This window comes from Streptomyces luteogriseus, from assembly GCF_014205055.1.
Classification (GTDB): Bacteria; Actinomycetota; Actinomycetes; order Streptomycetales; family Streptomycetaceae; genus Streptomyces; species Streptomyces luteogriseus.
In genome coordinates this window covers 8,075,907-8,131,767 of record NZ_JACHMS010000001.1, presented here as the reverse complement: position 1 = coordinate 8,131,767, position 55,861 = coordinate 8,075,907, and the positions used below count along the sequence as shown (strand labels likewise).

53 protein-coding genes (2 of these 53 only partly in view) are annotated in these 55,861 nt (G+C 72.0%); 23 read left to right on the top strand and 30 right to left on the bottom strand.

Features of this window, described 5'->3' with window-relative positions:
* On the top strand, positions 1-139 hold the 3' end of the coding sequence (locus BJ965_RS36135) for a LysE family transporter (RefSeq protein WP_184915355.1). Its footprint begins 494 nt before the window's first position; the window shows 139 of its 633 coding nt (coding positions 495-633); its start codon lies beyond the left edge, outside the window; the stop codon is at positions 137-139.
* Positions 140-243: 104 nt separating this feature from the next.
* Positions 244-693, top strand: coding sequence for a nitroreductase family deazaflavin-dependent oxidoreductase (locus BJ965_RS36130; protein WP_184915352.1), 450 nt, complete (start codon positions 244-246; stop codon positions 691-693).
* Between the two features lie 87 nt (positions 694-780).
* Here BJ965_RS36130 and BJ965_RS36125 read toward each other — a convergent pair whose 3' ends face one another.
* A complete protein-coding gene (locus tag BJ965_RS36125; RefSeq protein ID WP_030845171.1) occupies positions 781-1,701 on the bottom strand; it encodes a cation diffusion facilitator family transporter in 921 nt (306 codons plus the stop codon).
* A 139-nt stretch (positions 1,702-1,840) separates the two neighbouring features.
* Between BJ965_RS36125 and BJ965_RS36120 the strand changes: the two genes are divergently transcribed.
* Complete coding sequence (locus BJ965_RS36120) at positions 1,841-2,866, top strand: glutathione S-transferase family protein (RefSeq protein WP_184915349.1); 1,026 nt, start codon at positions 1,841-1,843, stop codon at positions 2,864-2,866.
* 33 nt (positions 2,867-2,899) lie between these two features.
* Positions 2,900-3,196: a DUF4235 domain-containing protein gene (locus BJ965_RS36115; RefSeq protein WP_184915346.1), complete on the top strand. Its 297-nt coding sequence runs from the start codon at positions 2,900-2,902 to the stop codon at positions 3,194-3,196.
* A 150-nt stretch (positions 3,197-3,346) separates the two neighbouring features.
* Here BJ965_RS36115 and BJ965_RS36110 read toward each other — a convergent pair whose 3' ends face one another.
* Together BJ965_RS36110 and BJ965_RS36105 are read right to left on the bottom strand one after the other, a co-directional pair.
* Positions 3,347-3,739 (bottom strand): VOC family protein, encoded by a 393-nt coding sequence (locus BJ965_RS36110; RefSeq protein ID WP_030845174.1) that lies wholly within the window; start codon positions 3,737-3,739, stop codon positions 3,347-3,349.
* A gap of 78 nt (positions 3,740-3,817) precedes the next feature.
* Positions 3,818-4,282 (bottom strand): pyridoxamine 5'-phosphate oxidase family protein, encoded by a 465-nt coding sequence (locus tag BJ965_RS36105; RefSeq protein WP_184915343.1) that lies wholly within the window; start codon positions 4,280-4,282, stop codon positions 3,818-3,820.
* Positions 4,283-4,948: 666 nt separating this feature from the next.
* Between BJ965_RS36105 and BJ965_RS36100 the strand changes: the two genes are divergently transcribed.
* A complete protein-coding gene (locus tag BJ965_RS36100; RefSeq protein WP_313667564.1) occupies positions 4,949-6,679 on the top strand; it encodes a hypothetical protein in 1,731 nt (576 codons plus the stop codon).
* A 198-nt stretch (positions 6,680-6,877) separates the two neighbouring features.
* Here BJ965_RS36100 and BJ965_RS36095 read toward each other — a convergent pair whose 3' ends face one another.
* The 6 genes from BJ965_RS36095 to BJ965_RS36070 form a co-directional block, all read right to left on the bottom strand.
* Complete coding sequence (locus BJ965_RS36095) at positions 6,878-8,128, bottom strand: cytochrome P450 (protein ID WP_184915340.1); 1,251 nt, start codon at positions 8,126-8,128, stop codon at positions 6,878-6,880.
* Positions 8,125-8,727 carry a GTP-binding protein gene (locus BJ965_RS36090; protein ID WP_184915338.1) on the bottom strand — a complete coding sequence of 201 codons (603 nt, stop codon included), beginning with the start codon at positions 8,725-8,727 and terminating at the stop codon, positions 8,125-8,127. Before BJ965_RS36090 ends, BJ965_RS36095 begins: the two co-directional genes overlap by 4 nt.
* Positions 8,708-9,079 carry a DUF742 domain-containing protein gene (locus BJ965_RS36085; protein ID WP_030845180.1) on the bottom strand — a complete coding sequence of 124 codons (372 nt, stop codon included), beginning with the start codon at positions 9,077-9,079 and terminating at the stop codon, positions 8,708-8,710. Before BJ965_RS36085 ends, BJ965_RS36090 begins: the two co-directional genes overlap by 20 nt.
* A complete protein-coding gene (locus BJ965_RS36080; protein WP_003994857.1) occupies positions 9,076-9,486 on the bottom strand; it encodes a roadblock/LC7 domain-containing protein in 411 nt (136 codons plus the stop codon). Before BJ965_RS36080 ends, BJ965_RS36085 begins: the two co-directional genes overlap by 4 nt.
* A gap of 4 nt (positions 9,487-9,490) precedes the next feature.
* Positions 9,491-11,251, bottom strand: a complete 1,761-nt coding sequence (locus BJ965_RS36075) for an ATP-binding protein (RefSeq protein WP_184915335.1) — start codon at positions 11,249-11,251, stop codon at positions 9,491-9,493.
* Between the two features lie 286 nt (positions 11,252-11,537).
* Positions 11,538-12,482: a GlxA family transcriptional regulator gene (locus BJ965_RS36070; protein WP_184915332.1), complete on the bottom strand. Its 945-nt coding sequence runs from the start codon at positions 12,480-12,482 to the stop codon at positions 11,538-11,540.
* Positions 12,483-12,553: 71 nt separating this feature from the next.
* On the opposite strand from BJ965_RS36070, the gene BJ965_RS36065 reads away from it, so the two are divergent.
* Positions 12,554-13,504 (top strand): NADP-dependent oxidoreductase, encoded by a 951-nt coding sequence (locus tag BJ965_RS36065; protein ID WP_184915329.1) that lies wholly within the window; start codon positions 12,554-12,556, stop codon positions 13,502-13,504.
* A gap of 21 nt (positions 13,505-13,525) precedes the next feature.
* Here BJ965_RS36065 and BJ965_RS36060 read toward each other — a convergent pair whose 3' ends face one another.
* Positions 13,526-14,632: an NAD(P)-dependent alcohol dehydrogenase gene (locus BJ965_RS36060; protein ID WP_184915326.1), complete on the bottom strand. Its 1,107-nt coding sequence runs from the start codon at positions 14,630-14,632 to the stop codon at positions 13,526-13,528.
* Positions 14,633-14,655: 23 nt separating this feature from the next.
* A complete protein-coding gene (locus tag BJ965_RS36055) occupies positions 14,656-16,110 on the bottom strand; it encodes an aldehyde dehydrogenase family protein (protein WP_184915323.1) in 1,455 nt (484 codons plus the stop codon).
* A 103-nt stretch (positions 16,111-16,213) separates the two neighbouring features.
* Between BJ965_RS36055 and BJ965_RS36050 the strand changes: the two genes are divergently transcribed.
* The 4 genes from BJ965_RS36050 to BJ965_RS36035 all read left to right on the top strand — a co-directional run bounded on the left by BJ965_RS36050 (position 16,214) and on the right by BJ965_RS36035 (position 19,721).
* A complete protein-coding gene (locus tag BJ965_RS36050; protein WP_184915319.1) occupies positions 16,214-16,651 on the top strand; it encodes a MarR family winged helix-turn-helix transcriptional regulator in 438 nt (145 codons plus the stop codon).
* Positions 16,652-16,856: 205 nt separating this feature from the next.
* Positions 16,857-17,234 (top strand): anti-sigma factor antagonist, encoded by a 378-nt coding sequence (locus BJ965_RS36045; RefSeq protein ID WP_030845194.1) that lies wholly within the window; start codon positions 16,857-16,859, stop codon positions 17,232-17,234.
* A gap of 105 nt (positions 17,235-17,339) precedes the next feature.
* The gene (locus BJ965_RS36040) at positions 17,340-18,002 is read left to right on the top strand and encodes a DUF4230 domain-containing protein (protein ID WP_030845196.1); all 663 of its coding nucleotides are present in this window, start codon (positions 17,340-17,342) and stop codon (positions 18,000-18,002) included.
* Positions 18,003-19,175: 1,173 nt separating this feature from the next.
* On the top strand, positions 19,176-19,721 hold the full coding sequence (locus BJ965_RS36035; protein ID WP_184915316.1) for a VanZ family protein: 546 nt from the start codon (positions 19,176-19,178) through the stop codon (positions 19,719-19,721).
* A 24-nt stretch (positions 19,722-19,745) separates the two neighbouring features.
* Here the strand turns inward: BJ965_RS36035 and BJ965_RS36030 are convergent, their stop codons facing one another.
* Positions 19,746-19,982: a hypothetical protein gene (locus BJ965_RS36030; RefSeq protein WP_184915312.1), complete on the bottom strand. Its 237-nt coding sequence runs from the start codon at positions 19,980-19,982 to the stop codon at positions 19,746-19,748.
* Positions 19,983-20,048: 66 nt separating this feature from the next.
* Positions 20,049-20,858 carry an SDR family oxidoreductase gene (locus BJ965_RS36025; protein WP_184915309.1) on the bottom strand — a complete coding sequence of 270 codons (810 nt, stop codon included), beginning with the start codon at positions 20,856-20,858 and terminating at the stop codon, positions 20,049-20,051.
* Between the two features lie 125 nt (positions 20,859-20,983).
* Between BJ965_RS36025 and BJ965_RS36020 the strand changes: the two genes are divergently transcribed.
* The 4 genes from BJ965_RS36020 (at position 20,984) to BJ965_RS36005 (ending at position 25,318) form a co-directional block, all read left to right on the top strand.
* Positions 20,984-22,024, top strand: a complete 1,041-nt coding sequence (locus BJ965_RS36020; protein ID WP_184915306.1) for a PHP domain-containing protein — start codon at positions 20,984-20,986, stop codon at positions 22,022-22,024.
* 39 nt (positions 22,025-22,063) lie between these two features.
* Positions 22,064-22,729, top strand: a complete 666-nt coding sequence (locus tag BJ965_RS36015) for an HAD family hydrolase (RefSeq protein WP_184915303.1) — start codon at positions 22,064-22,066, stop codon at positions 22,727-22,729.
* A gap of 226 nt (positions 22,730-22,955) precedes the next feature.
* On the top strand, positions 22,956-24,077 hold the full coding sequence (locus BJ965_RS36010) for an FUSC family protein (protein WP_184917905.1): 1,122 nt from the start codon (positions 22,956-22,958) through the stop codon (positions 24,075-24,077).
* 212 nt (positions 24,078-24,289) lie between these two features.
* A complete protein-coding gene (locus BJ965_RS36005; RefSeq protein ID WP_184915300.1) occupies positions 24,290-25,318 on the top strand; it encodes an SDR family oxidoreductase in 1,029 nt (342 codons plus the stop codon).
* A gap of 142 nt (positions 25,319-25,460) precedes the next feature.
* Here the strand turns inward: BJ965_RS36005 and BJ965_RS36000 are convergent, their stop codons facing one another.
* From BJ965_RS36000 to BJ965_RS35985, 4 genes are all read right to left on the bottom strand, one after another.
* Positions 25,461-25,736, bottom strand: coding sequence for a hypothetical protein (locus tag BJ965_RS36000; protein WP_184915297.1), 276 nt, complete (start codon positions 25,734-25,736; stop codon positions 25,461-25,463).
* Positions 25,737-25,797: 61 nt separating this feature from the next.
* Complete coding sequence (locus tag BJ965_RS35995) at positions 25,798-27,087, bottom strand: ROK family transcriptional regulator (protein ID WP_184915292.1); 1,290 nt, start codon at positions 27,085-27,087, stop codon at positions 25,798-25,800.
* A 116-nt stretch (positions 27,088-27,203) separates the two neighbouring features.
* Positions 27,204-28,166 carry a phosphotransferase family protein gene (locus BJ965_RS35990; RefSeq protein WP_184915289.1) on the bottom strand — a complete coding sequence of 321 codons (963 nt, stop codon included), beginning with the start codon at positions 28,164-28,166 and terminating at the stop codon, positions 27,204-27,206.
* Between the two features lie 30 nt (positions 28,167-28,196).
* Positions 28,197-31,388 (bottom strand): cytochrome P450, encoded by a 3,192-nt coding sequence (locus BJ965_RS35985; protein WP_184915286.1) that lies wholly within the window; start codon positions 31,386-31,388, stop codon positions 28,197-28,199.
* A 152-nt stretch (positions 31,389-31,540) separates the two neighbouring features.
* On the opposite strand from BJ965_RS35985, the gene BJ965_RS35980 reads away from it, so the two are divergent.
* The 5 genes from BJ965_RS35980 to BJ965_RS35960 all read left to right on the top strand — a co-directional run bounded on the left by BJ965_RS35980 (position 31,541) and on the right by BJ965_RS35960 (position 36,709).
* The gene (locus tag BJ965_RS35980) at positions 31,541-32,215 is read left to right on the top strand and encodes a PAS domain S-box protein (protein WP_184915271.1); all 675 of its coding nucleotides are present in this window, start codon (positions 31,541-31,543) and stop codon (positions 32,213-32,215) included.
* Between the two features lie 131 nt (positions 32,216-32,346).
* Positions 32,347-32,841: an FBP domain-containing protein gene (locus tag BJ965_RS35975; RefSeq protein ID WP_184915268.1), complete on the top strand. Its 495-nt coding sequence runs from the start codon at positions 32,347-32,349 to the stop codon at positions 32,839-32,841.
* Between the two features lie 110 nt (positions 32,842-32,951).
* The gene (locus tag BJ965_RS35970; protein WP_184915265.1) at positions 32,952-34,205 is read left to right on the top strand and encodes an FUSC family protein; all 1,254 of its coding nucleotides are present in this window, start codon (positions 32,952-32,954) and stop codon (positions 34,203-34,205) included.
* Between the two features lie 46 nt (positions 34,206-34,251).
* Positions 34,252-35,367 carry a hypothetical protein gene (locus tag BJ965_RS35965; protein ID WP_184915262.1) on the top strand — a complete coding sequence of 372 codons (1,116 nt, stop codon included), beginning with the start codon at positions 34,252-34,254 and terminating at the stop codon, positions 35,365-35,367.
* Positions 35,368-35,515: 148 nt separating this feature from the next.
* On the top strand, positions 35,516-36,709 hold the full coding sequence (locus BJ965_RS35960) for a lactonase family protein (RefSeq protein WP_184917903.1): 1,194 nt from the start codon (positions 35,516-35,518) through the stop codon (positions 36,707-36,709).
* On the opposite strand, the gene BJ965_RS35955 is transcribed toward BJ965_RS35960, so the two are convergent.
* Together BJ965_RS35955 and BJ965_RS35950 are read right to left on the bottom strand one after the other, a co-directional pair.
* Positions 36,677-37,405 (bottom strand): DUF2470 domain-containing protein, encoded by a 729-nt coding sequence (locus BJ965_RS35955; RefSeq protein WP_184915259.1) that lies wholly within the window; start codon positions 37,403-37,405, stop codon positions 36,677-36,679. The genes BJ965_RS35960 and BJ965_RS35955 overlap by 33 nt on opposite strands.
* An 85-nt stretch (positions 37,406-37,490) precedes the next feature.
* Positions 37,491-38,099, bottom strand: a complete 609-nt coding sequence (locus BJ965_RS35950) for a TetR/AcrR family transcriptional regulator (protein ID WP_184915256.1) — start codon at positions 38,097-38,099, stop codon at positions 37,491-37,493.
* 109 nt (positions 38,100-38,208) lie between these two features.
* Here BJ965_RS35950 and BJ965_RS35945 point away from each other — a divergent pair, with 109 nt between their 5' ends.
* Entirely contained in the window at positions 38,209-39,705 is a 1,497-nt protein-coding gene (locus BJ965_RS35945) for a cytochrome P450 (RefSeq protein WP_184915253.1), read from the top strand.
* Here the strand turns inward: BJ965_RS35945 and BJ965_RS35940 are convergent.
* The 4 genes from BJ965_RS35940 to BJ965_RS35925 are packed head-to-tail and all read right to left on the bottom strand — an operon-like array spanning position 39,667 to position 43,569.
* On the bottom strand, positions 39,667-40,509 hold the full coding sequence (locus BJ965_RS35940; RefSeq protein WP_184915250.1) for a pentapeptide repeat-containing protein: 843 nt from the start codon (positions 40,507-40,509) through the stop codon (positions 39,667-39,669). The genes BJ965_RS35945 and BJ965_RS35940 overlap by 39 nt on opposite strands.
* Positions 40,510-40,544: 35 nt before the next feature.
* Complete coding sequence (gene sigJ, locus BJ965_RS35935; protein WP_184915247.1) at positions 40,545-41,450, bottom strand: RNA polymerase sigma factor SigJ; 906 nt, start codon at positions 41,448-41,450, stop codon at positions 40,545-40,547.
* 32 nt (positions 41,451-41,482) lie between these two features.
* A complete protein-coding gene (locus BJ965_RS35930; RefSeq protein WP_184915244.1) occupies positions 41,483-42,217 on the bottom strand; it encodes a PIG-L deacetylase family protein in 735 nt (244 codons plus the stop codon).
* 50 nt (positions 42,218-42,267) lie between these two features.
* Positions 42,268-43,569, bottom strand: coding sequence for an alpha/beta fold hydrolase (locus BJ965_RS35925; RefSeq protein ID WP_184915242.1), 1,302 nt, complete (start codon positions 43,567-43,569; stop codon positions 42,268-42,270).
* A 488-nt stretch (positions 43,570-44,057) separates the two neighbouring features.
* On the opposite strand from BJ965_RS35925, the gene uvrA reads away from it, so the two are divergent.
* Entirely contained in the window at positions 44,058-46,526 is a 2,469-nt protein-coding gene (uvrA, locus tag BJ965_RS35920; protein ID WP_184915239.1) for an excinuclease ABC subunit UvrA, read from the top strand.
* A gap of 23 nt (positions 46,527-46,549) precedes the next feature.
* On the opposite strand, the gene BJ965_RS35915 is transcribed toward uvrA, so the two are convergent.
* The 7 genes from BJ965_RS35915 to BJ965_RS35885 all read right to left on the bottom strand — a co-directional run bounded on the left by BJ965_RS35915 (position 46,550) and on the right by BJ965_RS35885 (position 54,095).
* On the bottom strand, positions 46,550-47,575 hold the full coding sequence (locus tag BJ965_RS35915) for a LacI family DNA-binding transcriptional regulator (RefSeq protein WP_030845243.1): 1,026 nt from the start codon (positions 47,573-47,575) through the stop codon (positions 46,550-46,552).
* 88 nt (positions 47,576-47,663) lie between these two features.
* Positions 47,664-49,088 carry a BNR repeat-containing protein gene (locus tag BJ965_RS35910; protein ID WP_184915236.1) on the bottom strand — a complete coding sequence of 475 codons (1,425 nt, stop codon included), beginning with the start codon at positions 49,086-49,088 and terminating at the stop codon, positions 47,664-47,666.
* A gap of 16 nt (positions 49,089-49,104) precedes the next feature.
* Positions 49,105-49,425, bottom strand: a complete 321-nt coding sequence (locus BJ965_RS35905) for an L-rhamnose mutarotase (RefSeq protein ID WP_184915233.1) — start codon at positions 49,423-49,425, stop codon at positions 49,105-49,107.
* A 17-nt stretch (positions 49,426-49,442) separates the two neighbouring features.
* Positions 49,443-50,525 carry a rhamnose ABC transporter substrate-binding protein gene (gene rhaS, locus BJ965_RS35900; RefSeq protein ID WP_102908958.1) on the bottom strand — a complete coding sequence of 361 codons (1,083 nt, stop codon included), beginning with the start codon at positions 50,523-50,525 and terminating at the stop codon, positions 49,443-49,445.
* Positions 50,526-50,555: 30 nt separating this feature from the next.
* The gene (locus BJ965_RS35895; RefSeq protein WP_184915230.1) at positions 50,556-51,548 is read right to left on the bottom strand and encodes an ABC transporter permease; all 993 of its coding nucleotides are present in this window, start codon (positions 51,546-51,548) and stop codon (positions 50,556-50,558) included.
* Entirely contained in the window at positions 51,541-52,581 is a 1,041-nt protein-coding gene (locus BJ965_RS35890; RefSeq protein WP_184915227.1) for an ABC transporter permease, read from the bottom strand. The genes BJ965_RS35895 and BJ965_RS35890 overlap by 8 nt, the downstream gene beginning before the upstream one ends.
* Positions 52,578-54,095, bottom strand: coding sequence for a sugar ABC transporter ATP-binding protein (locus tag BJ965_RS35885; RefSeq protein WP_184915224.1), 1,518 nt, complete (start codon positions 54,093-54,095; stop codon positions 52,578-52,580). Before BJ965_RS35885 ends, BJ965_RS35890 begins: the two co-directional genes overlap by 4 nt.
* Before the next feature lie 261 nt (positions 54,096-54,356).
* Between BJ965_RS35885 and rhaI the strand changes: the two genes are divergently transcribed.
* Both rhaI and BJ965_RS35875 read left to right on the top strand, forming a co-directional pair.
* Complete coding sequence (gene rhaI / locus BJ965_RS35880; RefSeq protein WP_184915221.1) at positions 54,357-55,517, top strand: L-rhamnose isomerase; 1,161 nt, start codon at positions 54,357-54,359, stop codon at positions 55,515-55,517.
* A 105-nt stretch (positions 55,518-55,622) separates the two neighbouring features.
* A protein-coding gene (locus BJ965_RS35875) for a bifunctional aldolase/short-chain dehydrogenase (protein WP_184915216.1) crosses the window boundary here: on the top strand, positions 55,623-55,861 show its start. The gene runs 1,801 nt beyond the window's last position; 239 of the gene's 2,040 nt are visible here — the first part of the coding sequence; the start codon lies at positions 55,623-55,625; the stop codon falls past the right edge of the window.

Genomic DNA, 55,861 nt, shown 5'->3' with positions numbered 1-55,861 from the left:
CTGGCAGGTGCTGCTGGCCGGGAGCGGCGCCCTGCTGGGCCGCGCGCTGACCGGCCATCGGGGCCGGCTGGCGACGGCGCTGGCCGCGAGCGGGGTGATGACGGCTCTGGCCGTGCGGATGGCGCTCGCGCCGGGGTGAGGTCCGCTTCCGGCCCGATCCGGCCGGGTACGGATGATTCCCGGGGGCACGGGTGTTGAAGGCAGATGGCGATGAGCCGCGGACGCGACGATGGGACGGATGCCATGCCTCTCGAAGGCGAGTACGAACCCAGCCCGACGCAGTGGGTGCGCAAGCAGGTCGAGCTGTACGAGAGCTCCGGCGGCAAGGAGGGGACGACACTCCAGGGCTCGACGATGCCGGTCGTCATCCTGACCTCACGGGGCGCGCGAAGCGGGAAGCTGCGCAAGACACCCGTGATGCGGGTGGAGCACGAGGGGCGTTACGCCGCGGTGGCTTCCCTGGGCGGGTCGCCGAAACATCCCGTCTGGTACTTCAACCTGCTGGCCGATCCGCAAGTGGAGCTCCAGGACGGGCCGGTGAAGCAGGACATGATCGCCCGTGAGGTCACCGGTGACGAGAAGGCGGCCTGGTGGGAGCGGGCCGTCGCGGCGTACCCGGCGTACGCCGGCTACCAGGAGAAGACCGACCGGGAGATTCCGGTGTTCGTCCTGGAGCCGGCCGAGGGCGGCTGAGTACGGGGCCGGCTGCCCCGTGCGGGCAGCCGGCGAAAAATCTTGCTCCCAGGGGGTGTGAACCCGTAGCGAGGGGGCACGCGAGGTTCAGGCCCCGCCGCGTTCCCCCGTCGCGGCGGGGCTTTCCGCTGCCTCGCGGGCGAGCCGGTCCGTCACGTCGAGGAATATCTGGTCCGCCTCGGGCACCGTCCGGGCGATGGACTGCTTGATACGGACGGCGACCTCCTCCACGCGCTCGCTGTCCAGGCCGGGCACCAGGTCGACGCGGGCGGCCACCAGAGCCGTGTCGAGGCCCGTCTTCATCGTGAACAGCGCTTCCACACTGTCGATCTCCGGCTGGGCCCGCAGCAGCGACTCGATCCGCCCGCTCGACTCCGGGTCCGCCGCCTCGCCGATCAGCTGGTCGCGGGCGTCACGGCCCAGCCGGAAGGCCACGTAGACCAGCAGCGCGCCGATCGCGAGCGAGGCGGACGCCTCCCACACCACCTGGCCGGTGACCATGTGCAGGGCCATGCCCACGATGGCCAGGGTGACGCCGAGCACCGCGGTGCCGTCCTCGGCGACGACCGTCCGCAGTGCCGGATCGCGCATCCCGGCACCGGCGCCGCCCTGCCGGCGCACCTGGTAGAGCGCCCGCAGCAGCGAACCGCCCTCCGCGAGAAGGGCGATCCCGAGCACGATCAGGCCGGCCACATAGCCGCCGAGTTCCTCCTCCGCACCGCTCGTCAGGGCCTCGAAACCCTGGAAGAAGGAGAAACAGCCACCCATGACAAAAATGCCGACGGCCGCGAGGAGCGACCAGAAGAACCGCTCCTTGCCGTAGCCGAAAGGGTGACGCCGGTCGGCGGGACGGCGGCTGCGGCGCAGCGCCGCGAGCAGGAACACCTCGTTCAGGCTGTCGGCCACCGAGTGGGCCGCCTCGGACAGCAGGGCGGGCGACCCCGCCGCCAGGCCGCCGATGGCCTTGGCCACCGCGATCACCAGATTGGCTGCGAGCGCCACCAGCACGGTGACGCGGGTCCTGCGATCACTTCCTTCATCAGTCACCCACGCCGATTGCCCCGGTCGGCGGTGCTCACACCGTGCCGTCGGCGGAAAACGGGGAACGCGTTCACCAGGGTCCACGTAGGGCAAGGAGGTCACCCCCATGAGCCGCGACGACGGCGACGACGGCAACACCGGCTACGGAAGGAGGACGTTCAAACGGTCCAGGGCACACTTCGCGGACCGCATCGCCGCGGACGGCCGGGACGGCTGGCCGGTCGAGGCCGGCCGCTACCGTCTGGTCGTCAGCCGCGCCTGCCCGTGGGCGAGCCGGTCACTGGTCTCGCGGCGGCTGCTCGGCCTGGAGGACGCTCTGTCCCTGGCCGTCACCGACCCGATCCAGGACGACCGCAGCTGGCGCTTCACCCTCGACGAGGACGACCGCGACCCGGTCCTCGGCATCCGCTATCTCAGCGAGGCCTACGACCGGCGCGAGAGCGACTACCCCGGCGGTGTCAGTGTGCCGGCGATCGTGGACGTGCCCAGCGGCCGGCTGGTGACCAACGACTACCAGCAGCTCACCCTCGACCTCGCGACCGAGTGGACGGCCCTGCACCGGGACGGCGCGCCCGACCTGTACCCGGACAAGCTGCGCGACGAGATCGACGAGGTGATGGCGGGCGTCTACGAGGACGTCAACAACGGTGTCTACAAGGCGGGTTTCGCCACCGGGCAGGAGGAGTACGAGGCCGCCTGCTCGGGTGTGTTCCGGCGGCTGGAGCTGCTCGCGGAGCGGTTGGAGCGGCAGCGCTACCTCGTCGGCGACACGATCACCGAGGCGGACATCCGGCTGTTCACCACGCTGGTGCGTTTCGACGCGGTCTACCACGGTCACTTCAAGTGCAACCGCTGGAAGCTGACGGAGAACCAGGTGCTGTGGGCGTACGTCCGCGACCTGTACCAGACCCCCGGGTTCGGCGACACCGTCGACTTCGACCACATCAAGCGCCACTACTACCAGGTGCACACCGGCATCAATCCGACCCGCATCGTCCCCCTGGGCCCGGACCTGTCCGGCTGGCTGACCCCCCACCACCGCGAGGAACTGGGCGGCCGGCCGTTCGGCGACGGCACACCGCCCGGGCCGGTCCGCGCCGAGGAGCGGATCCCGGCGGCGCACACCCCCTGACCGCTTCGACCCCTCAGCTACCAAGGAGTTCCCGTGGCAAAGAAGAAGAAGATGTCCCTCGCGTACCAGCCCCTCGGGTTCGTGCTCGGCTGGTCGGGCGGCTGGCTGGCCGGGCTCGCCTTCCGCAAGACGTGGATGGCGATCCGGAACGAGGAGGACGCGCCCGACGCTCTGGACAAGGACCGCGGCTGGGGCGAAGTGCTGCTGGCCGCCGCGATCCAGGGCGCCATCTTCGCGGTGGTGCGCAGCGCCGTGGACCGCGCGGGTGCCAAGGCCATCGAGCGTTCGACCGGCACCTGGCCGGTCGGCGAGAAGGGCGGCCGGGACTGACAGCGACGCGGCCCCGCCCGGCACCGTACCGGGCGGGGCCGTCCTGTGCGCTCGGCCGTCCTGCTGGATCGTCTTCACGGGTGGGCGCGACTCGGGGCGCAGGACGGCGGGCAGGCCCTTGGGCCTGTCGGCACCGGGCGTACGCCGCGCTCAGCCCTGCTTGGGTGCCGTCGGAGCGGTGCGGCGCAGGGTGAAGGAGTGGCCCGCCGGGTCGGCGTAGCCGCGCTCCTCCAGGGGGCCCGAGGGCTCCTTGGCCTCCAGGGGGCGGCCGCCGAGGCTGATGACGCGGCGTTCGACCGCGTCGAGATCGTCGACCACGAACTCCAGGTGGGCCTGGAGGGAGTTCTCGGGACGCGGCCAGCTGGGCGGGGTCGCGTTGACGTCCCGGCGCAGTGCGATCCGGAAGCCGTCGGCGCTCTTGATCTCCACCCGGTTGGCGGTGGCGTCCGACTCCTCCCCCTCCAGCAGTTCCTTGTAGAACACGGCGAGCTTCTCGGGCTCGGCGCAGTCGAGCACGAGGACCCCCGCTTTCACCAGTGCCATGTCTCCTCCGCAGGATTCGGCCGCGGGGCGGTCGTGCCCCGCGGGTCCGTACCATGCGGATATCCCGGCCCGGCCGATTCAGTCGGACTTCAACCACCGTCCGTCACGCATGAGTTCACGGCCGTCGAGTTCATCGGCCTCCCGCCAGGCCTGCACCCGCCGCGGCACGACACGGAAGTAGAGGTACGGCGTGGCGAGCCGGCGGGGGTCGAACCCGGTCTTGGCGGCGAAGAGTTCGGCGTCCTGCTCGGTCAGCTCACCGGGCTGGACGGTCTCCACCGTGCCTTCCACCATGACCACGTCACGGGTCGGCCCGATGCCCACGCGGGCCCGGCCGGACGCGGCGAGGTTGCGTCCGGTGGGGCTGGACGCGGGCGTGGCGAACAGCAGGTACGAGCCGTTCCAGAGGAAGGACAGCGGGACGAGGTAGGGCGTCCCCGACGCGCCGTCGGCCGTGGCGACCCAGGCGTCCACGTCGTGGTCCAGGCGGTGCAGGGTGTCCTTCTTGCGCTGCTCGGTGCTGCGTACGGGTACGGACGTCATCGTCGGTGCGCCTCCTGGTCGGTCGTCGAACGGACTTCGACCAGTGTGGCGTTCCGCGGCTCCGGAGGCTCGGTGGACGAGCCGGTACCGGGTGAGGGGCGAGGGAGTATACGCAGCTCACGCGCTTCGGGCAGTAACGGAGATCACGGCAGGGTCACGGAATGGCTCATTCACGTCATGGGCAGCCTCGTACCGCTTCTCGGTTCAACTTTCGGACTGCGAAGCCCAGTTCGAGTGTGCGGACGGTCACGGCACCGTCCGCTCGTAGGGGTGGGGGGACTCTGCGTTCCGTCTCCCGAAAGGAAACGCATGCCTCAGGACGTCCGGTTCGACCTGCCCTTCGAGACCCCGGTCAGCCACCCACACGCCTCGGGCGATGCAGCGCATCTCGGATCCAGGGGTCGCGCTACGTCTGACGGGCCACGAGTGCTTCCTGATCAGCACGGCTGAGGCGGCGATGCAGGTGCTCGCCTCGCAGCAGGAGTGCCGTCGTCGCAGCAGTCGCGCCCCCCGCGGTCGTTCGTAGCAGAAGCCGTAGCCGGTCGCGTGAGTCCGGCTGTCCGGCGAGGCCGTCGCGGAAAGTACACAAGATTCCCGGGCACGGCCGGTCGACGACCGCGGTCGGTCGGTGCCGTTGCCAGGACCACAGCTCATTGGGAGACCGGTGTGAAATCTCGAGTCGCAGGTGCTGTTCCGAAGGCGTCCGCCGACAGCTCGCTCCCGGCGCAGACAAGCGCCCAGCTCCACCCCACGGAGGCGGGGAACAGCCTGGCCCGCCTCCTGCTGAAACACATCAAGGTGAGCACGGAGCAGTACCGAAGGTCCCAGAACGCCGCTCAGCAGCGGCTGAACGCATTCGGCTCCCCCCACTCCAGCACCACGCTGCAGGTGGAGGGAGCCCTCCATCTGGCGCGGCCCGCGTTCCTCCCGCCCGACGAGGAGGGCTACGCCAGGCTGAGGCACCTCGACACGAGCCTGCGCATGATCGAAGCAGCCTTCCCCCAGGTCGGCACCGACATCGAGGTCTGCAGACTGACCTGCGCGATGCTGGAAGGGGCCTGGCGGAGCCGGGCAATCACCCCGTCGCGCGAGGAGGAACAGACAAGCGTCTGCGCCTGCCCGTTGTGCCGTCGGCTGCCCACGCCCCCCGCACGTACGCTGGACGACTACCGCTGGCGGCAGAGCGCCGGCCGCCCCCTCACCGTCAAGACCTGGCCACACCGCCGGGAGCTCGACAGCGTCCTGACCGGTGGATGGTCCTGGACCCGGCAGATGAACGACCTCGAACGAGACCTCGGCCACCGCCACCGCTTCGAGGACGACATCCTCGTCTTCCACGAATACAAACGCGTGGTCGACACTATCGACACCACGCGCCTCACCCAACACGTCGAAGGCCGCCTGGCCGAGAATTTCAGCACCAACAGCGCACGGGCCCTGGTCTCCGGACTCTTCGCGGCCCACAAGCGATCCGTCGACGAGTACTGGCTCCAACAGCACGACGCGGGCGGCGTCACGCTCCCCCAGACCAACCCGCTCGACCAGGGCGCCTACTCAGCCCTGCAGATGCTGGACTGCCTGTTCTGGCACGTGGCCCCCGACACCGAACTCTGGCAGGAGGAGAACCTCGCCTCCCTGCTGCTGTGCCGCGTCATCGACGACATGGCCGATGTACGGGCCGACGCCCTCACCGGCGAGATCAGCAACTTCTGGCTCGCCGACATGCCCACCCACACCAAGGCGCTCTACGCCGCCTGCGCGATAGCCCTCGTCAAGTACGGCTGCACGCCCGAGGCCCACAGCCCGATGTGGAACACCTGGCTGCTGACCACCACCATCGTCTGGATGGGGCTCACGGGCCGCCACGCCCTGTGGTTCGACGGCATCACCCAGGGCCTCCCCCCGGCCGAGGAGTGCCCGCTGTGCGACCTGCAGCCCAACCCGTGCACCGGCATCCTCACCCACGGCACCACCCTCACCTTCGCCCCGCGGCCCACCGCACCTGCACTGAGCGCCCGGACCGCCGAGCTGTCCGCACGCTGTCGAGCCCAGTTCCCCCGGACATGGCCCCTCTTCGACGCCGAGCTCCATGCCTTCGAGGCACTGCACGGCCCCTGGTCCGGCGACACGGACAGCACCTGGGAGATCCTGCGCCGCACCTACATCGCCGCCGTTGAGGCATCCCGCGACGCACCCTCGCCGGACCGCGCCCGTCATGTCCAGCAAGACGCCGGCGTAGTCGGATCCGAGAGGTTCCACGCCCTGCACGACCCTCAGACCGGAAGGGAGGACACCGCACTGCTCGCCTACATGTTCGGCTGTGCCCACCCGCATTTCCTCTGGAACGCCACGGGATACCGTCCCACGGGCGTCGCGGGCGACTGGCTCGACGGCTGACGCCTCACCCCTGAAGGCCCGGGCCGTGCCCAGAACGGCCCGGGCCGAAGGGCGATGAAGAGGACGACGTCGCGGCACCGCGAGGCCTCCCCGGACGCAGCTCGGTCGACGGCCCGCTGAGCGTGTGAGCCACCGCCTGCACCCACGCACGGCGTTGCCCGGCCGGAAACCGGCCGGGCAACAGGCTGCCGACGTGGCCTAGACGGTGAACTCGACCGGCAGGCTGTCCAGCCGGGACTCCCACGTGGAGGCGGTCGAGCCGAGTTCTTCCGGCGGTACGGCCAGGCGCAGGTCCGGCAGCCGGTGCAGCAGGACGTCCACGCCGACCTCGATGATGGACTGACCGATGGTCTGCCCCGGGCACTCGTGCGGTCCGGCGCTGAACGCCAGATGCGACTGGTTGCCCTGCACGGCGACGGCCGAGTCGGGCCGTACCTCCGGGTCGAGGTTGCCGGCGGCCAGGCCCAGGATGAGCAGCTCTCCCTCCTGGACGTGATGGCCTCCGAGCTCCAGGTCGGCGGTCGCGAACCGGCCCGGCAGCACGGACAGCGGTGGGATGTCCCACATGACCTCTTCCACCACCGAGGAGATGTTCAGCTCCCCGCTGACCAGACCGGACAGCCGGGCGGCGTCGGTGAGGACCCGTTGCAGGACCCGGGCCAGCAGGTTGCTGGTGGTGGTGTGGGCGGCGATCAGCACCAGGCGCAGATGGCTGACGACCTCGTCGTGGTCGAGGCCGGCCGGGTGCTCCAGCAGGGCCGTGGCGAAGTCGGAGCCCGGCTCGGCCCGCTTGCGCTCGGCGAGTTCCCCGAGGATCTGCATGATCCGGTCGTTGTGCTCGAGGGCGCCCTCACCACCCTTGAAGACCTGGGCGCACGACTCGATCAGGCGCAGCCCGTCCGCCGCGGGTAGGCCCAGCATCCTGGTCAGCACGAGCATCGGCAGTTGCTCGGCGTAGTCGGCCACGAGGTCGGCGCTTCCGGCGTCGACGAACGCGTCGATCCGCTTGTTCGCGAAGTGCGTGACGTGCCGCCGGACGCCCCGGGTGGTCGCCGCCTGCAACCCGTCGGTGACGGCGCCGCGCAGCCTGCGGTGCGGTTCGCCGTCCTGGGACACACAGTCGGGGCGCCAGCCGACCATCGGCATGATCGGCGAGGTCTCCTCGATCCGGCCCTCCCGCCAGTCCCGCCAGATCCTCGCGTCCCGGCTGAACTGGCGGGGGTTGTCGAGCACCCGCCGGTTGTCGCGGTAGCCGAGCACCAGCCAGGCGGGTACGTCGCCTTCGAGCAGGACCGGCGCGACCGAGCCGTGCTCCTTGCGCAGCCGCTCGTAGATGCCCATCGGGTCGGTCGCGGCGTCCGGGCCGTACAGCCGGGTCAGGTCGGCCCCGTGATGGGCGACGGGGCAGCCCCGCACGGCCTGGAGTCCGGATTCGGTCGAGTCGTTCATCGGGGCTCCAGGGCCACGGCCGAGCGTTGCTTCAGATGGTGGATCAGTGCGACCAGGACGTCCCGGCTGGAGGCCCGGTCACGGGCGTCGAAGGCCACGACCGGGGTGTGCTCGGGTATGTCCAGGGCGTCCCGGATCTCCTCGACCGGGTAGTTCCCCGAGTCGGGGAAGACGTTCAGCGCGACCACGAAGGGGACTTCCAGCCGTTCCATCTCCTCGATCGCCCGGAAACTGGACTCCAGGCGGCGCGTGTCCACCAGGACGACGGCGCCGAGGGCCCCCTTGAACAGCCCGTTCCACAGGAACCAGAAGCGTTCCTGCCCGGGCGTGCCGAACAGGTACAGCACCAGGCTCTCGTTGATGCCGATCTTGCCGAAGTCCAGGCTGACGGTGGTCTGCGTCTTGTCGGCGACGCCGATGAGATGGTCGACGTCGGCACTGGCCTGGGTGAGGGTCTCCTCGGTGGTGAGCGGCTTGATGTCGCTGACCGACCGGACCATCGTGGTCTTCCCGGTGCCGAACCCGCCGGCGATCATCACCTTCACCGAACGGGTGTCCCCGGCCGAGCCTCCGGGTTGGTCAAAGCCTTTCAAGTCCACTCAGTACCTCCTCAAGGAGCGCGAGGTCGGGCCCGCGGCCGGCTTCGTGTGCCGGGATGGGGTTACGGGCTTCGACGCGACCTGCGTCCAGCAGGTCCGACAGCAGCACCGCGAGAATGTTGAAGGGGAGCCCGAGGTGAGCGCCGAGCTCGGCGACCGACAGCGGGTCGCGGCAGCGGCGGAGGATCTCCTCGTGCTCGTGCTGCATGCCCGGTAACGGGGCGGCGCGGGAGACGACGAGGGTCGCCACGTCGAGGCTCGACGCCGAACCGCCCGGTCCGCTGCGCCCGCCGGTGAGGACGTAGTAGCGCTCGAGACCGGACGGGTCCGACGGTCTGCGGGGAGCACTCATCCAGAGTGCTCCTCCAGGCGCGGAGTGGTGCCGAGGAGTTCACCCATCCTGCGGGCCAGGTCCCTCATCTGGTGACCGAGCAGGCCCTGGTCGAGGCCTTCCCTGGCGAGGACGCCGAGGTACGTCTCCACGCCCGCGCGCACGACGAAGAGGTGCCCGCCGTCCACCTCGATCATCGCGAGGCGCAGCTGCCCGGCGTACTTGGGGAACTGTTCGGCGACCGGCTGGGCGAGGGCCTGCAGGCCGGCCACCACGGCGGCGAAGCGGTCGACGTCGTCGGGGTCTTCGGCGCCGTAGGAGGTGATGGCCTTGCCGTCGCTGGAGGCCACGAGGGCGAAGCGGATCTCCTGGATGCTCTCGACGAGATCGCGGAGCGCCCAGCTCACATCTGTTCCTTGTTGCGTCATGGGACTAGTCGCTCTCTTCGGTGCGGTGCTCGGTGTACTCGCGGCCGGCGAGGGTGTCGCGGTCGCCGGCCGCCTCGGTGGCCTCCGCCGCGTCGCGTCCGGCGGTGGCGAAGGCGGCGAGACCCGAGAAGGACGCGTCCGGCGGGACGGCGGCCACCGGGCCCCGGTCGGTCCGCTCGGCCGGCCTGGGCGCCTCCGTCTCGCTCCGCTTGCTGCGGCGCCGGGGCAGTCCACCGGGCGTGGTCTCCCCGGCCTCCGCCTGCGCGGCCCGTGGTTCGGGCACGGTGGCCGTCTCGCGAGCCGGGGCCGCGGTGGCGGTGCGGGCCTGCGGGGCGGGCGCGGACGGCGCGGTCGCGGCCGTGGGCAGCGGGCTGAAGTACTTGTGCGGGACCACGATCACCACGGAGGTACCGAGCCACGGCGAGTCCGCGAAGGTGACGCGGATGCCGTAGCGGCGGGCAAGGGCGCCGACGACGCGCAGGCCGATGCTGGCGTCCTCGGTGATGCCGCCGAGTCCGGCGCCGGGCGCGGTGCCCGCGAGGGCGTGTTCGGCCTCGCGCTTCTTCTCCTCGCTCAGCCCCTTGCCGGAGTCCTGGATCTCGATGCCGACGCCGTTGGGGACCTCCTTGCCGGAGATGAGCACCGGCTCGGTGGGCGGCGAGTAGCGGGCCGCGTTGTCCAGCAGGTGGGCCAGGACCAGCGTGAGGTGGTCGACGAGGCCGCCGTCGACGCCGAGTTCGGGCAGGTGGCGCACCTGGATCCGGTGGAAGTCCTTGATCCGGCCGATGCCGCCGCGCACGACGCTGAGCAGCCGCTGGGGCTCCTGCCACTGGCGGCCGGGCCGGTCGGAGCCGCCGAGCACTCCGATGCTCGCGGCGAGCGAGTCGGCGGGGCCGAGCTCCTGGTCGAGCTCCATGAGACCGCGGGCGACGGCCGGCAGCCGGCCGTGCTCGCCCTGCATCTCGTGCAACCGGCCGCGGAGCTTGCTGGTGAGGACGTGGATGCGGTTGCCGATGCTGATCACGGCCTGCTCGGCGGAGGTGGAGCGGTCGAACTCCGCCTCCAGCCCGATCAGGGAGGTGCGCAGCAGCTTGCGCAGTTCGGCCTGGAGTTCCGAGCCGACCTTGGCGCACTGGCTGACCGTGGGCAGCAGGTCGTCGATGGCGTCGCCGGCGCGCAGCTTCTCCATCGCGGCGGGCAGCTGCTCGTCGGCGAGCCGGGCGACCGCGGCGAGCTGGTGGGACAGCTGCTCCTGCCAGACCTCGGCCTGGTCTGCGAGCTGGGCCTCGTAGGACGTGGCCTGCTCGGCCAGCCGTTCCTCATAGGCCCGGGACCGTTCGGTGAGCTGTGACTCGTAGGTGGCGCTCTGGTCGGCGAGCTGCGTCTCGTACGTGGCGCTCTGGTCGGCCAGGCGCCGCTCGTACGTCGCGCTCTGCTCGTTGAGCTGCGCTTCCAGGCCGGCACGCTCGGCGGCGAACTTGCGTTCGAGTCCCGCCATATGCTGCTGCCACTGCTGGTTGTGCTCGGCCTGCGTGGCGCGGAAGGAACCCTCCGCCCGGTGCAGTTGGGACCGGGTGCGCAGCAGCAGGCGTACACACACGGCGCTGGCAGCCGTCGCCGCGACTCCGGCGACGGCCACGGTTATTCGCTCCGAGCTCATGAACGTGGCGGCAACGGTCCCGCCTCCCAAGCCCAGCGGCATCAACCACCAGCTGTACCAGGCGACAGGGGCCCGCGCCGCCGGTGGCGGAGTGGCGAGTTCCATCTGCATCCTTCGAAGCAACACGAACGAACAGGGGGGGTGTGGATCGCACTCATGAGTACGCACCGCGAGTCGATCGGACGCGATCGCGTCAACTCGCAGCGCCGATTGGAACCTTATCGGGTTTGGACCCGAAAGGATCAACCGCGACCACCCGCCGGAGGTGAGGGTTCCGTCACGCTCTGACAGAAGACAACAGGTCGACAAATGGCTTTGCTGTCAATGGAATTGGCGGCGCGTCAGGCCTGCGGCAGGCCGCGGACCGTGACGTACGCCGAGGTCGCGGAGGTCAGCGGGCGGTCTGGAACGTGCGGCGGTAGGCCTGCGGGGAGACCCCGATCGCCGCGTTCAGGTGCTGCCGCAGGGATGCGCCGGTCGCGAAGCCGACCCGGCCGGCGATCTGATCCACGGTCAGGTCACTGGATTCGAGCAGGTGCCGGGCCCGGACCACGCGCTGCTGGATCAGCCAGCGGCCGGGACTCAGGCCCACCTCGTCGTGGAAGCGGCGGGCGAAGGTGCGCTGGCTCATCCGGGCGTGGCCGGAGAGATCGGCGAGAGTCAGCGGTTCGTCGAGGCGCTCCAGGGCCCAGGCTCGGGTGCCGGCGGTGCTCGCGGCGCCCTGCTCGGGGACGGGCTGCTCGATGTACTGGGCCTGGCCGCCGTCCCGGAAGGGCGGGACGACACAGCGGCGGGCGACGCTGTTGGCCAGCTTGCTGCCGTGGTCCTTGCGGACGAGATGCAGGCAGATGTCCACACCGGAGGCGGCCCCGGCGGAGGTGAGGAACGGATGGTCGTCGACGAACAGCACGTCCGGGTCGAGGTCGACACGCGGGAACATGCGCCGGAACCGGTCGGCGACCTGCCAGTGGGTGGTCGCCCGGCGGCCGTCGAGGAGGCCGGCGGCGGCGAGGACGAAGGCGCCGGTGCAGATCGAGACGATGCGGGTGCCGGGGCGGATGAGCGCGAGCGCGGCCAGGACGTCGTCGGACACCTCGTCGGCCAGGTGGGCGGGCGCCACGGGCGCGATCACCACCGTGCCGGCCGTGGCCAGGGCTTCGGGGCCGTGCTCCACGGTGACGCCGAAGTCCGCGTTGGTGCGCACCGGACGGCCGTCGACCGAGCAGGTGAGGACCTCGTAGCGGTCATCGGCCGCGCCGAGGATCCGGCTGGGGATGCCCAGCTCGAAGGGATAGACCCCGTCCAGGGCCAGGACCACCACTCGCTCACGCCGCATGGCACGATCTTATCGAATGTTGGCAATCTTGCCATTGGCGGGCGGTGTGGGGGACGGCACGCTGGTTGACCATGAGCACACAGAACACGATGCGAGCCATCAGCCAGGACGTCCTCGGCGGTCCCGAGGTCTTGAAGGAAGTGGAGATCGAGCGCCCGGTACCGAAGCCGAACGAGGTACTGGTCCGGGTGCGGGCCGCGGGGGTCAACCCGACCGACTGGAAGCACCGCGCGACCGGCGGGTTCCTGGGCGAGCCGCCCTTCGTCCTCGGCTGGGACGTCTCCGGGGTGGTGGAGGCGGTCGGCATCGGCGTCGTGGCCTTCGCGCCCGGTGACGAGGTCTTCGGCATGCTGCCCTATCCCTATGGCCACGGCTCGCACGCCGAGTACGTCATCGCCCCCGTCCGCGCCCTGACCCGGAAGCCGGCCGCCGTCGACCACACCCAGGCGGGCGCGCTTCCGCTGGTCTCGCTCACCGCCTGGCAGGCGCTGACCGAGCACGCGGGCCTCCGGCCGGGGCAGCGGGTGCTGATCCATGCCGCGGCCGGCGGGGTCGGGCATGTGGCGGTGCAGATCGCCAAGGCGCGCGGCGCGTACGTGGTCGGCACGGCGAGCGCGGGCAAGCACGCGTTCCTGCGCGAGATCGGCGTCGACGAGACGATCGACTACCGCGAGACGGACGTCACCGAGGCCGTGAAGGACGTCGACGTCGTGCTGGACACGATCGGCGGGGACACCTCTCTGCGCTCGCTGCGCGTGCTGCGCCCCGGCGGCGTCCTGGTGTCGATCCTCCCGGGCGGCTCGGACGAGCTCTACGAGGAGGCCGAGCGGCTCGGCGTCCGGGCGCTGCGGATGCTGGTGGACGCCGACCGCGGCGGCATGGAGGCGATCGCGGACCTGGCCGGGGCGGGGAAGCTGCGCGCCACGATCGCCGGCACCTTCCCCCTGGCCGGAGCCGCCGAGGCACACACCCTCGGCGACACCGGCCGTACGACGGGGAAGCTGGTGCTGCTGAACGACTGAACCGGCACCGGGCGGGCGGTGTCAGAACGTCAGGACCGGCTTGATCGTCTTGCCGGACCGCATGTCCTGGACCGCCCGGTCGATGTCCTCGAAGGGGTAGGTGCCGATCAGGCGGTGCAGCGGGAGCCGGCCGTTCTTCACCAGGTGGACCAGGGCCGGGATCATGGTCCGGGTCTCGCTGTCGCCGAGGGTGAGACCGACGATCCGCTTGCCGCCGAGGAGGCCGTTGACGTCCAGGGCGACCTCGGTACCGAAGGGCGGGGCGCCGACGACGACCAGGGTGCCGCGGGCGGCGAGCGCGTCGACGCCCTGCCGCAGGACACCGACATGGCCGGTGGTCTCCACCACCCCGTCCGCGCCCTGCCCGCCGGTGATCTCCGCGAGGGCCCGGAGAAGGTCCGTCCCGCTCGTGTCGACGGTGTGGGTGGCGCCCAGCTCCGCCGCGAGGGCCAGGCGTTCGGCGACCCGGTCGACGGCGACGATCCTGGTGGCCGGGGACAGGGCGGCCGCCATCACCGCCGACAGGCCGACCGCTCCGGCCCCCAGGACGACGACCGTGCCGCCGGTCTCCGGCTTCAGGACGTTCCACACGGCCCCGACCCCGGTCTGCACGCCGCAGCCCAGCGGGGCGATCGACTCCAGCGGCACATCCGGGTCGACCTTGACCAGGCTGCGCTCGTCGGCCAGCGCCAGCTCCGCGAAGGAGGACTGGCCGAAGAAGTGGCCGCCCAGGCTCACGCCGTCCCGGCTGATCGTGCTCGTCCCGTCGGCCCGGCCGCCGCCGAGCAGGTTCAGCGGCAGCCAGGTCGCGCAGTACGCGGGATGCCCGCCGCGGCAGTTGCGGCAGTCGCCGCAGGAGGTGAAGGAGAGCAGCACGTGGTCGCCCGGCGCGACGCCGGTGACGGCGGGGCCGACGGCTTCGACGACGCCCGCGCCCTCGTGGCCCAGGACACCGGGCAGCGGGAAGGGCAGTCCGCCGCTCGCCACCCCCAGGTCGGTGTGGCACAGGCCGGTGGCGACCATGCGGACCAGCGCCTCGTGCGGGCCCGGCGCGTCGAGGACGACGTCGGAGAGGGTGAAGGGCGCGCCGCCGGACTCGACGACCGCGGCTCGGGTGGGTGTGGACATCGCGATGGCTCCTTGACGGTGTCTCAGTCGAGCGAGACGACGACGGACTTGACCTTGGTGTAACCGGCGAGTGCCTCGGGCCCGTACTCGCGGCCGTAGCCGGAGTCCTTCACCCCGCCGAAGGGCACCGCGGGGTCGAGCATCGCCCAGTCGTTGATCCAGACGATGCCGGCCTGGAGCCGGTCGGCGACCCGGTGGGCGCGGGCGAGGTGGCTGGTCTGGACGCCCGAGGCCAGGCCGTACGGCGTGGAGTTGGCGAGGGCGACGGCCTCGTCCTCGTCGTCGAAGGGCTGCACGGTGAGGACCGGCCCGAAGATCTCCTCCTGGATCACCCGGGAGTCGTTCGCCAGGTCGGCGATGACGGTGGGCTTGTAGTAGTAGCCGCCGTCGAGGTCGAGCCGCTCGCCGCCGCAGACGATGCGGGCGCCCTCCAGGCGGGCCAGGGCGACGTACTCCTCGACCTTCTTCAGGTGCTTCTCTGCGGCCATCGGGCCGATGACCGTGGCCGGGTCGCGGGGGTCGCCGACCGGCACACCGGGCACGGCCTCGGCGAGGATGCCGAGCAGGGTCGGGTACACCGAGCGGGCCACCAGCAGGCGCGGGCCACCCATGCAGAACTGGCCGGTGTTGAAGACGAATCCCTTGATGACCGAGCCGACCGCCTTCTCCAGGTCGGCGTCCTCGAAGACGATGTGGGCGGCGTTCCCGCCGAGTTCCATGGTGACGGGCTTCAGCGCCTCCCCGGCGACGCTCGCCACGTGCCGGCCGATCGCTGTGGAACCGGTGAAGGCGACCTTGTCCACACCCCGGTGCCGCAGCAGCGCCTCCCCCGCCACCGGGCCGGTGCCGGTCACGACGTTGACCACGCCGTCGGGGACGCCGGCCTCCTGGAGCAGCCGGGCCATGTACAGGGCGCTGAGCGGTGTCTCGTCGGCCGGCTTGTGGACGACCGTGTTGCCGGCCGCCAGCGCCGGGGCGAGCTTCGAACCGGCCAGGATCAGTGGGAAGTTGAACGGGGTGATCGCGGCGACCACGCCCAGGGGCTCGCGCTTGGTGTAGGCGAGGGCGTTCATGGGGAGATCGCGCAGTGCCCCGTCCTGGCTCTGGGCGAGATGGGCGTAGTACTCGTAGTCGTTGGCGGCGTTGGTGACGTCGACCGCGCCGCACAGCGTGATCGGCTTGCCGACGTCGAGGCTCTCCAGTGCGGCGAGCTCGTCGGCGTTCTCCCGGATCAGCTGCGCGACGCGCTGCAGCACCCGGCCGCGCTCGCGGCCGCTCAGTCCGGACCATGCGCCGTCGTCGAAGGCCTCGCGGGCGGCGCGTACGGCCGCGTCGACGTCGGCGGGGCCCGCCTCGGCGACGGTGGTGACGGCCCTGCCCCGGGAGGGGTCGATCACCTCGGTGCGCGCCCCGTCCGCGGCCTCGTGCCAGCGGCCCCCGATGAACAGCTGCCCGGGTGTGCTCTCGAAGGTGGTCATCGCCACTCCTCAGCGTCGTCGCCAAGATTTCAACAAACAGGTTTCCTGTCTGTGCGCAGTCTCTTTACGGACAGGTTTCCTGTCAATGGTCTAGCCTGCCTCCATGCTCGACACACCGGTGACCAAGGCGTCCCCCTCCCTGCTCTACATGGTCAAGCAGGTGGAGCTCGTCGTGCGCTCCCATCTGGACGAGCTGGTCAGACCCTCCGGGATCACCGCTCTGCAGTACACGGCGCTGACCGTGCTCGAACGGCACGACGGGCTGTCCGCGGCCCAGCTGGCGCGCGACTCCTTCGTCACCGCCCAGTCCATCGCGGACCTGGTCCGTTCCCTGGAGGGCCGCGGACTCGTGCTCCGGGAGCGCAATCCCCGCAACCGCCGGGAGCTGCTGATCCTGCTCACCGACTCCGGCCGTGAGCTGCTGGCCCGGCATGCCGGGCCCGTCCGGGAACTGGAGGAGCGGATGGTGCACGACCTCACCGCGCACCAGACCGAGCAGTTCCGTCAAGCGCTCACCAAGGCCTGGCACGCCCTGTCGTAGCTGCGCCGGGCCGCCGCTACGCGCCCCCGGAATCACGCCCGCGTACGCCCCGGCGTGAACGTCGGCCAACTCGGCCGGAATTCAAAGACATATGTCAATCGAACATGCTCAAATTCACTCGTTGGAGGGTAACTTGCAGAGCGGGGAACGGCGTTGAGGCCGTCGCCCCTCCCCACGCACGGAGCAGGCTGGAGGCGATCTCGTCGTGCGGCAGGAACCTGCACCGCTCACCCGGCATCTGCGCGTCCGTCAGGAACGGGGACACACGGTGCTGGAGTTCCGCGGCGAGATCGACCTCGCCGCGGCCGCGGAGATCTCCCCGCACCTGGACCGGGAGACCGACCGCCCCGCCGCCCGGATCGTGATCGACCTCAGCCGGATCGACTTCTTCGACTGCTCGGGACTGCGACTGCTGTACCGGGCCCGCAGCCGGGTGCTCGACCGGCGGGGCCATGTGCTCCTCGTCTGCGCGCACCCGCTGACGCTGCGCGTCCTGCGGATCACCGGCCTGTCCCGGCTGCTGCCTCCGCAGCCGACGCTGGACGCCGCCCTGGAGCAGCCCGAGGCGACGTCCCGCCCCTGACGGACGCGCGCCCCGCGTGCTTCCACCGGAGTCGTCCCATCCTCAACTCGGCGGTCTGGCAGGAGGTGTGGCGGGCATCCGGACAGTAGGAAGGAGGGCCGTCGCATGACGACTCCCGTCAAGCGCCTCCCCAGGCGCATGCCCGGCTGGGCGAAGGTGGTGGCCGCACTCGTGCTGGTGCTGGTCGTGTTCTTCGCCGGGCTCCGGCTGAGCGTGCTCCCGGGTTTGAAGGACCTGTTCGGCACCGAGACGCACGACCGGTCCGGTCCCGCGCTGCTGAAGTCCATCCAGGACATCAGCCGCTACGACGCCGCCTCCGGCAACTTCCAGGTCGTCGTGGACCTGGAAAAGGATGCCAAGCTCCTGCCCGACGCGATCCGCGGCACCCGCACCCTGTACGTGGGCGCCGGCACCGTCGACGCCTATGTCGACCTGGGCAAGATCGGCGAGAACGACGTGAAGGTCAACGGCGACCGCACGTCCGCCACGCTCCGGCTGCCGCACGCGCAGCTGGGCAAGCCCGCCCTCGACCCCGACCGCTCCTACGCGGTCTCCAAGCAGCGTGGTCTCTTCGACCGCCTCGGCGACCTCTTCTCGGACAACCCCAACGGGGAGCAGGCCGTGCAGAAGCTCGCGGTGCGGCACATCGGCGACGCGGCGAAGGAGAGCGAGCTGACCGCGCGCGCCGAGTCGAACACCACCGGCATGCTCGAAGGCCTGCTGCGCTCCCTTGGCTTCAAGGAGGTGCGTGTCTCGTACGGGAGCTGAGCAGCTCCCACGGTGATGGGGCCCGGGGCCCGGCACGATCGCTGCCGGGCCCCTCGCCGGACCCCGTCGTCCCGTAGCCGTCGCCTTCCTCGGGTGCCCGCGGCCGGCGGCCGAGGACCACCCGGGCGGCGACGCGCAGCACCGCCACCACGGTGAGCGCGCTCGCACAGCCCGGTGAGCGCGGCGCCCACGGGTTCCTCCGCGACGGACTTGCCGAGCGCGGTGGCGAAGGGGGCGGTCCGGCGAGGCCGAGACCGCCGAGGGGTTGGTCCACGGCGGCGTTCCCCTCCCCCGTGTGTCCGCGGCTCGCGTCCCGCCGGCCCGGGCGCGTGAGGCGACGAGTTGTCGGTCCGCAGGGCTCCGATCACGGGGAGCTTCGCCGTCTCCCGGTCGGTCCCGCCCGGGTGACGCTCCTGGCGGGGGGGTGAGTCGTCGGCGAGGAGATGGGCGAAGGCGCGCGTGCCCACCGGGCCGAGCGGGGCCAGGACCAGGGCGAGACCGACGTAGAAGGGGCGGTCGTAGCCCTGGGCGAGGAGCGGTGGCCCGGTCAGGCGACCGCGGCGGACGGGTTCCGCGCGACGCCCCGGCGCCGCGACGGGCCATGGGCGACACCCCACAGGGCCGCGGTCGGACCGGGGCCCAGGGCGAGTGTCGCGGCGCGGATCCAGCCGTTTCCGGCGGGGCACCGCCCGTCGCGCGGCCCCGGCAGCGAGCGCGCCGAGGAGGGCGGCACCGGTCGCCGCGGGTCCGCTCCTGCCGTCCGGCGCCCGCCTCTCCGAACAGCCCGGCCCCGACGCCCGCGGGCTCCCTCCGCCGGCGGCCGGCGCGTCGGCGGCCGAGCGGAGTTCCGTCTTCACGCGTTCGACGCGCACCGACGGCGGGCTCGAGCAGGTCGAGGGCAAGTGACACAGACAGCCTCGGTGCGGCGAGCCTGTGCACACGCCACCTCCGCCCGCCCGGAGCCACGGGGCGGTCGTCCGTGCACCGCCCAGGCGGCGGGACGCGGCCGCTTCCCGCCGGGAGTGCCCCGGCGGATCGCGGGCAAACCGAGGGTAACGGTCCCCGGCGACACCGCCGGGGACCGTGGCCGGTAACAACCCCCCACGGCATCTTCGGCCCGACCGGGGGTAACCGCCCTGTCACGCAGGGACGTTGAAGACTGGAGGACTTTCCATGGCCAGTGCAGCCTCACGTCCCCGGACCACCGGGTCCGGGAGCGAGCGACGCCCGCTCCCGTGGCCCGCCCGGCTGCTGGCGATGCTGTGCGCGTTCACGTTCATGGTGGCCTTCGCCGTGGTGCTGGCCCGGCTGACCCTGCAGCCCTCACCCGCCTCGGAAGCGCTGACCCACAGCAATCTGCAGCCGGGCAGTTCCCTGAAGGCCTACCTCGACCAGCCCGAACTGCGGGACGCCTTCAAGCAGATCGGCGGCAACATCCTGCTGGGCATTCCCTTCGGCATCCTCGTGCCCGTGGTCGCCCCCCGCACCCGCGGCATCCTGCGCGTGCTGCTCCTCACCGCGATCGTGATGCTCCTGGTGGAGTTCGCCCAGGGCGCCCTGGTCACCGGCCGCGCCTTCGACATCGACGACGTCATCCTCAACACGACGGGCGCGCTGATCGGCTACCTGCTCCTGGGCCGTCGCCTCAGCAGGGCCGTGCACGCGCGCAAGCCGCGCGCGGGCCGGGCGGGGAAGGAACCGTCGGCCGACGAGGTCTAGGGCCCGCACGTCGAGGTCCAGGGCCTAGTGCACGGTCCAGGTGAACTTGTCGCCGCCGACCCAGCGGACCACGTCCGGATCGTCCATGTCGTGCACGGTGATCCCGAACGCGGCCGCGGCGGCCAGCACGTCGGTGACGGCCCGGGCCTCCCCGACCACCTCGCCATCGATCTGCACGATCCGGAACGGCGGTGTGCCCGGCTGTACCCCGAGCACCATGATCCGCGGGTGGGTTATGTACAGGCTCGCACTTTCGGTCATGCATCGAGCGTAGAACGCGACCGGCGCCGGCGCGGGTCCAGGGCGCCCGCCGGTCCGCCCCGCCGCTCAGGGGCGGCGCCAGTCGTGACCGGACAGGTGTGAACCGGCCTGCGGGCCCATCCGGAGCATGCCGCCGTCGACGCTCCAGGACGCGCCGGTGACGTACGAGGCGTCCGGGCCGGCGAGGAAGGCGATGACGGCGGCGACCTCGCGGGCGTCGCCGGGCCGGCCGAGCGGGATGCCCGGGCGGCTCTCGGTGTGCGGGTCGGTGTCCTCCTGCCCGGTCATGGGCGTGGAGATCTCGCCGGGCGCGACCGCGTTGACGGTGATGCGGTGCTCGGCCAGTTCGAGCGCCATGACCTGGGTGAGCAGGCCGAGACCGCCCTTGGCCGCGCAGTAAGGGGCGGCGCCCGCCCGCGGCTGGTGTTCGTGGACCGACGTGACGTTGACGATCCGGCCCCCCTCGCCGTGCGCGATCATGTGCCGGGCCGCCTTCTGCCCGCACAGGAACGGCCCCACGAGATCTACGTCCAGGACCTCGCGCACGTCGGACAGCTCCAGGTCGAGGAAGGGCGTCATGGTGCCGGTCCCGGCGTTGTTGACCAGCACGTCGATGCGGCCGAGCCGCTCGCACAGGTCGTCGACGGTGTCGGCGGCGTCGGGCAGCCGGGTGAGGTCCATCCGGGCGACCTCGGCCCGCCGCCCGTGCGAGCGCACTTCGCCGGCCGTCTCCTCCGCGCCCTTGCGGTCGCTGTGATAGGTGATGCCGATATCCATGCCCGCCTGCGCCAGGCGTACGGCCGTGGCGCGGCCGATGCCGGAGTCGGCGCCGGTGATCACGGCGACCTTGCCGGGTGACGCGCTGGGGGCGGACATGAAGAGCCTCCTCGTCGACGGGGCCGGGACGAGGCATCGCAGTACCCGGGGGGACGACGGGCAAACCGCGCGCCCGTCGGGTGCGGCCTCCCGGGTGCTGGGGAACCCTTGAGGTGGAGGTGGCGATGGACCCCGTCGAGGCACTGGACCGGATCGCCTTCCTGCTGGAGCGGTCCCTGGCACCGACCTACCGCGTGCGCGCCTTCCGTACGGCGGCCCGCGTGCTGAAGGACCTGGGCGGGGACGAGGTGCGTCGACGGGCGGCGGACGGGTCGCTGGAGAAGCTCAAGGGGGTCGGTCCGAAGACGGCGCAGGTGGCGCGGGAGGCGCTGGCCGGCGAGGTCCCGGGCTATCTGGACAAGCTGGAGCGCGAGGCGCACGAGCAGCCCGCCGTGCGGGGCGGGGAGAAGCTGCGGGCGCTGCTGCGCGGGGACTGCCATCTGCACTCCGACTGGTCGGACGGCGGCAGCCCGATCGAGGAGATGGGCCGCGCCGCCGCGGAGCTGGGCCACGAGTGGGCGGCGCTGACCGACCACTCGCCGCGGCTGACGGTGGCCCGCGGGCTGTCGCCCGAACGGCTGCGGGAGCAACTGGACGTGGTGGCCGGGCTGAACGAGAGCTGGGCGCCCTTCCGGCTGCTGACCGGCATCGAGTGCGACATCCTCGAGGACGGCACCCTCGATCAGGAACCGGAGCTGCTGGACCGGCTCGACGTGGTGGTGGTGTCGGTGCACTCCAAGCTGCGCATGGACGCCAGGTCGATGACCCGGCGGATGGTCGCCGCCGTACGTGATCCGCACTCCGACGTGCTCGGGCACTGCACGGGACGGCTGGTGACCGGGCGGGGGCGGCCCGAGTCGGAGTTCGACGCGGACGAGGTGTTCGCGGCACTCGCCGAGACGGGCACGGCCCTGGAGATCAACAGCAGGCCGGAGCGGCTGGACCCGCCGCGGCGGCTGCTGCGCCGGGCCGTGGACGCGGGGGTGCTGTTCTCCGTCGACACCGACGCGCACGCGCCGGGACAGCTGGACTGGCAGATCAACGGGTGCGCGCGGGCGGAGGAGTGCGGGGTGCCGCCGGAGCGGGTGGTGACCACGTGGTCCCTCGACGAGCTGCTGGCCTGGACCCGTGAACGGCGGGTCCCGGAGGGCGTGGCGGGCGCCTGACGTGGTACCCGCGCGGCCGGAGTGGAAGGGACTGCACCTATGGGAAGCGCGGGACGGGCGGCCGTGTTCGACGTCGACGGCACACTGGTCGACACCAACCATCTGCATGTCGTGGCCTGGTGGGAGGCCTTCCGACAGGCGGGTCACGATGTGCCGATGCACGCCGTTCACCGGGCCGTTGGCCTGCCGTCGACCGATCTGGTCGCCCATCTGCTGGGCGAGGACCGGGACACCGGCCAGGACGCCGACATCAGCGCCGGTCACAAGGCTCTGTACGGACAGTACTTCGACCGGCTGCCCGCACTGCCGGGGGCAGGGGACCTGCTGCGGCGGCTGCACCGGGACGGCTGGACGGTGGTGCTGGCCACCTCGGCGGGCGGCGCGGAGCTCGGGGCGCTGCGCCGGGCCATCGACGCGGACGAGGCCATCAGCGCCACGGCGAGCGCCGACGACGTCGACGAGGGCAAGCCGGCCCCCGAGCCGGTGGAGCACGCCCTGGAGCTGGCCGGGGCGCCGGCGGAGCGGGCGGTGTTCGTCGGCGACACCGTGTGGGACATGCGCGCGGGCAGCAGGGCCGGGGTGCGCTGCCTCGGCGTGCTGTGCGGCGGCATCCCGCGCGCCGACCTGGAGGAGGCCGGCGCGGACGCGGTCTACGCCGGCCCCGCGCACCTGCTGTCCGCCCTCGATGACGGTTCACTGTCATGAAACGACGTGAAACCCCCGGTCACGGGGATACCCGCAGCGCATGACGCGTGCGAAGAGTGCCGTACGGCGGGCGGCGGGAGCCTTCCGTGGGCGGAAGGACGACGAAAATGACACCGGGGCGACCCCGGGCGGGCGGCCCCGGGGAGCGCCGACGGCCCAGGGGCGGATCAGCCATCTGGAGCAGGGAACGCGTGCCGCCCGGCCGGTGGATGCCGTGCGGCGCGACATGCGGAGTGCCTGGAACGCCGCGCGGGCGGCGTGGCGCGGGCCCGGCCGGGAGCGGGACCTGGTCGTCCAGTCGCTGAAGGCGGCCGGGGCCGCGGTGCTCGCCTGGCTGGTGGGCGGCGTCTGGATGGGGGACCCGCTGGCGCTGATGGCGCCCTGGGTGGCGCTGGTGCTGGTGCAGGCCACGGTCTTCAGCTCCCTGGTGCAGGGGGCGCGGCAGTTCGGCGCGATCTGCGTCGGCACGCTGGTGGCCTCGGGGGCCCAGGCGATCACCGACGACACGACGGGCGCGCTCGCCCTGTCCGTGCCGGTGCTGATGCTGCTCGCGAACTGGCCCCGCTTCGGTGACCAGGGCATCTACGCGGCGACCACGGCCCTGTTCACCATCTCCTCGGGCATGGTGAGCCTGTCGGCCGTCGGGCACCGCGTGGGGCAGGCCGCGATCGGCGCCGTCATCGGCGTCGCCGTCAACGCGCTCGTGCTGCCGCCGATCCATCTGCGGGACGTACGGGAGAACCTGGCGGCGCTCGCCCGGGAGGCCGGGGAGGTGCTGCACACGGTCGCCGGCGATCTGCGCGAGGGCGAGTGGGACGCTGAGACCGCCTCCGGCTGGGTCAGCGCCTCGAACCGGCTGGACCACCGCCTGAAAGCGCTGCGCTCGGCGCGCCGGTGGAGCCAGGAGAGCCTGCGCCTGACCTACGCCCCGCTGCGCGCCCTGCACCGCGTGCCGCACCAGGGCGCGCTGCCGGCGGTGGACGAGGACGAGCGGCTCAGCCGGGTCAGCGGGCACGTCGCCACGCTGACCCGGGCGCTCGCGGTGTCCGTGGACGACAAGCGGACGCCCGCCCCGCCCGAGGGTCCGGCGCTGCGCTCGTACGCGCGTCTGCTGGAGCTGATCGGGGACGCGCTGTGCGCCGAGGCGGACAGTCTGCTCGACGGCGGTGCGACCGCCCGGCCGGACGAGGAGACCGAGAAGGACATGCAGGACCTGCACGAGGAGCTGCAGGACAAGCTGCGCCGGCACGCCGGGGAGGGAGCCGCCCGCACGGCGGTCCTGGGCACGCTGCTGCTCCAGGCGGAGAATCTCTGGGCCGAGACGGTCCCGGGCGACCGGGAGGAGTGACGCACCTCACCGGGCGGGTGTACGGCGGGCGGAACACCCCGCAGTGGTTGCCCGTTGAACAAGACGTGGGTCCGGACAGGACCTGCCCCTGAGCCGCCCCGGCCGTGATTCCCCCGTCCGGCCGGGGCTTCCCTCTGCCCAGGTGCACGACGCGCCACCACCCGGGTACTCGGTCACCTCTCGCGGAACCACGCGGCCGAGAGGAGCGCAAGGTGAGCAGCGCAACGGGCATGAGGGTCGTCGTCACGGGCGCCACCGGCAACGTCGGCACGAGCGTGGTCCGCTCGTTGTCGCAGGACCCGGAGGTCGCCGCCGTACTGGGCCTGGCCCGGCGGATCCCCGACTGGTCGCCACCGAAGACTGACTGGGCCGCCGTCGATCTGGCCTCCGAGCGGTCCGACCTGGTGGAGCGGTTCACGGACGCCGACGCGGTGGTCCATCTGGCCTGGGCGTTCCAGCCGACGCACGACCCGGCCGCGACCTGGCGGACGAATGTGCTCGGCAGCATGCGCGTCTTCGAGGCGGTGGCCGCGGCGGGCGTGCCGGCGCTGGTGCACGCCTCGTCGGTCGGCGCGTACTCCCCCGGCCCGAAGGACGAGGCCGTGGACGAGTCGTGGCCGACGCACGGCTGGCCGGATGCCGCGTACTGCCGGGAGAAGGCCTATCTGGAGCGGGCGCTGGACACGTTCGAGCGCGACCACCCCGGGACGCGGGTGGTGCGGATGCGGCCCGCCTTCCTCTTCCAGCGGGAATCGGCGAGCGAGCAGCGCCGCATCTTCGGCGGTCGCTTCCTGCCCGGTCCGTCGGCCCGCCCGGAGCTGCTGCCCTTCCTGCCCGACATCCCGGGGCTGCGGGTGCAGGCACTGCACACGGACGACGCGGCGAACGCGTACCGGCTGGCGCTGCGCTCCGACGTCAGGGGCGCCTTCAACCTGGCGGCCGACCCACCGGTCGACGCGCGGTTGCTGGGCGAGATGTTCGACGCACGTCCGGTACGGCTGCCGCGCAGTGCGGCCCGGGCCGCGGTCGCCGCCGCCTGGGGGCTGCATCTGCTGCCCGCCTCCCCGCACCTGTTCGACGCGGTGCTGCGGCTGCCGTTGATGGACTGCACGCGTGCGCGCACGGAACTCGGCTGGCGGCCGGAGCACACCGCGCCCGAGGTGCTGGAGGAGTTCCTGCTGGGCCTCCGGGAGGGGGCGGGGGCGCGCACGGAGCCGATGCGGGGACGCAAAGTGGGCTGACCCGGGAGATCGGCGGATTCCCGGAACAGCTCCCCGGGAGGCCCCGGCGGGTTCCCGGGACGGTTCCCCGGGAGACCGGGACATGCCCGGGGGCCGCAGCCGACCCCCACAGCCGGCTGCGGCCCCCGGTGGGATGCCCTCCTCAGGCGGAGGGCTCGTCAGGCACCGGGTGCTCGGGGTGAACCGTTCCCGAGTGCGGTGCTCCCTGCCGGCCCGTCCCCGCTTCGTCCGTGTCGGGGACGTCGCCGGCGGGCTCGTCGGTCTCGTCGTCGTTCCTGTCCGTGTCCTTCTCGCCGGTGCCCGTGAAGCGCGGGGCGACCTCCCACGGGTCCTCGCCGTCGTCGGCCTGCTGGTCCGGCATGTCCCGCGGGACGGGCTCACCGTTCTCGCCGGGTCCTTCGAGGCGGTGGTCGGTCACGGCGTGCTCCCTTCTGTGGTCCGGACGCCGCGCGAGTACCTCCGCGGTGATCGCCGAAACCTCAGCGCGGCGTCCTCTCCTGAATCGCCGTGCGCCAAGCCGGCAACGGGTACTCCGGTGCCGGGTCGGGGCGGCGTCCGCCACGGGCGAAGAAGTCGGCGAGCGGCAGGATCGCGGCGCCGACCGTGACCGCGTCGGGTCCGAGCCGGCCGAGGTCGACGGTCACCTTCCCGGCCGGGTGGCGCAGTGCGTAGGACATGGCGTGGCGGCGTACGGCGGGCAGGAAGCGGGAGCCGAGCGCCAGGCCCGCCCAGCCGCCGATGAGGATGCGCTCGGGCTGGAAGAGGTTGATCAGGTCGGACAGGCCCGCCCCGAGGTACTCGGCGGTCTCCTCCAGGACGGCCAGCGCGACGGGGTCGGCGGCAGCGCCCTCGGAGGGGTAGGCCGCGGCGAGCATCGTGGTGAGGGCGGTCTCCTCGTCGGTACCGTCCGGGACGCGGCCGCCCTCCTCCCGCCAGCGGGCGAGCAGCGACTCGGCGCCCGCGTACGCCTCCAGACAGCCGAGCGCCCCGCACCGGCAGCGGCGGCCCCGTACGCGTACGGTCAGGTGCCCCCACTCGACGGCGCGGCCCTGCTCCACGTCGGGGGTGACGAGGCTGGCGCCGACGCCGGAGCCGAACAGCACCACGACGGCGTTGCGGGCGCCGCGTCCGGCTCCGAACCACATCTCGGCCTGGCCCAGCGTCTTGGCGCCGTTGTCGATGAAGTACGGGACCGTGTCGGGCAGCGGGGAGCCGGCGCGGAGCAGTGCCTCCAGCGGGACGGCGTCCCAGCCGATGGTCTGACCGTGCACCAGCGCGCCGCGGTCCGCGGTGCGTTCGACGATGCCAGGGACGCCGATACCCACCCCGAGGAGCCGTTCGGGCGCGAGTCCCGCGGTGCCCAGCACCTCGGCGATGCCGTGGCGGATGTGGTCGACGATGGCCTCGACCTCGTACCGCTGCGGCGACAGCGGGCGCTCGGCGCGGGCGAGTTCGGTGAGGGTGAGATCGAAGAGCTCGACGCGGACCCGGGTCTCGCCGACGTCGACGCCGATCATGTGGCCGCTGCCGGGCGCGACCCGCAGCAGGGTGCGCGGGCGGCCGCCGTCGGAGTCGACGCTGCCGGCTTCCTCGACCAGTCCGTCGGCGACCAGGTCCGCGACGACATTGCTGACGGAACCGGAGCTCAGGCCGGTCGCCGGGCCGAGTTCGAAGCGGCTGAGCGGGCCGTCGAAGTAGAGCCTCTGCAACACGGCCGTACGGTTGGCCCGCCTGAGATCGCGTACCGTGCGCCCGTTCCCCGCCGCCATGTGGCTCCCCTCGCATCCCCTGTCCGACCTGCAACATACCGTCGGGGCGGGCTCGGCGCGACATTCCTCCAACCCTTATTTCACGATGTGAGCTAACTGGCGGCCGACCGGGCGGGTCAGGAGGCCTCCGCGATCTCGTCCAGGGCCGCGACGAGCTCCGGGGCGACCCTCTCCCGCACCCAGCGCCGCTGCTCCTCGCCGGCCTCGCGGGGAACCGTCTCGGTGAGCATGATCAGGTACAGGTAGGCGCGGTACAGGGCGAGGCGCAGACGGGCCCCGGTGTCGAAGCGGGCCCGGCCGCCGGCCTCCCGGTAGCCCGCGAGGAACTCCTCGTCCTGCCTGATGTCGCCGAGGAGCGCGAGGGAGACGAAGTCGGCCAGCGGGTCGCCCCAGAACATGCGCTCCCCGTCGATGAGGCCGCCGATCCGGGCCTCTCCGTCCGCGCGGTCGACGAGGATATTGCCCCGCCAGAGGTCGAAGTGGACGAGGCAGGGGTCGGTGACCTCGGCGAGGGCGCCGTACGCGGACGCCGCGGTACGGGCCACCGCGTCGACCGGACGGGGCAGCCGGGCCCCGTAGCGCCGGGCGTCGTCGAGGACGGCGTCGAACATCGCGGTGAACGCGGTGCGCCAGTCGGGGACGAGCGGGCCGAGGGCGCCGGAGGGGTAGCCGAAGCCGGGGCCCGTCACGCGGTGCAGGCGGGCCACCTGGCGTCCCAGTTCCATGCGCAGGGCCATCTGCTCCGCGTCGGTGAGCGTGCCGTCCCACGGCTCGCCCGGGACGGCCGTCATCAGCAGGAAGTCGGCCCCCGCGGACACCTCGTGCGGCGCGGGGACATCGGCCCGGGCGGCCGCGCGGTAGAACTCGGCCTCCGAGACGAGCAGCCGCTTCTCGTGCCGCAGACCGGGGACGGCCGGGGCGGGCGGGATCTTCAGCACGTAGCGGCCGCCGTCGGTGAGGCGGAGCTCCTCGACGGTGTTGTACGTGCCACCGGTCAGCGGGGCGAGGTGGGCGAGGCGGCCGGGGTCCAGGCCCGCCGCCGCCAGGACGTGCCGGGCCCGTTCCCAGGAGTCCACCACCGTGTGCCCACCCCTCCCCTGCCGTTCCGGTCAGCCGGCCGCGTACACGTCCTCGACGTAACGCCCGTCCGCGATCAGGCCGTCGAGCCACTGCTCGGCGGCGGCCTCGTCCGTGCCGTCGACGGCCTGCGTGTGCTTGCGGAACAGCGTACGGAACGCCTCCCGCACCCCGGGCGCCATTCGGGAACCGTCTCCGCAGACGTACACCCGCGCCCCGGCGTCCAGCAGGGCCCACACCTCGGCCGCCTCGGCGGCGATCCGGTGCTGCACGAACCGCACCTCGCCCTCGGGGGTCTCGCTGAAGGCGGGGCGCAGGGACACGGCACCGGCGGCCTCGGCGGCGCGCAGTTCCTCGGCGTGCAGGAAGTCCGCGTCGGGGGCGTCGCAGCCGAAGTAGCACAGGGCGGGCGCGAGTTCGGCACCTGCGGCGACGGCCGCCGTACGGTCGGCGATGACGCCGCGGAAGGGGGCGAGGCCGGTGCCCGCCGCGACCATGACGACCGGTGCCGAGCCGGTGGTGACGTCGATGCGGAAGGCCTCCCGGCAGGGCTGCACGCGTGCGTACACGGTGTCGCCGGGCTCGACGGTGGTGAGATGGCCGGAGCCGGCGCCCCGGTAGACGCCCCGGCCGGAGCGGGCGGGTGCCCGAAGCAGCGAGACCATCAGGTCCACGTGGCCGGGATCGACGGCGGGCGAGGAGGAGATGGAGTAGTGGCGCGGGCGCAGTGGGGTGAGAAGGTCGAGGAGCCGCGGCCAGTCCAGGGCGCCGCGCAGGGCCGGGTGGTCCTCCAGGATCTCCACGAGGGTGCGCGGGTCGTCGACGAGGGCGGCCAGGGCCGCGCGCTCCGGCGGGCACGGGTTGGCGGCGGCGAGCGCGGCCAGTTGCCCGGCGTTCGGGCGCTCCTGCAACTCCACGTGGTGGGTGAGGAGCTGCCGTACCGTCACGGGCCGGTCCACGGCGATGCCGTCGCGGCGCGGGCGGGTGGCGCGGATGTCCAGGACCGTGTCGAGGTCGGCGCCGAGCGCGGTGGCGGCGCGTGTGACGAGGTCCGGGGCGTTGGCGGGGAGCACGGTGAGGTGGTCGGCCGTGCGGTAGGTGACGCCGTCCGGCAGCGCGACCCGGACGAACCGCTTGCGGCGCGCGTAGCCGGGCGCGGTGAGGTCGCGGGCCTCGGTGACGCGCATGGGGACGAGTGCGTGCCGTTCGGCGAGCGCGTCCAGCGGGCCGCCGGTCACGGTGCGGACCTCGTACGCGGTGGCGGGCTCGGCGTCCGGGGTGGTGGCGTCCGGGTCGCCGTAGCGCTCCAGGAGGGCGCTGCGCAGGGAGGCCGTGAAGGCGCGGACGGTTCCGGTGAGGTCGCCGGACGCGTCGGCCGCGGCGCGCTCCAGCAGGCGGCCGGCGCCGGACGCGGCGAGTCGCTGGTCGATGCGGGTGGGGACGTGCTGGTAGGTGGCGGCCCAGTTGCGGTCGCCGACGCCGAGAACGGCGTACGTCACGCCGGACAGGTCGTGGGTCTCCTCCAGCCGGACGGCGAAGGCGGTTGCGTCGTCGGTGGGGCGGCCGTTGTAGGAGGCGGCGGTGATGACGACGGGCCGGTCGGTGGGCAGGCCGCCCGCGTAGGCGTCGAGCGGGGCCACCTCGGTGTCGCAGCCGATCGCGGCGGCCTCGTCGGCGAGCCGGCCCACGACGTCGCGGCAGGTGCCGTAGTTGCTGCCGTGCAGGAACAGCGCGGCCGTGCCGGGGCGGACCCGGGCGGGGAGGTCCTGCGGCTCGGCCGACTCCGCGTCCTGGACCGGGGCGGCGCCGGGCAGCGGCGTGTGGACGCGGTCGGCGGGGGTGCGCGGCGCGAGCGCGAGGGTGAAGCCCTCGGGCTTCAGGGTGAGGGTCTCCTTGACCGTGAGCCGGTAGTCGGCGTGGTCGCTCAGCCGGTAGCGGTGGACGAGCATGGCCAGCAGCATGGTCGCCTCGTGCAGCGCGAACTGCCGTCCGATGCAGGCGCGCTCGCCGGTGCCGAACGGCTTGAAGGCGTGCACCGGCCGCTCGGCCTCCGCCTCGGCCGTGAAGCGGGAGGGGTCGAACAGCTCGGGGTTGTCGCCCCACACGGACTGCCGGTGCAGCATGGGCGTGAGGACCAGGGCGGACTGCCCGGCGCGCAGTGGGACGCGCCCGCCGAGCAGGGTGTCCTCGCGGGCCTGCCGGGAGAAGACGGCGGCCGTGGGCCACAGCCGCAGGGCCTCGTTGAGGACCTGGCGGGTGTAGGTCAGCCTGCCGACCTCGTCGTACGTCGGCTCGGGGTCGGTCCGGTCGCCCCACAGCTCGTCGACCTCGCGCCGCACCAGCTGAAGCGCGGTGGGGTGCTTGGCGAGGTAGTACAGCGCGAAGGACATGGCGCCGGAGGTGGTCTCGTGGCCGGCGATCAGGAAGGTGATGACCTGGTTGCGGATGTTGGCGGTGTCGAGTGTGGTGCCATCGGCCGGGTGCTCGGCGGTGAGCATCAGGCCCAGGAGGTCGTCGGGGTCGCTCTGGTCGGTGCCGGTGCGCGCGGCGATGACGTCGTCGACGACGCGGGCCAGGTAGGCGGAGTCGTCGCGGAAGGCCGCGTCCTGCGCCGAGTAGTCCCGCCCCGGGACGCGCGCCAGGCGGGTCATGCTCCACTCCAGGCAGCGGACCATCGACTCGACGAAGGGGTGCGGCTCGGCCCGCTCGAAGGAGCCGAAGTCGTAGCCGAAACCGGCGAGTCCGATGGTGTCGAGCGTCATGCGGGTCATGTCGTCGGGCACGTTCACCGGCTGCCCGGCGCGGGCGTCGCGGTCCCAGGACGCGATGAGCCGGCGGGCGACCTTCAGCATCACGGGGTGGTAGGTGCGCATCGAGCCCAGCGCGAAGGCGGGCATCAGGATGTCGTGCGCCTTGGCCCAGTTGGGCTCGTCGTTGTACGCGGTGAACAGGCCGTCGGCGGCGAACTCGCGGACGTTCTCCAGCCCCGGCCCGATGTGCTTGGCGAACCGCTGCTCGTCCGCGAGGTCGGCCACGAGGTCCAGGTCGCCCACGAACAGGGTGTCCCGCCCGTACAGCCGCCGCACGAACACCGGGCCATGCTCGCGCATCAGGTCCATGGCCTGCTGGATGGGCGCGCCGCCGGGGCCGGTGGCGGAGATGTCGGCGACGGGGACGCCGGGGAGGGCGTCGGCGGTCAGGGGAGTCTGTCCGGTGGGGGGCATGACGCGGCAACTGCCTTTCGCGGTACGGAAGTACTGCGCACCAGCGTGATCCACCGGGCCCGGGAGGCCGTGCCCTGGCCCTACATGATTGTGTAGTGCAAGCAGATGCGCCGCTCTTGCGCGAGGGCGGCCCGGCATGGCAGGAGAGGCTCGTGGATCTGGCCCGGCAGGAGGCCGTGACGTGGCGCAACCGCGCCCTGCTCCTGTTCGACCGGGTCGCGATGCCGGTCGCGGTGTGCGACGTGTACGGGGCGGTGCTGCTGGCCAATCCGGCGATGGCCGCGGAGTGCGGTACGACGCCGGGGCGGCTGCGCGGCCGTGACGTGCTGGACCTGTTCAGCCCGCGGGAGGCCATGCAGGTGGAGCGCATCGCCGAGGCCCTGCGCCTGCGCCACCGCTCGCGCTACCAGGTGTCGGTGCGCTGGCGGGCCCCCGGCGGCGTGGAGCGCTCCGGCGAACTCACGGCGGATCCGGTCAGCGACTCGGCGGAGGACACCCCGGCCCTGCTGGTGATGCTCCGGGTGGACGCCGAACGCGCCACCTCCCCCGCCGCACCCGCCGGACCGGTCCGGGCCACACCGATGGAGGCCCGCATCCTGGCGCTTGCGGCCGCCGGCGCCACCACGGCCCGGGCGGCCCGCGAAACGGCCCTGACCACGGATGGCGTGACCTACCACCTGCGCCGGCTGTCGTCCCGCTGGGGCGCGTCCAACCGCACGGAGCTGGTGGCCCGGGCCTACGCGCTCGGGGTGCTCAGGGCCGGGGTCTGGCCGCCGGAGGTCTCGGACGTCTCACGCGACCGGGAAGCCCCGGGCGACGAGGCCTGACGGCCTTCCGCCGGCCCCGACGCGAGGCCTGACGGAAATCCGCTGGCCCCCCGCGTCACGGCTGTCTAACCTGGCCTGGCCCCCAAACCTAGGATCCCTAGGTTTCGCGACGATCACTCTCAGGAGCTCCCGTGCAGCCGCTCACCGAGCAGGACATCCGCACCTCCTTCATCAACTGCTCCAAGGGCGAGGCCAAGCGTCTGGCCGTGCCCCGGGATCTCGGCGAGCGCCCCTGGGGCGATCTCGACTTCCTCGGGTGGCGGGACCCGGGAGCGCCCGACCGGAGCTACCTGGTGACCGAGCGGGCAGGGCGACTCGTCGGCGTGTCGATGCGGTTCCAGGCCGCGCAGCGCGGGTTCCTGCACCGCAGCATGTGCTCGCTGTGCCTGACGACGCACCCGCGGGGCGGGGTCGCGCTGATGACTGCGCGCAAGGCGGGGGCGGCCGGGCGCGAGGGCAACTCCGTCGGGGCGTACATGTGCACCGACCTCGCCTGTTCCCTGTACATCCGCGGGAAGAAGGCGCTCGAGGCCGGGTCCCGGTTCGAGGAGAGCCTCACCGTGGAGGAGCAGATCGAGCGGACCAGGGGCCATCTGGCCGCCTTCCTCGACAAGGTGTACGCCTGATCCCCTCGGTCGCCCGTGGTGTGCCCCGGCGCTAACGTCCTTCATGAGCGTCCTTCATGGATGTGTCCGACGGATGCGTTCGATGCGCCGGGAAGGGGAACAGCCCCAGGATGCGAGAGGTACGTGAGTGGACGGCGCACGCCGAGCGGATCGTGAGGAAGCGTCGAGATCCCGTGGTCGTCCAGACGCTGCGGTCCGCGACCGCGGCGACGATCGCCTACGTCATCGCGCTGCGCCTGAGCCCCGAGCCGGCCCCTCTCACCGCTCCCCTGACGGCACTGCTGGTCGTCCAGGTGACGCTGTACGCCACGATCACCAACGGCTTCCGGCGGGTGAACGCCGTGGTGACCGGCGTCCTCGTCGCCATCGCGTTCAGCCTGCTGGTGGGCCTGACCTGGTGGAGCCTGGCCATGCTCCTGCTGGCCTCGCTGGTGGTGGGGCGGCTGGTCCGGGTGGAGGAGTACGTCCCCGAGGTCGCGATCAGCGCGATGCTCGTCCTCGGCGTGACCAGCGTCGGGGACTACGCCTGGGCCCGGGTGGTCGAAACCCTGATCGGCGCGTCCGTCGGGCTCGCCTGCAATCTGCTGCTGGCTCCGCCGGTGTGGGTGGAGGAGGCGGGCGAGTCGATCGACGGTCTGGCGCGCCGGCTGCGGCAGCTGATGCTGCGCATGGGCGAGGAGGCCGCGGGCGGCACACCCGTGGATCGCGCGGAGAAGCAGCTGCACGAGGCGCGCCGGCTGGACCACGACATCGTCGAGGTGGACGCGGCCCTGCGGCAGGCCGAGGACAGTCTGCGGCTCAACCCGCGTGTGCAGGACAGCGTGCTGCACCGGGTGGTGATGCGCACCGGCCTGGACACGCTGGAGATCTGCACGGTCGTCCTGCGGGTGCTCGCCCGCTCCCTCACCGACCTCGCGAAGGAGCGGGATCCCAAGCCGCTGTTCGAGGCCGAGACGGGCGCCGCCCTGGAGCAGCTGCTGTCCGAGATCGCCGACGCCGTGGTGAGCTTCGCGGTGCTGGTCACCACGCACCTCAGCGCGAGCGCCGAGTCGGCGGAGGAGCGCCTCGCCGCAGAACTGCACACCGCCGCGGGCACCCGCGACAAGCTGGCCCTGCTGCTGCGCGAGGAGGCCGAGCGCGACCCCGCGCACTGGCAGCTGCCGGGAGCCGTCCTGACGGAGGTCAACCGCATCCTCGACGAGCTCGACACCGAGCACCGCACCCGGCGCCTGTTCGAGGAACTGGACCGCGTGTCGCGCGAGCAGCGCGCCCGGTTGCCCCGGCTGACGCGGCTGCGGGAGCGGTTGGGCGTCACCGAGCAGCTGTGGCGGAACCGCGCGGGGTTCAGCGGGCGTTCTCGCTGAGGGGAACGCCGGCAGGAAGCCGGCACCGGATGCGAGGAGCGGGCCGATGGCCGACACGACCGTGCGGATCGACGGGAACACACTGCGGCTGCCGGGCGGGGTGGCCGTGCGGTTCATCCGCACCCTGCGCCTGCCGGAGACCGGCACCCACCCCCTGCCGCCGGGCCTCGGCGAGTTCCCGGTACGACGGGTCGCCGACTACGCGGACCGGGTTCCCGAGGCGTGGCGGGCGCGCGGCGGTGTCATGCTGTCGGTGTATCTGCGCGAGGCGATGTGGCTGAGCTTCGCGGGCACCTCGGAGCCCGCCGCGCTCCAGGTCGGCGTCGGCAAGGTGTGCGCGGTCTCGGGCCGGCCCTGGAGCGACCGACCGGCGCGCGACCCGCAGAACTATGTGGTGCTCCCCCGCCAGCCCTGGCTGGACGGGATCAACTCCGGTACGGGCACGGTCCGCCAGTTCGTGGCCGTCCCGCTCGGCCTGGGCGCCACCGTCGAGGGGCAGGTCACGGGCGAGGAGGTATGGGGCGGTGTGCAGTTGCAGTCCTTCCCGCTGAACGACCGGGAGCTCGCGCGGTGGCGTGAGGAGGAGCGGCGGCGGCAGGTGCCCCCGGCGCCCGCGCCGCCGGGCGGGTACGGAGCCGCGATGCCGGCCGCGTTCGGCGGTCCCGCGGCCGGTGGCTACGGAGCCCCGGCGGCCGGTGGCTACGGCGCCGCGATGCCGATGGCGGCCCCGCCGGCTCCCGGAGCCGCGCCCGCGGCACCGGCGAGCGCTCCGCGCGCGGCCGCCGCGATGGGCCTGGGCGTCGGCGGCTCCATGCGGCAGGAGGTCTACCAGGACGACCGGCCGCTCTCGCACTGGGCGGAGCAGCCGGCGGGCCGGGTCTTCGTACATCTGGTGACGCCGCCGGAGTGGCGCCGCATCACCGGCGAGGCCGCACCGCCGTCGCCGGTGGACCGGGCCGCGTACACGAGCGCGGGCCTGCCCTGGTTCGACTACTTCGACGAGGAGGCGGATGACCTGGTCCCCACGGACGCGCTCCAGTCCGTGAAGCCGGTCGGCGACTGGCTCGGCGACGACCACGAGCCCTGGCAGCCGCCCACGCCGGGGCAGACACAGCAGCTCAAGGACGCCCCGGGCAGGCCGGTCGAGGACGGGGACTGGTGACCGGCCCGGGGGCGTCACGGCCGGGGACCGCCGGACCCGCCACGGCGGCATCGGCCACGCGCAACGCCCCTGCCGTTGTTGCACGCAGGGGCCGGGAGGCGCCAGGGTGGCAGTCACGACGGGGACCGGTGACGACCTGAGGGGCGACATGGACAGTGGTGGCTGGAGCAGGCGCCGATTCGTCGGCGCACTGGCGGGCGGGACCGCCGCGGCGGCACTGCCCTCCTGTGACGACGCACCCGCGCCCGCGACGCCTCCGGTCACGGCGCCCGAGGCGAGTGCGGGCCCGTCGCGCGAAGCCCGCCGCCCCTCCGGCCCCCGCCCGCTCCACCTCGGCACCTACACGTCCGTCGAGGGCGGCGGCGAGGGCATCGGCCTGGCCACGTACGACTCGGCGACGGGCCGGATCACCGGCGGCGGCACGATCACCGGCGTCGGCGACCCGTCGTTTCTCGCGATCCACCCGGACCGCGGCACGCTGTACGCGGTGGACGAGCGCGACGACGGCGCGGTGACCGCCGTCCGGCTGTCGGACCGGACGGTTCTGGGCAGCCGGAGCACCGGCGGGGCGGCGCCCTGCCATCTGTCGGTGCATCCGGGCGGGCGCTGGCTGCTCAGCGCGAACTACGGCTCGGGCAGTGTGGCGGTGCATCCCATCGACGCCTCGGGCGCTCTCGGCGAGCGCACCGACCTCGTCCGGCACACCAGCCCGCCGCCCGGCCCCGGCCAGGAGGGCCCGCACGCCCACCACTTCGTCACGAGCCCGGACGGCGGCCATGTCCTCGCCGTCGATCTGGGCACCGACACCGTCTACACCTACCGGCTGGACGAGAAGGCGGGCACGCTCACCGAGGTCGCGCAGGCGCACACCCGGCCGGGCGCGGGCCCGCGCCACCTCACGTTCCACCCGGGCGGCCGGTACGCCTACCTCGCCAACGAGGTCGACAACACCGTCGCGGTCTGCTCGTACGACAAGGCCTCCGGCCGGGTGACCGTCGGCGAGGCGCAGTCCACGGGGACGGGTCCGGGCACGAACTACCCGGCGCAGCTCCTGGTGACCGCCGACGGCCGCCACGCCTATCTCGCCAACCGCGGCCACAACAGCCTCACCCGCTACGCCGTCGAGGCGGACGGAGCCCGGCTCCGGCTGCTCGACACAGTGCCGGTGGGCGGGGACTTCCCCCGGCAGATCGCCTTCTCGCCGGAGGGCTCGCTGCTCTTCGCGGCGAACCAGAAGTCCTCCACCGTCACCGTCTTCCACGTGGACGAGGCGAGCGGCGAACTGCGGCGCGCAGGAGAATCGTTCCCCTCACCCGTCGCCGTCTGTGCGCTGCCGCTGTAGGGCCCGCGGGCACGAGGCGGCGGCGGCCTGGCCGAGCAGGATGTGCATGCGTTCGGTGAGCTGCGCGACGTCGTCGGCGGGCGCGTGGAAGGCGAGGCGTACGTCGCCGTGGGTGCGGGCGCGTTCGATGCGCAGCGTCAGTCCGTGCCGGTCGACGGCGAGCGGCTGGACGCGGACCGCGCCGTGCAGGCTGTCGGAGTCGACGAGCCGGGTGAGTCGTTCGACGGCGTCGGCGTGGCAGTCGGCGAGATGCGTCAGCAGCCGGGCCTCGGCCATGGTGAGCGGATCCGGCCCGGCGGCAGCGAACTCGTCGCGGTCCACGACCACGGAGCCGGACGGCTGCCGCAGCACCACACGGGTGGGGGTGAAGGCGAGCCGCTCCCCCTCGACGGCGAACCAGCCCGCCAGCCACAGCCGCGAGCGGATCCGGTCGCGGACCGGGACGGGCGCGACGTCGGCGAACTCCAGCACGGCGGACGGCTCGCCGCGGGGCGCGCAGATCGCGGCCGCGAGCAGGGCGCTGTCCTCCGGCACCTCCACGAGCACCCGGCCGTCCTCGCCCACGGTGTGCGCGCCGACCAGCTCCTCCCGCGTGCCCTCCGCGGTCACGGAGCAGGACCACGCGGCGGCGAGCACCGAACGCGCCCGCTCCGCCGCGGCGGGAGCCGCCGTCCAGCTGTGGCTGTCGTCACCCATCCCAGACCTCCTTAGGTAAGCCTCACCTAACTTACCGAAGATCGAGGCGCACGCCAACCACGCCACGTGCTCGGTGCGAGACCTCTCAGGGTGTGAGAACGCCGAGCAGGGCGCGCGCGCACAGCTCGCGCACCTGCTCCCGGCCCAACTCCGTGCCGCGCAGCCACTCCAGGCAGACGGCCGTGGTGAACGCCAGCCAGCCGCGCACGGCCAGCCGGACCTCCGGCCGGTCCTCGAAGGCGGGCCCGAATTCGGGGTCCGCGGCGAGCGCGGCGAGGATCTGCCGCTCCTGTGCGGCCAGGGCGCGCCGGTAGACCCGCCGGACCACCTGGTCGCCGGCCGCGTCGGCGCGATGGAAGGCCCGGTAGCCGTGCGCGTGCGCCTCGACGTACTCCAGGAACGTCTCGAGTCCGGCCGCTAGTTGTTCGCGGACCGGGATGCCGGGCACCGCCGCCGTCATGCGCAGCATGCGCTCGCTCTCGCGTTCGACGACCGCCGCGAAGAAGTCCCGCTTGGTCGGGAAGTAGTGGTACAGCAGCCCGCGTGACACCCCGGCGATCTCGGCGACCTGCTCGATCCACACGTCGTCGTAGGGGCTCTCCGAGAACAGCCGGGCCCCGACCGACAGGAGTTGCTCCCGGCGCTCCTCGGTGCTGAGCCGGCGGCGCGTGCGCCCGCCCTGGTTGGCGGCCATGCCCGCACTTTACTTGACGTCGGTTCAACAACCGGACCACACTGAACCGCGCTATTGAACCCACGTACAACACGTGCGAACCCGCCGCCGGATCAAAGGAGATCGCGTCATGACCCAGGCGCCGACACGGACCGGGGAGCCCAAGGGTTTCCGCAGTGCCGAGCTGGGCTGGCCGGAGCTGGAGCGCATCCCTCATCCGCCGCGCCGGATCCCCCTGCTCGGCGACGTGGTGGGCGTCAACCGGAGCACTCCCCTTCAGGACTCCCTGCGCTACGCCCGCCAACTCGGGCCGGTGTTCCGGCGGAAGGCGTTCGGCAAGGAGTTCGTGTTCGTGTGGGGTGCCCGGCACGCGGCCGACCTCGCGGACGAGGCGCGGTTCGCCAAGCACGTGGGGCTCGGCGTGGCCAACCTGCGGCCGGTCGCCGGGGACGGCCTGTTCACGGCGTACAACCACGAGCCGAACTGGCAGCTGGCCCACGAGGTGCTCGCGCCGGGGTTCAGCCGCGACGCCATGGCCGGCTACCACCCGATGATGCTGGACGTCGCCCGGCGGCTGACGGAGCACTGGGACCGGGCGGCGGCGACGGGCCGGGCGGTGGACGTGCCCGGCGACATGACCAAGCTGACGCTGGAGACGATCGCGCGCACCGGCTTCGGGCACGACTTCGATTCGTTCGAGCGCTCCCGGCCGCATCCGTTCGTGACGGCCATGGTGGGCACGCTGACCTACGCGCAACGGCTCAACACCGTGCCTTTCCCGCTGGCTCCCCTGCTGCTGCGGAGCGCGACCCGCCGCAACGCGGCCGACATCGCCCACCTCAACCACACGGTCGACGAACTGGTCCGGGCCCGGCGCGCCACCGGCGGCGGCGACGGGGACCTGCTCGACCGCATGCTGGAGACCGCCCACCCCGAGACCGGGGAGCGGCTGGCGCCGCAGAACGTCCGCCGTCAGGTCATCACCTTCCTCGTCGCCGGGCACGAGACGACCTCGGGTGCGCTCTCCTTCGCCCTGCACTACCTCTCCCGTCACCCCGAGATCGCGGCCCGGGCCCGTGCCGAGGTGGACCGGGTGTGGGGGGACACGGCGGAACCCGCCTATGAGCAAGTGGCCCGGCTGCGCTACGTCCGCCGGGTGCTGGACGAGTCGCTGCGGCTGTGGCCCACCGCGCCCGCGTTCTCCCGGGAGGCCCGTGAGGACACGGTGCTGGCCGGGGAGCATCCCATGCGGCGCGGGGCCTGGGCGCTGGTGCTGACGCCGATGCTGCACCGTGACCCCGAGGTGTGGGGCGCGGACGCCGAACGGTTCGACCCGGACCGCTTCGACGCGCGGGCCGTACGGTCGCGGCCCCCGCACACCTTCAAGCCGTTCGGGACGGGCGCGCGGGCGTGCATCGGCCGTCAGTTCGCGCTGCACGAGGCCACACTGGTGCTCGGGCTGCTGCTGCGGCGCTACGAGCTGAGGGCCGACCCCGCCTACCGACTGCGCGTGACGGAGCGGCTGACGCTGATGCCGGAGGGACTGCGGCTGCGCCCGGAGCGGCGCACCGCGGTGCCGGAGCCGGCCTCAGACCTGCGCCGTCCAGTGCCCGGGGCGGGTGACTGACCCGGGCAGCCGGGTCCCGGCACTCCCCCGGGCGGCGTTCACCTGCGGCTGGGTGAGGAAGAACGCCCCGGTCAGGTCGGCGTCCGTGAGGTCCGTGTCGCGCAGGTCCGCGCCGATCAGGTCGGCGCCCCGCAGGTCCGCGCCGGTGAGGTCGGCGGCGATGAGACAGGCACCGCGAAGACTGGCACCGCGCAGGTCGGCGCCCTTGAGGCGGGCGCCGACGAGGTCCGCGCCCCGGCGGTCCTTCCTGCGGCCCCTGGTGCCGGCCCTGGCCAGCTCGCTCGTCCTCAGCAGCAGGACGTTGACCTCCTGGCGGTGCGCAGCCACGTCCAGTCCGGCGAGCTCCTCGGGGGTTCCGGCGGTGAGCTCCTCGGTCTTGGCCAGCGCCTTGCGCAGCTCGGCGTGGACGGGACGGGCCGCAGGCAGGGCGAGCGCCTCGGTCAGGTACCACAGCAGCTCGTGCAGCTGCCGCATCACCGGGAACACGTCGAACATCCGGCGGGCCTGCTCCGGCGGCCCGGTCCGCCAGTCCCGCCCACCGAAGGTGATCTGCGAGACCTGCTGCCCGGCACCGAAGCAGTCGTACACCGTGCAGCCGGTGAATCCCTTCTGCCGGAGCCTGGCGTGGATGCCGCAGCGGTGGTCCTCCCGGAGGTTGCGGCAGGGCGTGCCGGCGGCCTTGTCGACCGCGAAGTCGGCCGAGGCGGCGAAGGGCAGGGCGACGCAGCACAGTCCGAAACACCGTTCGCAGTCGCCGCGCAGTTCCGTCAGCCCGACGTGATGATCTCGCATGCAGTTCAGCATACGAAACGACACGTCACCGGTGAGGTGCGGTCACCTCACGCCCGGGGCGCCTCCAGCCGCCGCAGCCGCTCGGGGTCGGCCAGGATGTACATGTCGGTGATGCGGCCGTCTGCGATCGTCACGCCCATCACCGACTGGATGCGGCCCTCCGGTGCGTTGATCATTCCGACCGAGCCGTTGACCAGCACCAGCTCCGCGGACAGCGTGAACGGGGCGAACATGAGCGCCTGCTCCGCCACCGACTTCGCGCCCTGGACCAGCTTGGAGGCGGCCGCCCCCCGCACGAGGGCGCCGGAGTCGGCCCGCAGCAGCACATCCGGATGCAGGACGGCCACCAGTGCCTCGAAGTCCCCGGCGCGCGAGGCGGCGAGGAAGGCGTCGAGCACCTGCTTCTGCCGGCCGAGGTCCGGCTCGTTCGACGGCGTCGCGCCACGCACCCGGCGCCGGGCGCGGCTCGCCAGCTGCCGGGTCGCGGCGGCGCTGCGCTCCACGATCGGCGCGATGTCGTCGAACGGCACGGCGAACATGTCGTGCAGCACGAACGTGAGCCGCTCGTCGGGCGTCAGGTTCTCCAGCACGACGAGCAGGGCCAGGCCCACGGAGTCGGCCTGGAGCACCTCCTCGGCCGGGTCGATGTGCGACAGGGGCCGGAGCACCGGGTCCGGGACGAAGGCCCCCACGGTGTCCTGGGTGTCGCCCATCGGCTCCTCGCGGCGGGCGGTGCGTGAGCGCAGCATGTCCAGGCAGACCCGCCCGGTCACCGTGGTCAGCCAGCCGCCGAGGTTCTGGATGTCGCTCGTGTCGGTGCGGCTGAGCTTCAGCCAGGCCTCCTGGACGGCGTCCTCCGCCTCGGAGAGCGATCCGAGCATGCGGTAGGCCACCGCCTTGAGGTGTCCTCGGTGCTCCTCGAACCGATGGGCCAGTGCCTCGCTGCCTGTCATGGCTCCCCCGTCGTCTGCTCGTCAACCGCTGATCATCTGCTGAACAGTTCGAACGCCACCGCGGGGCGGCCCCCGAACCGCTCCCCCGTCCTCTCCGCGTGCTGCGTCAGGAAGCCGCGCACGTACGTCTCCGGGTCCTCACTGGTCAACACCTCGATGTAGGTGCGGTGTTCCAGCAGGGAGCGCACCGCCCGTTCCATCCCGGGCGTCGCGTCGACGGCGTGGGTGGGCGTGCTGGAACCCGCGACGGCGACCCAGCGCACTCCGTCCCAGGGGTCGAGTCCCTGCTCGACGAGCTCGGGGAAGATCCACCGGTTGCCGGCGTCACCGGCGGCGTCCAGCGTGGCCCGGCCGACGGCCACGTGGTCCGGGGTGTTCCAGGCGACGCCGCCCCAGGTGTCGCGGTGGTTGAGCGTGATGACCAGCTCGGGCCTGTGCCGGCGGATGGCGGCGGCGATGTCGCGGCGCAGGGCGGTGCCGTACTCGACGACGCCGTCCTTGTGGTCGAGGAACTCCACCTCCGACACGCCGACCACAGCCGCGCTCGCCCGCTGCTCCCGCTCGCGCAGCGGCCCGCACCGCGCTGGCTCGATGGTGTCGATGCCCGCCTCGCCCCGGGTCGCGAGCACATAGGCGACCTCGCGGCCCTCGTCGGTCCAGGCCGCGATCGCCGCCGAGCAGCCGTACTCGAGGTCGTCCGGGTGCGCCACGACCGCGAGGGCACGCCGCCAGTCGTCGGGCATGGGCTGCAGTTGAGTGGTCGTCATGCCCGCAGACTAGTGCGCGCCGCCGACATCGCCGGGCGTACGGCGCGGCATCAGGCCTCGCCCCGCACGAGCGTCAGCAGCCGGTCGAGGACGCGGGGGCCGCCGGTGCGGATGCCGTCGTGCTCGAACTCGTCCGTGATCCAGGTGCGCAGGCCCCGGATCGTGCGGGCGGTGCGCAGGGAGTGGGCCGTGTCGACGTACATGTCGTCGTGGTAGACCGCCGCCACGACCGGCACCGTGGTGGTGGCGAGGCGGGCAGGGTCGTACAGCGGTGTCCAGTCGGTGCGGGCGGCGAGCAGGTCGGCGGTCTCACGCAGCGGGCGCAGCGCCGGGTCGCAGTCGAACATCCAGGGGTGAATCGATTCTCCGGTGAACAGGAGCGGCTCGTCGCCCGCGAGGGCCTTGGCGGCGTCGAACTGCGGGAACTCGGCGCGGACCCGCTCGGCGGACCAGGCCGTGGGCCGGTCGTCCTGGCCGTAGATCGACTCGTGGACCAGTGCGTACAGCGGATGGCGGGCGTAGGAGAGCATGGCCTGCACCTGCTCCTGGAACGCGTCGGAGAGCGTGGAGCCCTGCGGGGTGCGGACGAAGGCGTTCTCCAGGAGGTAGTGCAGGCGGTGGGTGCCGTCGCCGGTGCCCAGGACGATGCCGAGCGACTGGAAGGCCTCGACGGTGAGCCGGTAGCCGTTCGGCAGGACCACGTCGTGGTGCAGCAGGTGGTCGGCGATGCGGCGGGCGCGCTCGGTGTCCTGCGGGTAGCGGGCGTAGTGGGCGGCGACCTTGCGTTCGATGCGCGGGTAGGCGGCCCGGTAGACGTCGTCGGCGTGGGCGTCCAGGGCGGGCAGACCGCCGGTGATCACGGCCGTTGCCAGGCCCTCGGGGGCGAGGGACAGGTAGCTGGTGACGCAGAAGCCGCCGAAGCTCTGTCCGAGGACGGTCCAGGGCTTGCCGCCGGTGAGCTCGGCGCGGATGGCCTCGCAGTCGCGGACGATCGAGTCGGCGCGGAAATGCGTGAGGTAGTCGGCCTGTTCGGCCGGACCGCCGCGCAGTGGGAGCGTCTGGCGGTTGGCGGGTGTGCTGTGGCCGGTGCCGCGCTGGTCGAGGAGCAGGACGCGGTACTCCTTGAGGGCCCGGCCGAGCCAGCCCGGCCGGCCGACGGAGCGGTCCGCGCCGAAGCCGGGGCCGCCCTGGAGGTAGAGCAGCCACGGCAGGTCCAGGTGCGTCTTGTCGCTCGCGACGACCTCGCGGGCGTACAGCTCGATCGTCTCGCCCCCGGGGCGGTCGTGGTCGAGGGGGACGGTGAAGCGGTGGTCGGTGAGGACGACTCCGGGCTGGCGGTAGCTGACGGTCAACAGGGCTCCCGGGACGGACGGATTTTCGGGCCGCGTCCCAGTTCATCACAGCGATCGTCCGCGGGTGAGCCCTTCGATCATGAAACCTTGCTGAACGGTCGTTCAGGCCCCGGCCGTGTATCGAATCTCTGGCCGACGCGAAGGGTGCGAGCACGTGGGACCCGAGCTCGAAGGGCGTCAGCAGGGGGCAGGCGAAGGCCCCGACTGGTTCGGGGGATCCCCAGCCGGGGCCGATCGAGGGTGGGCGCGAAGGGCGGTCGCCTCGCGGCGGGGGCTCCATGAGGCTTCAGCCGAACGATCGTCCTCATGGGCAAAAGGTGAGGCCCGGGGACACTGTTCCCTTCACGCCCACATACGCATCAACGGTGAGGCACCCTCGAACATTCCCTGGAAGCGGCTCATACCGGGCTCTCGGGATGCTCGTGTGAGCGGGGCCCGGTGACGGCGCCCGTCGCGCGGTTCCCGGCGCGATCAGGTAACCAGGAACGGTGAACAAGGACGCGACCGACCCTTTCGTGCATGTCCGGGGCGCCAGTGAGAACAACCTGCGGAACATCGATCTCGACGTTCCGCGGGACGCGATGGTCGCCTTCACCGGCGTCTCCGGTTCGGGCAAGTCCTCGCTCGCGTTCGGCACGCTCTACGCGGAGGCCCAGCGGCGCTACTTCGAGTCCGTAGCACCGTACGCCCGAAGGCTGTTGCACCAGGTCGGCGCACCGCACGTGCAGGAAATCACCGGACTGCCACCGGCTGTGGCCCTGCAGCAGCGACGCGGGTCGCCCAGCTCGCGCTCGACGGTCGGCACCATCACCACGCTGTCCAATCTGCTGCGCATGCTGTACTCCCGCGCCGGCACCTATCCGCCCGGGGCCGCACGGCTGGAAGCCGAGTCGTTCTCACCCAACACCGCGGCCGGCGCCTGCCCGGAGTGCCACGGCCTGGGCGTCGTGCACGACGTCGCCGAGGACCTGCTCGTCCCGGACCCCTCGCTGAGCATCCGCGAGGGGGCGATCGCCGCCTGGCCGGGCGCCTGGCAGGGCGCCAACCTGCGCAGTGTCGTGAAAGGCCTGGGGATCGACATCGACCGACCGTGGCGCAGGCTCAGGAAGAAGGACCGGGACTGGCTGCTGTACACGGACGAGCAGCCCTCCGTGTACATCGAGCCGGAGGAGGAGCGCGTCGACTACGGCTACCAGGGAAAATTCTGGAGCGCCCGCAAGCACGTCATGCACGTCCTCGCCGACTCCAAGAGCGAGAAGATGCGCGAACGGGCGCTCCGGTTCGTCAGGAGTGTGCCCTGCCCCGAGTGTCACGGCAGCGGACTGCGGCCCGAGGCGCTCGCCGTGACCTTCGCCGGACGTTCCATCGCCGAGATCAACGCGATGCCGCTCACCGAGGTGGTGGCGCTGCTGCGGCCCGTCGCCGGGCGGTCCGAGGCCGACGCCACCACGTCGACCGCCCGCTCCGGGGAGACGACCGAGGTCGCGGTCCGGATCTGCGGCGATCTGGTCGCGCGGATCGACGTGCTGCTCGACCTGGGCCTCGGATATCTCAGCCTCGGGCGCCGCTCGACGACCCTGTCGCCCGGCGAGGCGCAGCGCCTGCGGATCGCCACCCAGCTGCGCTCGGGGCTGTTCGGCGTCGTCTACGTCCTCGACGAACCGTCCGCGGGCCTGCACCCGGCTGACGCGGAACCGCTGCTGGACGTGCTGGACCGCCTGAAGGCGGCGGGCAACTCGCTGTTCGTCGTGGAGCACGACATGGACGTCGTACGGCGGGCGGACTGGGTGGTCGACATCGGCCCCGGCGCGGGCGAGGGCGGCGGACGCGTGCTGTACAGCGGCCCGGTCGCCGGTCTTGAGCGGGTCGGGGAGTCGGCCACGGGCCAGTACCTGTTCGGGCGCGCCCAGCCGCTCGATCACCGCCCGCGCACACCGCACGGCTGGCTGCACCTGAGCGGCGTCTCCCGCCACAATCTGCACGATGTGTCCGTCGACGTACCGCTCTGCGTACTGACGGCGGTGACGGGCGTGTCCGGTTCCGGGAAGTCGACGCTGGTGACGCAAGTGCTTGCCGAGGTCGTCCGCGGCCACCTCGGACTCGTACCCGAGGAGCCCGACGAGGCGCAGCTGGAGGTCGACGTCCAGGACACGTCGGGGGTCGAGTCGTTCGACCGGCTGGTCCTGGTCGACCAACGGCCCATCGGCCGAACTCCCCGGTCCAACCTGGCCACGTACACGGGGCTGTTCGACGCGGTGCGCAAGCTGTACGCGGCGACGGACGAGGCCCGGGCGCGCGGCTACTCGGCCGGGCGGTTCTCCTTCAACGTGCCCGAAGGGCGGTGCGAGACCTGCCAGGGCGAGGGATTCGTCGCGGTGGAACTGCTGTTCCTGCCCGGCACCTACGCGCCGTGCCCGACCTGCCGGGGCGCCCGGTACAACGCCGAAACGCTGGAAGTCACCTACCGCGGCAAGAACATCGCGGAAGTACTGGCGCTGTCCGTCGACGCCGCCGCCGAGTTCCTGTCCGCCGTCCCGGCCGCCTCCCGCAGTCTGGAGACGTTGCGCGAGGTGGGACTAGGGTACCTGCGGCTGGGCCAGCCCGCGACGGAACTCAGCGGTGGTGAAGCGCAGCGCATCAAACTGGCCACCGAACTGCAGCGAGCCCGCCGCGGGCACGCGCTCTACCTGCTCGACGAGCCGACGGCGGGGCTGCACCCCTCGGACATCGCGCTGTTGCTGCGACAGCTGCACCGGCTCGTCGACGCCGGCAACACGGTCGTCCTCGTCGAGCACGACCTGGACACGGTCGCCACCGCCGACTGGGTCATCGACCTCGGGCCGGGCGGCGGCGACGCGGGTGGGCGGGTGGTCGCAGCGGGCCCGCCGGCCAAGGTGGCGAGGACCCGCCGCAGCGCCACCGCGCCCTATCTCGCGGCCCGGCTCGCGCGCTCCTGACGACGGCGCGAGGGACTGAGCACCTAGCGGGCGGACAGACTGGAGCGGCGCACCACCAGCTCGGGCTGGAGGACGACCCTGCGGTGCTCGTGGGCGCGCGCCGCGCCGTCCTCCTCCGTCTCCTCCAGGAGCAGGTCGGCGGCCATGGCGCCCATGGTGACGGCGGGCTGCCGCACCGAGGTGAGCGGGACGGCCGCGGCGGCCGCGAACTCGATGTCGTCGTAGCCGACGATGGCGAGGTCGTCGGGGACGCCGACGCCGGCCGCGTACATGGCCTGCAGGACACCGAGGGCGAGCAGGTCGTTGGCGCAGAACACGGCGGTGGGCCGGTCGGCGAGCCCGAGGAGGCGGGCCCCGGCGTCGCGGCCGGCGGCGACGTCCAGCCGTTCGGTGGGCAGCTCGCGCAGCGCGTCGGGACCGAGCCCGGCCTCGGCGAGCGCCTCCAGCGCGCCGGTACGGCGGTCGCGAACCTGGTTCAGTCCGGGCGGGCCGCTGACGTAGGCGAGGGAACGGTGCCCGGCGTCGACGAGGTGGCGTACCGCGAGGGCGCCGCCCGCCACGTCGTCGACGGAGACCGAGCACTCGGTGGTGCCCTCGGCGACCCGGTCGACCAGGACGAACGGGATGTTGTGCCGGCGGAACGCCTCGATGTTGCGGCCGGTGGCGTCGGCCGGGGTGAGCAGCACACCGCGCACCCGCTGCTCTGCGAAGAGCGACAGGTACTCGGCCTCCTCACCCGGGTTCTGGGCGCTGTTGCAGACCATCACGCCGAGTCCGGCCCGGCGGGCGGCGCGCTCGGCGCCGCGTGCCACGTCGACGAAGAAGGGGTTGCCCATGTCGAGGACGAGCAGCCCCATGATGCGGCTGCGGCCCGCCCGCAGTTGGCGCGCGGACTCGCTGCGGACGTAGCCGAGCCGGTCTATCGCGGACAGCACCCGGGCCCGGGTCTCGGTCGCGACCGTGTCCGGGCGGTTGATCACGTTGGAGACCGTGCCGACGGAGACTCCGGCGACGCGGGCGACGTCCTTGATACCCACCGACTGGGCCATCGGGCAGGGACCTCCAGAGGAAGACGAGGGGGGGCGGCGGCCGGGGCGGCTTCACACTACCGGCACGCCGCCCCGGGAACCGATGTGGTCAGGCGGGCAGGCGGAAGTCGATCACGTGCAGAGCCGAGGGTGTCGTGCCGCTGGACTTCTCCTGGTACATGAACGACAGCACCCCGTCCTGCGCGACCCGCGTCTCGTCGATGACGACCTCGCCGAAGGCGTTGAGGCCACTGCCGTCGAAGAGGATCCTCCAGTCGGTGTAGCCGGAGGCGGCGGAGGCCGCGGCGATCCGCCCGAACGGGAAGACCGCGTAGGCGTTGTCGTACTTGTCCAGGATCAGTTTGGTGCGCTGGCTGGAGTTCAGCGGGACCGGTATCTCGGTCTTCTGCCAGGTGCCCGAGGCGTTCTTGCGGACGTGGAAGGCACGGCCGTTGGCGGTGCGGTTCGCGACGTAGTTCGTGGTGCACTGGCCGAAGCGGCCGGGCACGTAGGAGATGATCGCGTGCGGCCGGCCCGCGGAGTCGGTGAACTGGCTCTCCTGGTTCATCAGGGAGTGGTCCGGGTTCAGCGGGTCCACGACCAGACCGGCGTCGGTCACGGACACCTTGTCGGAGCCGCCCGTCACACCCACCACGCTGCCCGCGTTGTTGCGCCAGGTGCGGCCGCGGTCGTCGGAGTAGACGTAGCCGGTGTCGTGGTTGGTGATGCCGCCGCCGTTGCACATCACGGCGCCGTTCTGCTCACGCCAGGTGAAGAACGAGTGCAGCCGGCCGTTCCGGTCGTAGTCGATGCCGTGCAGGTACATGTTGCGGGCCGTCGAGGAGCCGTGCTCGCTGGTGTACGTCCCCGTCGAGCCGGACCACTCGCCGAGATTGGTCCACTTGGTGCCGTCGTACTCGGCGAGGGCGTTGCGGCCGTTGCCGGAGACGGCGACGCGGTAGCTCAGCTGGAGCTTGCCGTCCGGAGTGGAGACGAACTGGGGGTAGGTGAACTGCGAGGTCAGCGCCAGGCCGTCGAGCGTCGACTGGGGCGCGCCGAAGCGGCTCGCGGTCCAGCTCAGCCCCGCCGGGTTGTCCATGAGCCCGGCGACGGACTTGACGTAGGTGAAGCCGTCGCTGTGGGAGTCCATGTTGAGGTGCAGCCGGCCGTCGACCTTGGAGACGCCCATGGAGATGACGTTGTGGGAGTCGTCGTAACGCAGGGTGTGCCCGACCTTCACGGTCGACCAGGTGCTCGCGCCGAGTACACGGCGGCCGACGACGGCGCCCCGGTCGGCGGTGTACCAGACGGCGTACTGGTAGCCCTTGTAGGTCAGCAGGCCGTTCTTCTGGAACGCGTTGTTGTTGACCAGACCGTCGTACGACACGAAGAAGAGGGCCTGGCCGTCGAGCGTGGTGGTGCCGGTCCGGGTGACCGACGGGCCGGGGTCGGCGGCCCGCGCGGTGCCGGAGGCGAGGGCGGGGGTCACCACTGCTCCCGCGAGGGCGGCGGCCAGCAACGTACGTCTGTGCATCTCGTGGACTCCATCGTCATGCGAGGTGGAACACTTCGGTGAGCGGTTTCATGGCCTCGTCGGGCCGGGCGCCGTCCAGCGACTCGAAGAACGGCGCCATTCCCGCCTGCCAGCGGGCGTTGACGTCGGTGGCTTCCATGGCGGCCTGGGCGGCGGCGAAGTCCTCGGTCTCGAGGTAGCCGACGAGCAGTCCGTCCTCGCGCAGGAAGAGCGAGTAGTTGTGCCAGCCGGTCTCCGAGAGTGCCTTCAGCATCTCGGGCCACACCGCGGCGTGCCGCTCGCGGTACTCGTCGAGGCGGTCCGCCCGGACCTTCAGCAGGAAGCACACGCGCTGCATCAACGACCTCCCAGGGTCTAGAAGTTGAACTGGTCGATGTTCTTCGCGTCGAACACGGTCGGCTTGCCGAGGCTGATCACGCCGTCCTTGCCGATGGTGTACTCGCCCATGGAGCCTGCCTTGAACGTCTCGCCCTCCTTGCCGGTGATCTGCCCGGAGGACAGGGCGACGGCGGTGCGGGCGGCCAGTTCGCCGAGCTTGGCCGGGTCCCACAGCTCGAACGCCTCGACGGTGCCGTTCTTGACGTACTTGCGCATGTCGTTCGGGGTGCCGAGGCCGGTCAGCTTGACCTTGCCCTTGTACTTGGAGCCCGACAGGTACTGGGCGGCGGCCTTGATGCCGACCGTGGTCGGGGAGATGATCCCCTTCAGGTTCGGGTACTCCTGGAGCAGGCCTTGGGTCTGCTGGAAGGACTGCTGGGCGTCGTCGTTGCCGTACGCGGTCTTCACCAGCTTCATGTTCTTGTACTCGGGCTTCTTCAGCTCGTCCTTCATGAAGTCGATCCAGGTGTTCTGGTTCGTCGCGGTCTGCGCCGCGGACAGGATCGCGATCTCGCCCTTGTAGTCGATCTGCTTGGCGAGCAACTGCACCTCGGTACGGCCCAGGTCCTCGGCCGAGGCCTGCGAGACGAAGGCGTTGCGGCAGTCGGGCGTGGTGTCGGAGTCGTAGGTGACGACCTTGATGTCGTTCTTCATGGCCTGCTTGAGCGCGGTGCACAGGGCGCCCGGGTCCTGCGCGGACACGGCCATCGCGTCGACCTGCTGCTGGGTGAGCGTGTTGACGTAGGAGACCTGCCCGGCGGTGTCGGTCGCGCTGGACGGCCCGACCTCCTTGTAGCTGGACCCCAACTCCTTCAGCGCCTTCTCGCCGCCCTTGTCGGCGCTGGTGAAGTACGGGTTGTTGACCTGCTTGGGCAGGAACCCGACGGTGAGGCCCTTCTTGGTGGCCGCGTTCGGATCGGCCTTGCCGGCGGTGGCGGCGGAGGCGCCCTCGTCGGCGACATCCTTCTTGGTGGTGCCGCCGCAGGCGGTGAGGGCCAGGGCGAGCGAGGTGGCGGTGGCGAGGGCCGCGCAGCTGCGGCGCAGGGTTGACTTACGCATGGCGTTGGTCCTTTACGAGGAAGGGCTGGGTTACGAGGTGGGAGTCGAGGCGGCTCTGCGGCCCGCCCTCGCCGTGGAGATCTGCCGCACGACCCGGGGACCGAGCACGGACAGAACGAGCAGGACGCCGGTGACGACGATCTGCGACTGCGCGGAAACGTCCTGGAGGCTCATCACGTTCTGCAACGCCCCCAGCAGAAACACCCCGGCGATGGCACCGCCGAGCGTGCCCTTGCCGCCGTCGAAGTCGATGCCGCCGAGCAGCACGGCGGCCACGACGGACAGTTCGAGGCCGGTGGCGTTGTCGTAGCGGGCGCTGGCGTAGTGCAGCGCCCAGAAGATGCCGGTCAGGGAGGCCATCAGTCCGGTCAGCGTGAACAGGATCAGCTTCTGCCGCCTGACCCGGATGCCGGCGAAGCGGGCCGCCTCCTCGCTCGCGCCGATCGCGAACAGCGACCGCCCGAACGGTGTGGCGTGCAGTGCGACCACGGCGATGGCGAGCAGGACGAGGAACGGCAGGAGGGCGTACGGGATGAATGTGTCGCCGATCCGCCCGGCCGCGAAGTCCAGGTACTGCGTGGGGAAGTCGGTCACCGCGTCGGAGCCGAGCACGATCTGCGCGATGCCCCGGTAGGCGGCGAGGGTGCCGATGGTCACGGCGAGGGACGGCAGCCCCAGCCTGGTCACCAGCAGCCCGTTGACCAGCCCGCACACCACACCCAGCAGCAGACAGATCGGGATGATCGTCTCGATGGTCATGCCCTGGTTCCACAGGGCGCCCATCACGGCGCCGGACAGTCCGGCCGTGGAGGCGACCGACAGGTCGATCTCGCCGGAGACGACGAGCAGGGTCATCGGCAGGGCGATCAGCGCGATCGGCAGGGTGTTGCCGATCAGGAACGACAGGTTGAGCGCGTTGCCGAACCCGTCGACGAAACCGAAGGAGAACAGCAGGACCACGACGAGGAGTGCGCCGACGACCGTGTCCCAGCGGACCGCTCGGCTCAGGGAGATGTCAGCCATGGCGGGCGTTCCTCTTCTTCAGGGCGGAGGCCACGCGCAGCGCGACGACCCGGTCGACCGCGATCGCGAGGATGAGCAGGATGCCGTTGATCGCGAGCACCCAGACGGAGCTGACGCCGAGGGCCGGCAGCACGCTGTTGATGGAGGTCAGGAGCAGGGCGCCGAGGGCCGCCCCGTAGACGCTGCCGGAGCCGCCGGTGAAGACGACGCCGCCGACCACGACCGCGCTGACGACGGTCAGTTCGTAGCCGTTGCCGGTGCCGGAGTCGACGTTGCCGAACCGGGCGAGGTACATCGCGCCGGCGAGTCCGGCGAGTGCGCCGCAGAAGGTGTACGCGACGAGGATCCGCTTGCGGACGGGGATGCCGGCAAGACGGGCGGCCTCGGGGTTGGAGCCGAGGGCGTACAGCTCGCGTCCGCCGGCGAAGTGCCTGAGGTAGTAGGCGGTGGCGATGAGGACCGCCAGCGCGATCAGTGCCAGGTACGGCACCGCGGAGATGCCGCCGGAGCCGAAGTCGACGAATCCGCCGGGCAGATCGGCCGCGGTGATCTGGCGGGAGCCGACCCAGATGGAGTCGATGCCGCGGATGATGTAGAGCGTGCCGAGGGTGACGACGAGCGCGGGCACCTGGCCGAGGCTGACGAGCAGTCCGTTCAGCAGTCCGAAGCCGATGCCGAGCAGGACCGCCAGGGCGATCGCCACGACGGGGTTTCCTCCGCCCTGGAGGTACGTGCCGGCGGCGAACGCGCTGATGCCGAGGGTGGATCCGACGGACAGGTCGACGTTGCGGGTGATGACGACGAGGGACTGGCCGGTGGCGACCAGGACCAGGATCGTCGCGTTCAGCAGCAGGTCCTTGATGCCCTGTTCGGACAGGAACTCGCTGTTGCCCGCCTGGGTGACGCCGATCATCACCAGGAAGACCAGCAGGATGGCGAGTTCGCGCATCTTGAAGACGCGGTCGACCAGCCGGGTGCCGCTCGACTTGGGCACGTCGGCCACGGGGGCTTCTTGCGGGGTGATCACCGTCATGCGGCGGCCCTCCCGGTGGCTGCGGCCATCACGGTTTCCTCGGTGGCGTCGGAGCGCGGGATCTCGGCGGTGAGCCGGCCCTCGTGCATCACCAGCACGCGGTCGGCCATGCCGAGGATCTCGGGCAGGTCGGAGGAGATCATCAGGACGGCCACGCCGTCGGCGGCGAGCTGCGACAGCAGCCGGTGCACCTCGGCCTTGGTGCCGACGTCGATGCCGCGGGTCGGCTCGTCGACGATCAGCACCTTCGGGCCGGTGGCCAGCCACTTGGCGAGTACGACCTTCTGCTGGTTGCCCCCGGAGAGCGTGTTGACCGTGTCGGCGATCCGGGCGTACTTCACCTGGAGCTTGACGGCCCAGTCGAGGGAGCGGCTGCGCTCGGCGCCGCGGTCCATCAGCCCGGCCTTCACGGTCGTACGCAGCCCGGTGAGCCCGATGTTCCGCTCGATGGACATGTCCATCACCAGGCCCTGGGCGCGCCGGTCCTCCGGGACCAGGGCGACTCCGGCGGCCATGGCGGCGGAGGGCGCGCCGTTGACCAGGGACGTGCCGTGGACCGAGACCTCTCCGGCGTCCCGGCGGTCGATGCCGAACACCGCCCGGGCGACCTCGGTGCGCCCGGCGCCGACGAGCCCGGCCAGGCCGACGATCTCGCCGTGCCGGACCTCGAAGGAGACGTCGGTGAAGACCCCCTCGCGGGTCAGCCGGCGCACGCTCAGGGCGACTTCGCCCGGCGTCACCTCCTGCTTGGGGTAGAGCTCGTCGAGGTCGCGGCCGACCATGCGGCGCACCAGGTCGTCCTCGGTCATGCCCTCCAGGGGCTCGCTGGCGATCCAGGCGCCGTCGCGCAGGGTGGTGACCCGGCGGCAGATCTCGAAGATCTCTTCCAGCCGGTGGGAGATGAACAGCACCGCCGCACCCTGGTCGCGCAGGGTGCGCACGACGCCGAAGAGGCGGGCGACCTCGCTGCCGGTGAGGGCGGCGGTCGGCTCGTCCATGATCAGGACGCGGGCGTCGAAGGAGAGCGCCTTGGCGATCTCGACGATCTGCTGGTCGGCGATGGACAGACCGCGGGCTGGCCGGTCGGGGTCGAGTTCGACCCCGAGGCGCTCCATCAGGGCGGCGGTCGCGTTGTGGGTGGCCTTGTGGTCGATCCGGCCGAGGGCGCGGCGCGGCTGGCGGCCCATGTAGATGTTCTCGGCGATCGACAGGTCGGGGAAGAGCGTGGGCTCCTGGTAGATCACGGCGATGCCGGCGTCGCGGGCGTCGCCGGGTCCGTGGAAGGCGACGGGCGCACCGTCGAGCAGCACCTGGCCGGCGTCCGGGCGGTGCACTCCGGCGAGCGTCTTGATGAGCGTGGACTTGCCGGCGCCGTTCTCACCGGCGAGTGCGTGCACCTCCCCGGGGAACAGCTCCAGGGAGACGTCCCGCAGTGCACGGACCGCGCCGAAGGACTTGGAGACGTCCCTCAGCGCGAGAACCGGGGCCGGACCCGTGGTGGACGGGTGGGTCATGAGGGCTCCTCGACGACGCCGGCGGGTCGGCCCTCTCGGCGTCGTGAAAGGTTTCAACTGGGTTGCCGGGACGTTAGGCGGGCCGCGCATGTCACGTCAATGGGTTCCGGTCGAAAAAGTTTCGGGGACACAAGGTCACGCATGGGTCACAGGAAACCGTCTCGGCCGGAGGGGTTGACACCCCTTCGGGAGGCCCATAACTTCGCGTCCTGAATCGTTTCATTCGTTGGTCGTCACGACCCGATGTCACTGGAGCCTGACGTGACCGAGCTCGCCGCGGCGAAGGCCGCTCTCAAGACACAGGCCGTCGAGACGCCGTCGTGGGCCTACGGGAACTCGGGCACGCGGTTCAAGGTGTTCGCGCAGCAGGGTGTGCCACGCACCCCGTTCGAGAAGCTGGACGACGCGGCGAAGGTGCACGAGTTCACCGGTGTCGCCCCGACGGTGGCCCTGCACATTCCGTGGGACAAGGTCGACGACTACGCGGCGCTGGCGAAGCACGCCGAGCAGCGGGGCGTGAAGCTCGGGGCGATCAACTCCAACACCTTCCAGGACGACGACTACAAGCTCGGGAGCATCTGTCACCCTGAGGCCTCCGTGCGGCGCAAGGCCGTGGATCACCTGCTGGAGTGCGTCGACATCATGGACGCGACGGGCTCGACGGATCTGAAGCTGTGGTTCGCCGACGGGACGAACTATCCCGGGCAGGACGACATCCGGGGGCGGCAGGACCGGCTCGCCGAAGGGCTCGCCGAGGTCTACGAGCGGCTCGGGGACGGGCAGCGGATGCTGCTGGAGTACAAGTTCTTCGAGCCGGCGTTCTACACGACGGATGTGCCGGACTGGGGTACCGCTTACGCCCACTGCCTCAAGCTCGGGCCCAAGGCGCAGGTCGTCGTCGACACGGGGCATCACGCGCCGGGGACGAACATCGAGTTCATCGTGGCGACGCTGCTGCGCGAGGAGAAGCTCGGGGGGTTCGACTTCAACTCGCGGTTCTACGCGGACGACGACCTCATGGTCGGGGCGGCGGACCCGTTCCAGCTGTTCCGGATCATGTACGAGGTGATCCGGGGTGGGGGGTTCTCGCCCGAGGTCGCCTTCATGCTCGACCAGTGTCACAACATCGAGGCGAAGATCCCGGCGATCATCCGGTCGGTGATGAACGTGCAGGAGGCCACGGCGAAGGCGCTGCTGGTCGACGGTGACGTCTTGGCCGCGGCACAGCGGGCGGGCGACGTGCTGGAGGCGAACGCCGTGGTGATGGATGCGTACAACACGGATGTACGGCCTCTGCTGCGGGAGGTTCGGGAGGAGATGGGGTTGGACCCCGACCCCATCGCAGCGTATCGGGGGTCGGGATGGGCTGAGCGGATCGTCGCTGAGCGCGTGGGTGGGCAGCAGGCCGGTTGGGGAGCGTGAGCGTCTGCCGGGTTCTGTCCGATTCGGGCTGCGGGCCGCATGTGGCTGGTCGCGCAGTTCCCCGCGCCCCTGAGATACACACCCTCCGTTGCAAAGGAACTGTTCATGGCCGTTCATCCCGAAGCTGACGCCCTCCTCGCCCGGTCGCACCGGCTCGGGGCCGACCCGCGGAACACGAACTACGCGGGGGGCAACGCCTCCGCCAAAGGCACCGAGACCGACCCCGTCACCGGCGGTGACGTCGAGCTGATGTGGGTCAAGGGGTCCGGCGGGGATCTCGGGACGCTGACGGAGGCCGGGCTCGCCGTGCTACGGCTGGACCGGATGCGGGCGCTCGTGGACGT

What these genes read in the sequence shown, in the direction of transcription:
- BJ965_RS36130 (WP_184915352.1), top strand. Translation starts at nt 244, where the DNA reads ATGCCTCTCGAAGGCGAGTACGAACCCAGCCCGACGCAGTGGGTGCGC.
- BJ965_RS36120 (WP_184915349.1), top strand. Translation starts at nt 1,841, where the DNA reads ATGAGCCGCGACGACGGCGACGACGGCAACACCGGCTACGGAAGGAGG.
- BJ965_RS36110 (WP_030845174.1), bottom strand. Translation starts at nt 3,739, where the DNA reads ATGGCACTGGTGAAAGCGGGGGTCCTCGTGCTCGACTGCGCCGAGCCC.
- BJ965_RS36105 (WP_184915343.1), bottom strand. Translation starts at nt 4,282, where the DNA reads ATGACGTCCGTACCCGTACGCAGCACCGAGCAGCGCAAGAAGGACACC.
- BJ965_RS36095 (WP_184915340.1), bottom strand. Translation starts at nt 8,128, where the DNA reads ATGAACGACTCGACCGAATCCGGACTCCAGGCCGTGCGGGGCTGCCCC.
- BJ965_RS36085 (WP_030845180.1), bottom strand. Translation starts at nt 9,079, where the DNA reads ATGAGTGCTCCCCGCAGACCGTCGGACCCGTCCGGTCTCGAGCGCTAC.
- BJ965_RS36080 (WP_003994857.1), bottom strand. Translation starts at nt 9,486, where the DNA reads ATGACGCAACAAGGAACAGATGTGAGCTGGGCGCTCCGCGATCTCGTC.
- BJ965_RS36075 (WP_184915335.1), bottom strand. Translation starts at nt 11,251, where the DNA reads ATGGAACTCGCCACTCCGCCACCGGCGGCGCGGGCCCCTGTCGCCTGG.
- BJ965_RS36070 (WP_184915332.1), bottom strand. Translation starts at nt 12,482, where the DNA reads ATGCGGCGTGAGCGAGTGGTGGTCCTGGCCCTGGACGGGGTCTATCCC.
- BJ965_RS36065 (WP_184915329.1), top strand. Translation starts at nt 12,554, where the DNA reads ATGAGCACACAGAACACGATGCGAGCCATCAGCCAGGACGTCCTCGGC.
- BJ965_RS36060 (WP_184915326.1), bottom strand. Translation starts at nt 14,632, where the DNA reads ATGTCCACACCCACCCGAGCCGCGGTCGTCGAGTCCGGCGGCGCGCCC.
- BJ965_RS36055 (WP_184915323.1), bottom strand. Translation starts at nt 16,110, where the DNA reads ATGACCACCTTCGAGAGCACACCCGGGCAGCTGTTCATCGGGGGCCGC.
- BJ965_RS36050 (WP_184915319.1), top strand. Translation starts at nt 16,214, where the DNA reads ATGCTCGACACACCGGTGACCAAGGCGTCCCCCTCCCTGCTCTACATG.
- BJ965_RS36040 (WP_030845196.1), top strand. Translation starts at nt 17,340, where the DNA reads ATGACGACTCCCGTCAAGCGCCTCCCCAGGCGCATGCCCGGCTGGGCG.
- BJ965_RS36035 (WP_184915316.1), top strand. Translation starts at nt 19,176, where the DNA reads ATGGCCAGTGCAGCCTCACGTCCCCGGACCACCGGGTCCGGGAGCGAG.
- BJ965_RS36030 (WP_184915312.1), bottom strand. Translation starts at nt 19,982, where the DNA reads ATGACCGAAAGTGCGAGCCTGTACATAACCCACCCGCGGATCATGGTG.
- BJ965_RS36025 (WP_184915309.1), bottom strand. Translation starts at nt 20,858, where the DNA reads ATGTCCGCCCCCAGCGCGTCACCCGGCAAGGTCGCCGTGATCACCGGC.
- BJ965_RS36020 (WP_184915306.1), top strand. Translation starts at nt 20,984, where the DNA reads ATGGACCCCGTCGAGGCACTGGACCGGATCGCCTTCCTGCTGGAGCGG.
- BJ965_RS36015 (WP_184915303.1), top strand. Translation starts at nt 22,064, where the DNA reads ATGGGAAGCGCGGGACGGGCGGCCGTGTTCGACGTCGACGGCACACTG.
- BJ965_RS36010 (WP_184917905.1), top strand. Translation starts at nt 22,956, where the DNA reads ATGCGGAGTGCCTGGAACGCCGCGCGGGCGGCGTGGCGCGGGCCCGGC.
- BJ965_RS35995 (WP_184915292.1), bottom strand. Translation starts at nt 27,087, where the DNA reads ATGGCGGCGGGGAACGGGCGCACGGTACGCGATCTCAGGCGGGCCAAC.
- BJ965_RS35985 (WP_184915286.1), bottom strand. Translation starts at nt 31,388, where the DNA reads ATGCCCCCCACCGGACAGACTCCCCTGACCGCCGACGCCCTCCCCGGC.
- BJ965_RS35970 (WP_184915265.1), top strand. Translation starts at nt 32,952, where the DNA reads ATGCGAGAGGTACGTGAGTGGACGGCGCACGCCGAGCGGATCGTGAGG.
- BJ965_RS35965 (WP_184915262.1), top strand. Translation starts at nt 34,252, where the DNA reads ATGGCCGACACGACCGTGCGGATCGACGGGAACACACTGCGGCTGCCG.
- BJ965_RS35960 (WP_184917903.1), top strand. Translation starts at nt 35,516, where the DNA reads ATGGACAGTGGTGGCTGGAGCAGGCGCCGATTCGTCGGCGCACTGGCG.
- BJ965_RS35955 (WP_184915259.1), bottom strand. Translation starts at nt 37,405, where the DNA reads ATGGGTGACGACAGCCACAGCTGGACGGCGGCTCCCGCCGCGGCGGAG.
- BJ965_RS35950 (WP_184915256.1), bottom strand. Translation starts at nt 38,099, where the DNA reads ATGGCCGCCAACCAGGGCGGGCGCACGCGCCGCCGGCTCAGCACCGAG.
- BJ965_RS35945 (WP_184915253.1), top strand. Translation starts at nt 38,209, where the DNA reads ATGACCCAGGCGCCGACACGGACCGGGGAGCCCAAGGGTTTCCGCAGT.
- BJ965_RS35940 (WP_184915250.1), bottom strand. Translation starts at nt 40,509, where the DNA reads ATGCTGAACTGCATGCGAGATCATCACGTCGGGCTGACGGAACTGCGC.
- sigJ (WP_184915247.1), bottom strand. Translation starts at nt 41,450, where the DNA reads ATGACAGGCAGCGAGGCACTGGCCCATCGGTTCGAGGAGCACCGAGGA.
- BJ965_RS35930 (WP_184915244.1), bottom strand. Translation starts at nt 42,217, where the DNA reads ATGACGACCACTCAACTGCAGCCCATGCCCGACGACTGGCGGCGTGCC.
- BJ965_RS35915 (WP_030845243.1), bottom strand. Translation starts at nt 47,575, where the DNA reads ATGGCCCAGTCGGTGGGTATCAAGGACGTCGCCCGCGTCGCCGGAGTC.
- BJ965_RS35910 (WP_184915236.1), bottom strand. Translation starts at nt 49,088, where the DNA reads ATGCACAGACGTACGTTGCTGGCCGCCGCCCTCGCGGGAGCAGTGGTG.
- BJ965_RS35905 (WP_184915233.1), bottom strand. Translation starts at nt 49,425, where the DNA reads ATGCAGCGCGTGTGCTTCCTGCTGAAGGTCCGGGCGGACCGCCTCGAC.
- rhaS (WP_102908958.1), bottom strand. Translation starts at nt 50,525, where the DNA reads ATGCGTAAGTCAACCCTGCGCCGCAGCTGCGCGGCCCTCGCCACCGCC.
- BJ965_RS35895 (WP_184915230.1), bottom strand. Translation starts at nt 51,548, where the DNA reads ATGGCTGACATCTCCCTGAGCCGAGCGGTCCGCTGGGACACGGTCGTC.
- BJ965_RS35890 (WP_184915227.1), bottom strand. Translation starts at nt 52,581, where the DNA reads ATGACGGTGATCACCCCGCAAGAAGCCCCCGTGGCCGACGTGCCCAAG.
- BJ965_RS35885 (WP_184915224.1), bottom strand. Translation starts at nt 54,095, where the DNA reads ATGACCCACCCGTCCACCACGGGTCCGGCCCCGGTTCTCGCGCTGAGG.